This window comes from Enterobacter sp. 61D5 (assembly GCF_034107965.1).
Classification (GTDB): domain Bacteria; phylum Pseudomonadota; class Gammaproteobacteria; order Enterobacterales; family Enterobacteriaceae; genus Enterobacter; species Enterobacter cloacae_M.
Window position 1 is genome coordinate 171,758 of record NZ_JAWNFK010000004.1, and the last position, 57,671, is coordinate 229,428.

46 protein-coding genes and 4 tRNA genes (1 of these 50 cut by a window edge) are annotated in these 57,671 nt (G+C 53.4%); 36 read left to right on the top strand and 14 right to left on the bottom strand.

The annotated features are described in order from the left end of the window. Positions 1-61 precede the first annotated feature (61 nt). A tRNA-Val gene (locus UTM25_RS03745) sits at positions 62-137 on the bottom strand. Positions 138-395: 258 nt separating this feature from the next. Here UTM25_RS03745 and gltX point away from each other — a divergent pair. Next, positions 396-1,811, top strand: a complete 1,416-nt coding sequence (gene gltX, locus UTM25_RS03750; RefSeq protein ID WP_194400304.1) for a glutamate--tRNA ligase — start codon at positions 396-398, stop codon at positions 1,809-1,811. A gap of 53 nt (positions 1,812-1,864) precedes the next feature. Here gltX and UTM25_RS03755 read toward each other — a convergent pair whose 3' ends face one another. Both UTM25_RS03755 and UTM25_RS03760 read right to left on the bottom strand, forming a co-directional pair. Further along, positions 1,865-2,248: a YfeC-like transcriptional regulator gene (locus UTM25_RS03755; protein ID WP_033146144.1), complete on the bottom strand. Its 384-nt coding sequence runs from the start codon at positions 2,246-2,248 to the stop codon at positions 1,865-1,867. A gap of 1 nt (position 2,249) precedes the next feature. After that, positions 2,250-2,612 carry a YfeC-like transcriptional regulator gene (locus tag UTM25_RS03760; RefSeq protein WP_033146143.1) on the bottom strand — a complete coding sequence of 121 codons (363 nt, stop codon included), beginning with the start codon at positions 2,610-2,612 and terminating at the stop codon, positions 2,250-2,252. A 217-nt stretch (positions 2,613-2,829) separates the two neighbouring features. On the opposite strand from UTM25_RS03760, the gene UTM25_RS03765 reads away from it, so the two are divergent. The 3 genes from UTM25_RS03765 to UTM25_RS03775 all read left to right on the top strand — a co-directional run bounded on the left by UTM25_RS03765 (position 2,830) and on the right by UTM25_RS03775 (position 5,428). After that, a tRNA-Ala gene (locus tag UTM25_RS03765) sits at positions 2,830-2,905 on the top strand. Between the two features lie 41 nt (positions 2,906-2,946). Continuing rightward, positions 2,947-3,022 (top strand) — tRNA-Ala (locus UTM25_RS03770). 213 nt (positions 3,023-3,235) lie between these two features. Further along, positions 3,236-5,428, top strand: a complete 2,193-nt coding sequence (locus UTM25_RS03775) for an EAL domain-containing protein (RefSeq protein WP_194400306.1) — start codon at positions 3,236-3,238, stop codon at positions 5,426-5,428. A gap of 45 nt (positions 5,429-5,473) precedes the next feature. Here UTM25_RS03775 and UTM25_RS03780 read toward each other — a convergent pair whose 3' ends face one another. Further along, positions 5,474-6,661, bottom strand: a complete 1,188-nt coding sequence (locus tag UTM25_RS03780) for a NupC/NupG family nucleoside CNT transporter (protein ID WP_008501591.1) — start codon at positions 6,659-6,661, stop codon at positions 5,474-5,476. Positions 6,662-7,009: 348 nt separating this feature from the next. On the opposite strand from UTM25_RS03780, the gene UTM25_RS03785 reads away from it, so the two are divergent. Then, positions 7,010-8,248 carry an Nramp family divalent metal transporter gene (locus UTM25_RS03785; protein WP_194400308.1) on the top strand — a complete coding sequence of 413 codons (1,239 nt, stop codon included), beginning with the start codon at positions 7,010-7,012 and terminating at the stop codon, positions 8,246-8,248. A 32-nt stretch (positions 8,249-8,280) separates the two neighbouring features. Here UTM25_RS03785 and UTM25_RS03790 read toward each other — a convergent pair whose 3' ends face one another. After that, positions 8,281-8,634: a DUF2502 domain-containing protein gene (locus tag UTM25_RS03790; RefSeq protein ID WP_194400311.1), complete on the bottom strand. Its 354-nt coding sequence runs from the start codon at positions 8,632-8,634 to the stop codon at positions 8,281-8,283. A 127-nt stretch (positions 8,635-8,761) separates the two neighbouring features. Beyond that, the gene (mgrA, locus tag UTM25_RS03795; protein WP_194400313.1) at positions 8,762-9,760 is read right to left on the bottom strand and encodes an L-glyceraldehyde 3-phosphate reductase; all 999 of its coding nucleotides are present in this window, start codon (positions 9,758-9,760) and stop codon (positions 8,762-8,764) included. Positions 9,761-9,945: 185 nt separating this feature from the next. Between mgrA and ipdC the strand changes: the two genes are divergently transcribed. Continuing rightward, on the top strand, positions 9,946-11,604 hold the full coding sequence (gene ipdC, locus UTM25_RS03800) for an indolepyruvate decarboxylase (protein WP_194400315.1): 1,659 nt from the start codon (positions 9,946-9,948) through the stop codon (positions 11,602-11,604). On the opposite strand, the gene UTM25_RS03805 is transcribed toward ipdC, so the two are convergent. After that, positions 11,605-12,840 (bottom strand): ion channel protein, encoded by a 1,236-nt coding sequence (locus UTM25_RS03805; protein ID WP_194400317.1) that lies wholly within the window; start codon positions 12,838-12,840, stop codon positions 11,605-11,607. Between the two features lie 205 nt (positions 12,841-13,045). Here UTM25_RS03805 and glk point away from each other — a divergent pair, with 205 nt between their 5' ends. Then, entirely contained in the window at positions 13,046-14,011 is a 966-nt protein-coding gene (glk, locus tag UTM25_RS03810) for a glucokinase (protein ID WP_028013981.1), read from the top strand. 35 nt (positions 14,012-14,046) lie between these two features. Here the strand turns inward: glk and UTM25_RS03815 are convergent, their stop codons facing one another. Then, a complete protein-coding gene (locus UTM25_RS03815; protein ID WP_023308712.1) occupies positions 14,047-14,772 on the bottom strand; it encodes a LytR/AlgR family response regulator transcription factor in 726 nt (241 codons plus the stop codon). 3 nt (positions 14,773-14,775) lie between these two features. After that, positions 14,776-16,482 carry a sensor histidine kinase gene (locus tag UTM25_RS03820; RefSeq protein ID WP_126787090.1) on the bottom strand — a complete coding sequence of 569 codons (1,707 nt, stop codon included), beginning with the start codon at positions 16,480-16,482 and terminating at the stop codon, positions 14,776-14,778. 119 nt (positions 16,483-16,601) lie between these two features. Here UTM25_RS03820 and UTM25_RS03825 point away from each other — a divergent pair, with 119 nt between their 5' ends. Together UTM25_RS03825 and alaC are read left to right on the top strand one after the other, a co-directional pair. Further along, positions 16,602-16,850: a hypothetical protein gene (locus UTM25_RS03825; protein ID WP_194400319.1), complete on the top strand. Its 249-nt coding sequence runs from the start codon at positions 16,602-16,604 to the stop codon at positions 16,848-16,850. 18 nt (positions 16,851-16,868) lie between these two features. Continuing rightward, positions 16,869-18,107: an alanine transaminase gene (alaC, locus tag UTM25_RS03830; protein WP_194400321.1), complete on the top strand. Its 1,239-nt coding sequence runs from the start codon at positions 16,869-16,871 to the stop codon at positions 18,105-18,107. Positions 18,108-18,159: 52 nt separating this feature from the next. On the opposite strand, the gene ypdK is transcribed toward alaC, so the two are convergent. Both ypdK and lpxP read right to left on the bottom strand, forming a co-directional pair. Beyond that, positions 18,160-18,231: a membrane protein YpdK gene (gene ypdK / locus UTM25_RS22580; RefSeq protein ID WP_126330041.1), complete on the bottom strand. Its 72-nt coding sequence runs from the start codon at positions 18,229-18,231 to the stop codon at positions 18,160-18,162. A gap of 358 nt (positions 18,232-18,589) precedes the next feature. Then, a complete protein-coding gene (gene lpxP, locus UTM25_RS03835) occupies positions 18,590-19,558 on the bottom strand; it encodes a kdo(2)-lipid IV(A) palmitoleoyltransferase (protein ID WP_206689086.1) in 969 nt (322 codons plus the stop codon). 27 nt (positions 19,559-19,585) lie between these two features. Between lpxP and UTM25_RS03840 the strand changes: the two genes are divergently transcribed. The 23 genes from UTM25_RS03840 to UTM25_RS03950 all read left to right on the top strand — a co-directional run bounded on the left by UTM25_RS03840 (position 19,586) and on the right by UTM25_RS03950 (position 49,746). Further along, positions 19,586-19,879: a hypothetical protein gene (locus UTM25_RS03840; protein ID WP_194400323.1), complete on the top strand. Its 294-nt coding sequence runs from the start codon at positions 19,586-19,588 to the stop codon at positions 19,877-19,879. Between the two features lie 411 nt (positions 19,880-20,290). Further along, positions 20,291-20,785 (top strand): type VI secretion system contractile sheath small subunit, encoded by a 495-nt coding sequence (gene tssB, locus UTM25_RS03845; protein ID WP_194400325.1) that lies wholly within the window; start codon positions 20,291-20,293, stop codon positions 20,783-20,785. A 35-nt stretch (positions 20,786-20,820) separates the two neighbouring features. Then, positions 20,821-22,365 carry a type VI secretion system contractile sheath large subunit gene (tssC, locus tag UTM25_RS03850; RefSeq protein WP_320714310.1) on the top strand — a complete coding sequence of 515 codons (1,545 nt, stop codon included), beginning with the start codon at positions 20,821-20,823 and terminating at the stop codon, positions 22,363-22,365. A 14-nt stretch (positions 22,366-22,379) separates the two neighbouring features. Next, positions 22,380-23,723 (top strand): type VI secretion system baseplate subunit TssK, encoded by a 1,344-nt coding sequence (gene tssK / locus UTM25_RS03855; protein ID WP_320714414.1) that lies wholly within the window; start codon positions 22,380-22,382, stop codon positions 23,721-23,723. Then, positions 23,720-24,409 carry a type VI secretion system protein TssL, short form gene (tssL, locus tag UTM25_RS03860; protein ID WP_320714312.1) on the top strand — a complete coding sequence of 230 codons (690 nt, stop codon included), beginning with the start codon at positions 23,720-23,722 and terminating at the stop codon, positions 24,407-24,409. The genes tssK and tssL overlap by 4 nt, the downstream gene beginning before the upstream one ends. Beyond that, positions 24,406-26,112 carry an OmpA family protein gene (locus UTM25_RS03865; RefSeq protein ID WP_320714314.1) on the top strand — a complete coding sequence of 569 codons (1,707 nt, stop codon included), beginning with the start codon at positions 24,406-24,408 and terminating at the stop codon, positions 26,110-26,112. Before tssL ends, UTM25_RS03865 begins: the two co-directional genes overlap by 4 nt. 5 nt (positions 26,113-26,117) lie before the next feature. Beyond that, a complete protein-coding gene (hcp, locus tag UTM25_RS03870; protein WP_023325816.1) occupies positions 26,118-26,609 on the top strand; it encodes a type VI secretion system effector Hcp in 492 nt (163 codons plus the stop codon). 158 nt (positions 26,610-26,767) lie between these two features. Continuing rightward, positions 26,768-29,422: a type VI secretion system ATPase TssH gene (gene tssH / locus UTM25_RS03875; protein ID WP_320714315.1), complete on the top strand. Its 2,655-nt coding sequence runs from the start codon at positions 26,768-26,770 to the stop codon at positions 29,420-29,422. Further along, positions 29,419-31,791, top strand: coding sequence for a type VI secretion system tip protein VgrG (locus UTM25_RS03880; protein WP_320714316.1), 2,373 nt, complete (start codon positions 29,419-29,421; stop codon positions 31,789-31,791). Before tssH ends, UTM25_RS03880 begins: the two co-directional genes overlap by 4 nt. A 9-nt stretch (positions 31,792-31,800) precedes the next feature. Beyond that, positions 31,801-32,637 (top strand): DUF4123 domain-containing protein, encoded by an 837-nt coding sequence (locus UTM25_RS03885; RefSeq protein WP_320714317.1) that lies wholly within the window; start codon positions 31,801-31,803, stop codon positions 32,635-32,637. A gap of 25 nt (positions 32,638-32,662) precedes the next feature. Beyond that, positions 32,663-35,254: a T6SS effector BTH_I2691 family protein gene (locus UTM25_RS03890; RefSeq protein WP_320714318.1), complete on the top strand. Its 2,592-nt coding sequence runs from the start codon at positions 32,663-32,665 to the stop codon at positions 35,252-35,254. Beyond that, positions 35,255-36,313 carry a DUF6708 domain-containing protein gene (locus UTM25_RS03895; protein WP_320714319.1) on the top strand — a complete coding sequence of 353 codons (1,059 nt, stop codon included), beginning with the start codon at positions 35,255-35,257 and terminating at the stop codon, positions 36,311-36,313. A gap of 322 nt (positions 36,314-36,635) precedes the next feature. Beyond that, positions 36,636-37,367 carry a DUF6708 domain-containing protein gene (locus UTM25_RS03900; protein ID WP_320714321.1) on the top strand — a complete coding sequence of 244 codons (732 nt, stop codon included), beginning with the start codon at positions 36,636-36,638 and terminating at the stop codon, positions 37,365-37,367. Next, positions 37,364-37,630: a PAAR domain-containing protein gene (locus tag UTM25_RS03905; RefSeq protein ID WP_320714322.1), complete on the top strand. Its 267-nt coding sequence runs from the start codon at positions 37,364-37,366 to the stop codon at positions 37,628-37,630. The genes UTM25_RS03900 and UTM25_RS03905 overlap by 4 nt, the downstream gene beginning before the upstream one ends. Further along, positions 37,630-38,850 (top strand): hypothetical protein, encoded by a 1,221-nt coding sequence (locus tag UTM25_RS03910; protein WP_320714324.1) that lies wholly within the window; start codon positions 37,630-37,632, stop codon positions 38,848-38,850. The genes UTM25_RS03905 and UTM25_RS03910 overlap by 1 nt, the downstream gene beginning before the upstream one ends. Before the next feature lie 82 nt (positions 38,851-38,932). Further along, entirely contained in the window at positions 38,933-42,400 is a 3,468-nt protein-coding gene (locus tag UTM25_RS03915) for an ImcF-related family protein (RefSeq protein WP_414146745.1), read from the top strand. Continuing rightward, entirely contained in the window at positions 42,400-44,001 is a 1,602-nt protein-coding gene (tssA, locus tag UTM25_RS03920; RefSeq protein ID WP_320714326.1) for a type VI secretion system protein TssA, read from the top strand. The genes UTM25_RS03915 and tssA overlap by 1 nt, the downstream gene beginning before the upstream one ends. 42 nt (positions 44,002-44,043) lie before the next feature. Beyond that, entirely contained in the window at positions 44,044-45,798 is a 1,755-nt protein-coding gene (gene tssF / locus UTM25_RS03925) for a type VI secretion system baseplate subunit TssF (RefSeq protein ID WP_320714327.1), read from the top strand. Next, positions 45,762-46,847, top strand: a complete 1,086-nt coding sequence (gene tssG, locus UTM25_RS03930) for a type VI secretion system baseplate subunit TssG (RefSeq protein WP_194400328.1) — start codon at positions 45,762-45,764, stop codon at positions 46,845-46,847. Before tssF ends, tssG begins: the two co-directional genes overlap by 37 nt. After that, positions 46,825-47,370 carry a type VI secretion system lipoprotein TssJ gene (tssJ, locus tag UTM25_RS03935; protein WP_194400330.1) on the top strand — a complete coding sequence of 182 codons (546 nt, stop codon included), beginning with the start codon at positions 46,825-46,827 and terminating at the stop codon, positions 47,368-47,370. The genes tssG and tssJ overlap by 23 nt, the downstream gene beginning before the upstream one ends. Next, on the top strand, positions 47,370-47,825 hold the full coding sequence (tssE, locus tag UTM25_RS03940) for a type VI secretion system baseplate subunit TssE (protein WP_194400332.1): 456 nt from the start codon (positions 47,370-47,372) through the stop codon (positions 47,823-47,825). The genes tssJ and tssE overlap by 1 nt, the downstream gene beginning before the upstream one ends. Positions 47,826-47,839: 14 nt before the next feature. Further along, positions 47,840-48,055, top strand: coding sequence for a hypothetical protein (locus tag UTM25_RS03945; protein WP_320714330.1), 216 nt, complete (start codon positions 47,840-47,842; stop codon positions 48,053-48,055). A 359-nt stretch (positions 48,056-48,414) separates the two neighbouring features. Then, on the top strand, positions 48,415-49,746 hold the full coding sequence (locus UTM25_RS03950; RefSeq protein WP_194400334.1) for a VasL domain-containing protein: 1,332 nt from the start codon (positions 48,415-48,417) through the stop codon (positions 49,744-49,746). A 49-nt stretch (positions 49,747-49,795) separates the two neighbouring features. Here the strand turns inward: UTM25_RS03950 and UTM25_RS03955 are convergent. Both UTM25_RS03955 and UTM25_RS03960 read right to left on the bottom strand, forming a co-directional pair. After that, positions 49,796-49,867: transfer RNA gene (locus tag UTM25_RS03955), tRNA-Arg, on the bottom strand. 75 nt (positions 49,868-49,942) lie between these two features. After that, positions 49,943-50,872, bottom strand: a complete 930-nt coding sequence (locus UTM25_RS03960; protein WP_194400336.1) for a formate/nitrite transporter family protein — start codon at positions 50,870-50,872, stop codon at positions 49,943-49,945. Between the two features lie 315 nt (positions 50,873-51,187). Between UTM25_RS03960 and mlaA the strand changes: the two genes are divergently transcribed. Beyond that, positions 51,188-51,940, top strand: coding sequence for a phospholipid-binding lipoprotein MlaA (gene mlaA / locus UTM25_RS03965; protein WP_023312585.1), 753 nt, complete (start codon positions 51,188-51,190; stop codon positions 51,938-51,940). Between the two features lie 44 nt (positions 51,941-51,984). Here mlaA and fadL read toward each other — a convergent pair whose 3' ends face one another. Further along, positions 51,985-53,307, bottom strand: a complete 1,323-nt coding sequence (fadL, locus tag UTM25_RS03970; RefSeq protein WP_032659239.1) for a long-chain fatty acid transporter FadL — start codon at positions 53,305-53,307, stop codon at positions 51,985-51,987. A gap of 372 nt (positions 53,308-53,679) precedes the next feature. Here fadL and UTM25_RS03975 point away from each other — a divergent pair, with 372 nt between their 5' ends. From UTM25_RS03975 to fadJ, 3 genes are all read left to right on the top strand, one after another. Further along, entirely contained in the window at positions 53,680-53,964 is a 285-nt protein-coding gene (locus UTM25_RS03975; protein ID WP_194400338.1) for a YfcZ/YiiS family protein, read from the top strand. A 277-nt stretch (positions 53,965-54,241) separates the two neighbouring features. Further along, positions 54,242-55,552 (top strand): acetyl-CoA C-acyltransferase FadI, encoded by a 1,311-nt coding sequence (fadI, locus tag UTM25_RS03980; RefSeq protein ID WP_194400340.1) that lies wholly within the window; start codon positions 54,242-54,244, stop codon positions 55,550-55,552. After that, a protein-coding gene (fadJ, locus tag UTM25_RS03985) for a fatty acid oxidation complex subunit alpha FadJ (protein WP_194400342.1) crosses the window boundary here: on the top strand, positions 55,552-57,671 show its 5' portion. Its footprint extends 28 nt past the window's final position; only the first 2,120 of its 2,148 coding nucleotides appear in the window; it begins with the start codon at positions 55,552-55,554; the stop codon falls past the right edge of the window. The genes fadI and fadJ overlap by 1 nt, the downstream gene beginning before the upstream one ends.

Here is a 57,671-nt window from a genome sequence, read left to right on the forward strand (position 1 = left end):
ACCAACTGAGCTAATCGCCCAATCTCAATTCTTATCTACACTGCGAGTCTACCTAAGTAGATGGTGGGTGATGACGGGCTCGAACCGCCGACCCCCTCCGTGTAAAGGAGATGCTCTACCAACTGAGCTAATCACCCCCGCTGTGTGGAGTCGCATTATAGGGAGAGTTGAAAATGAGTCAACGCATTTTCTAAAGTTTTTATTCGTTCGTCGTAAAATTAAACAAAACGATCGCGAAACGGGCAATGGCGCATGATTTCTAAACAAAAATCGCAAACTCGGTCACGATAAAGGGATCAACATTGAGGAATCCCCCCACAGTGATAGAATATTGCCCATCGTTTTTTCCCCAGGATTTGCCGATTGCCGGCATCTTTATAACGTAAGGCCATTTCATGAAAATCAAAACTCGCTTCGCGCCGAGCCCGACAGGCTATCTGCACGTCGGTGGTGCACGTACCGCTCTCTATTCCTGGCTTTTCGCACGCCACAACAAAGGTGAGTTCGTGCTGCGTATTGAAGACACCGATCTTGAGCGCTCCACGCCAGAAGCAATTGAAGCCATTATGGATGGGATGAACTGGCTGAATCTGGAATGGGATGAAGGTCCTTACTTCCAGACCAAACGCTTTGACCGCTATAACGCTGTCATTGATGAAATGCTGGTCGCGGGCACGGCATATAAATGCTACTGCTCTAAAGAGCGTCTGGATGCGCTGCGTGAAGCGCAGATGGCTAACGGTGAAAAGCCGCGTTATGACGGCCGCTGCCGCCACGACCATAGCGAGCATGCTGCTGATGAGCCTTGCGTGGTGCGTTTTGCTAACCCGCAAGAGGGATCGGTGATCTTTGACGACCAGATCCGTGGCCCAATTGAATTCAGCAACCAGGAGCTGGACGATCTGATCATCCGTCGTACCGACGGTTCTCCAACCTACAACTTCTGCGTTGTGGTTGACGACTGGGATATGGAAATTACCCACGTTGTCCGTGGTGAAGACCATATCAACAATACGCCACGTCAGATTAACATCCTGAAAGCGCTGAACGCCCCTGTGCCTGTCTATGCGCACGTCTCCATGATCAACGGTGATGATGGGAAAAAACTGTCTAAACGTCACGGTGCGGTAAGCGTGATGCAGTATCGCGACGACGGTTATCTGCCGGAAGCGCTGCTGAACTATCTGGTGCGTCTGGGCTGGGCCCACGGTGACCAGGAGATCTTCAGCCGCGAAGAGATGATCGAACTGTTCTCTCTAAGCTCTGTAAGCAAATCAGCGAGCGCATTTAATACCGACAAGCTCCTGTGGCTGAACCATCACTACATCAACACCATGCAGCCAGAATATGTGGCAACGTATCTGCAGTGGCATATTGAGCAGGCAAATATTGATACCCGCACTGGCCCTGAGCTGGCGGACCTGGTGAAACTCCTCGGCGAGCGCTGCAAAACTCTGAAAGAGATTGCCGAAAGCTGCCGCTACTTCTATGAAGAGTTTGAAGAGTTCGACGCGGACGCCGCGAAGAAGCACCTCCGTCCGGTTGCGCGTCAGCCGCTGGAAGTGGTGCGCGACAAGCTTGCGGCCCTTACCGAGTGGACCGCTGAGAATGTGCATCACGCCATTCAGGCGACAGCAGACGAACTGGAAGTCGGTATGGGTAAAGTCGGCATGCCACTGCGCGTTGCGGTGACCGGGGCGGGTCAGTCTCCGGCGCTGGATGTGACGGTTCACGCCATCGGCAAGTCACGCAGCGTGGCGCGTATTAACAAGGCGCTGGACTTTATCGCTGAACGTGAAAATCAGCAGTAATTAAGCCCCAGATAAAAAAAACGGCAGGGTAACCTGCCGTTTTTTTATGCCTCTTATTCCGTGAGACCGAGTCGCGTAAGAAAGCCGTGTATGCCTTCGCGTTTCAATAAGGCGTCCAGACGCCTCTGCTCTGGCTGAGTCATACTCTCCAGCGTCTCAATAATGCCCGGAGACAGGTTTGAAGAGGGTTCACTGTATGAAGCGGTGACCTCAGCGAGATGGTAAACCGCCTGACGGTTACGGATCGCAGGGAGGCTCATAATATGTTCCTTCACGCGCGCATCAATATGAATGAGCCGCGCGCGACCACCCTTCACGCCGTTGAGGCCTTCGGTTTTCCATCCCTGCTGGCGTATCCAGCGATTAACCGTTTGTCTGGCAACGCCCAAACTTTCCGCCAGCTCTTCCGTGGTCATTTTGCTGCGTAATTTTTTCATATCAGTTCTGATCGCGAATCCCTAAACGTTGCAACAAGCCGGTAATCCCTTCCCGCATTAACAGCGATGTCATCTGCTTCTGCTCTTCCGGCGTCATTTCATTGGCCAACGTCAGGAGCAGCGTGTGAAGCGAACTATCATGACTGACGCCTTCTGGCAGTTCGGACGTTTCAGTTGCCCGACGTGCGCTGCGGATAAAGTCACGGACTTTTTCGTTCACATGTACCAGGCGAGCTTTCCCGCCCTGGACGCCTGGTTTTGGTGATGTAATCCAACCCTCTTTGCGTACCCATTTATTGATGGTCTGGCGGCTATAGCCAGTGAGGAGGGCTAACTCTTCTGGCGTCATTCGTTCCTTGATCATGCAATTTCCTGAATATCAGTGGGGTTAATTAACGGCTCATTTTATAGCACCGTTTTACGTGAAAACGTGACAGGCTTAACTCCTGGCTGCGAGCAGGCTCGCAAAGTGATTCATTTGCATGATTTTTCGGCGATTGAATGGCTGGGATTGATTTTGCCGTTGACACCCCGCGGCGGAATTCATATTATGCCGCCCGTCAACATGACAGCTTTACGATGGGGCTATAGCTCAGCTGGGAGAGCGCTTGCATGGCATGCAAGAGGTCAGCGGTTCGATCCCGCTTAGCTCCACCAAACTCTGAACCCAACAGAGTGCGGTCAGTAAAGTAACATGTGGGGCTATAGCTCAGCTGGGAGAGCGCTTGCATGGCATGCAAGAGGTCAGCGGTTCGATCCCGCTTAGCTCCACCAAAATTGTAAACCCTCGTCAAAAGACGAGGGTTTTTTTTATGTGTTTGTAACACCCGCCACCCTATTTTGTTATCAAAAAGAAGGTATTTCTGTACCTCACCTCAATCGGCATCAATAAACCAGTCTAAAAATAGACTTGAACTTGATTCGCGCAATTAATAAACATATTATCCATCCGGTCAATAATTCTCTCGGAAAATAACGCCCTGGTTAATGAATAGAAAAACTTACAATAATGTAAAGATATTTATGATTGCTCTGGCTTTATGCCTGATTGCGGTACCTGTCTCCCGTTATCTCTCTCCCCGCGCAATTGTTAATGGTCACGACGTTTATTTAGCATGGTTACCTTTAAGCGTAATGCTGGCGGTAATTCTGCTATTTGGACGCAGGGCTATTCTTCCCATTTTGTTAGGTTTTACTGTCACTAATTTATTCTATGTAAATTTAGCACCGCTACAATATTCAGTATTACTGTTCTGTCAGACCTTTGCGTTGTTCGCGGCGTGCGGCATTCTGCGTATCATGCTGGGTAAGCGTTGGCGCTACTCTATCCCTAACAAGCACATCGGATTACGGATATTCTGGCTCGGTTTTATGGTGCCAATAGGGATTAAACTGTCGATGTATTTGGCGGGCTATTTGTTTGATTTTCCGGTGACAATTTCGACCTTTTTTGGCGAAGGGACGGTAATTTATAACGTTGTGGATATACAAAGCCTGATATGTGCGGCATTGATTTTTACCATGATGTTCTATTACCCGTTAAGAATGATAATTAATCCTCGTTATGCAATAACTTTCTGGCGACGAAGCGTGAAGCCCGTGTTTTTTCACAAGAATTCATTATATATTTTTGTCTGGCTGATGCTTTTAAGTTTCATTCTCGTCATTTTATGTGGTCCTTTTGAATCTCCCGTCATTGCGGGCTATTTGATGCCGCTGATTTTTATTCTTTTTACCTTAGCGATAAGCCGACTGACCTATGCGTTGATTTCTCTGCTGTGGGCTGTATCTGCGCTCCTGCTGTTGACCTACAACTACAACTTCCTTAACGGGGTGGAATCGGGCCATTCGCTCTCTTTTATTCTGTCCGTGCTTATCTCGTTCGCGATCTGTCTGCTTTACATGTCGCGCATTTACCAGCGCAGCGAGTGGCTTAAGCGGGGCTGGCAGGGGAGGGCGCTCACCGATCCGCTGACCGGATTGCCCAATATTCGTGCGCTGGAGGATTATCTCGAGATTCACCCGGATGCAAAAGTGAGCATTCTGCGTATGGATAACCTGGAATTTTTGAGCCGCCACTATGGGATCCTCATGCGGGTCCATTGCAAACGTACGATCGCCACGTCGCTGCAGCCTCTCTTGCAAAAAGATGAGACGCTCTTCCAGCTCCCCGGAAGCGAGCTTGTGCTGGTACTACTGGGCCCGGGAACCTCTGAGCGCCTCCAGCATATGGTTGATCGGCTGAACAGCCGTAAGATTTTCTGGAACAACACCGGGCTTGATATTGAATTCGGTGCGTCCTGGGGAATGGTCGAAAACGGCGAAAAACTGCACCACACGCTGGGGCAGCTGAGCTGGCTGGCCGAGCAATCCTGCGGAACAACAAACAACGTGCTTGCACTCACGAATAGCCTCGAGGCGGCATCAGGGCAAACGACAGAGCGAGTCCTGATGCTGGCGCGGATTAAGCATGCCCTGGAGGCGGGCCAGTTCCATTTATATGCGCAACCGATCCAGAAGGCGGACGGGAGCGGCTACTACGAAATTCTGGCGCGTATGGAGAGCGAGGGCGAGATCTTCACTCCTGACCGCTTTATTCCGTTGATTGCCCAGTTCAACCTCAGCCACCGGTTTGATATGTGCGTCATGGAGAAATTACTGCTGTGGCTGCGAGATCACCCTTCAACGCAGGCTGGCGCCCGTTTCTCCGTTAATCTGATGCCGCTCACGCTGATGCAAAAAGAGGTGGCGACCGAGATTTGCGCGCTCTTTGAACGCTACGGCGTTGCGCCTCAGTCCGTCGTGATTGAGATTACCGAAGAGCAGGCCTTCTCAAATTCAGGCTGCAGCATCCACAATATTCAGCAGCTGCGGGATTACGGTTTCCGGATTGCCATAGATGATTTTGGTACCGGCTACGCCAACTACGAGCGCCTCAGACGCCTGCAGGCAGACATCATTAAAATTGACGGCTGCTTTGTTAAAGACATTTGTACCGATGATATGGATGCGATGATCGTGCAGTCGATCTGTAATCTGGCGAAGACAAAATCGCTGTGCGTGGTTGCTGAATATGTAGAAACACCGGCGCAGCGCGAGATGCTGCTCCGCTTTGGTGTGGACTACCTGCAGGGATATCTGATAGGCAAACCCGAACCGCTGGAAGAGTTACGGGTATAAAAAAACCGGGAGACAGGCTCCCGGTTTTTTGTTTAACGGTAAACGTTACAGAACCAGTGCCGCGATAGAAGCAGACAGTACGCTCACCAGGGTAGAGCCGTAAACCAGCTTCAGGCCAAAGCGAGAAACCACGTTACCCTGTTCTTCGTTTAGACCTTTAATCGCACCGGCGATAATACCGATGGACGAAAAGTTCGCGAAGGAGACCAGGAACACGGACAGAATACCTTCCGCGCGCGGAGAAAGCGTGCTGGCGATTTTCTGCAGATCCATCATCGCAACGAACTCGTTAGAAACCAGTTTGGTCGCCATGATACTGCCCACCTGCAGCGCTTCGTGAGCAGGAACACCCATCACCCATGCAACCGGATAGAAGATGTAGCCCAGAATACCCTGGAAGGAGATACCCAGCACCGCGGCGAACAGGGCGTTCAGCGCAGAAATCAGCGCAATGAAGCCGATCAGCATGGCGGCAACGATAATCGCCACTTTGAAGCCGGCCAGAATGTACTCACCCAGCATTTCGAAGAAGCTCTGGCCTTCGTGCAGGTTTGACATCTGAATGTTCTCTTCGCTGGCGTCAACGCGGTACGGGTTGATCAGCGACAGAACGATAAAGGTGCTGAACATGTTCAGAACCAGCGCCGCAACAACATACTTTGGCTCCAGCATGGTCATATACGCGCCCACGATAGACATGGAAACGGTAGACATTGCGGTTGCCGCCATGGTGTACATGCGGTTACGGGACATTTTGCCAAGAATATCTTTATACGCGATGAAGTTCTCAGACTGACCGAGGATCAGGGAACTGACGGCGTTGAAGGATTCCAGCTTGCCCATGCCGTTCACTTTGGATAACAGGAAACCAATTCCACGAATAACGAACGGCAGAACGCGGATGTGCTGCAGAATACCGATCAGCGCGGAGATGAAGACGATAGGGCAGAGAACCTTCAGGAAGAAGAACGCCAGACCTTCGTCGTTCATTTTACCGAAGACAAAGTTCGTCCCTTCGTTGGCGAATCCGAGCAGTTTTTCGAACATTTCGGAGAAGCCTTTCACGAAGCCGAGGCCTACGTTGGAGTTCAGGAAGAACCACGCAAGTAAAACTTCAATGACCAGCAGTTGGACAACATAACGAATACGAATTTTTTTGCGGTCTGTGCTGACCAGCAATGCGAGTGCAGTAACGACAACAAGTGCCAGGACAAAATGAAGGACGCGGTCCATATTTGCTCCAAATATGAGGCAGGTTTAATTTTCTTGCACATTCTATGTAACAAGTGAAAAGAAAACGAGATCGAGGACACACTATAGTTACATCCTGTGACGAGTCTCAAAAATAGTGATCCACAATACATTTTTGTTATGTTAGGTAAATGAGTGAAAAGTTAAGTTTGTGTGCTAGTCTTCACAAAAGTGTCCGCGATTTGAATTTCTGTTAGATCGCCCAGCTTACCCGCCCGTCTATCGTTCAAAGCTATCAGAGAAATCACTGCAAACTTTACAAATGATCTTGATAATCATTCTCATTTTGATAGCATTAAACATAGCAAAGGCTATATTTCAGAGGCAGAAATGACAAACAGTCGCGTAGAGGGTAGCAGTGGCAGAGCCGCGCGCAAGTTGCGGTTTGCATTAATGGGACCTGCGTTCATCGCTGCCATTGGCTATATCGATCCAGGTAACTTTGCGACCAATATTCAGGCCGGGGCCAGCTTCGGCTATAAGCTGCTGTGGGTGGTCGTCTGGGCTAACCTGATGGCGATGCTGATTCAGATGCTCTCCGCAAAGCTGGGGATTGCCACAGGTAAAAACCTGGCGGAGCAAATTCGCGACCATTATCCGCGACCGGCCGTCTGGCTCTACTGGGTTCAGGCGGAAATCATCGCCATGGCCACTGACCTCGCTGAATTTATTGGCGCAGCGATCGGGTTTAAATTGATTCTGGGCGTATCGCTGTTGCAGGGGGCTGTGCTGACCGGGATTGCCACTTTCCTGATCCTGATGCTGCAGCGTCGGGGTCAAAAGCCGCTGGAGAAGGTTATCGGCGGTCTGCTGCTGTTTGTCGCGGCGGCCTATATCGTGGAGCTGATTTTCTCACAGCCGAATCTGGTGCAGCTCGGTAAAGGTATGGCAATCCCAAGCCTGCCAACCTCGGAAGCAGTGTTCCTTGCTGCCGGGGTATTGGGGGCGACCATCATGCCGCATGTGATTTACCTGCACTCCTCGCTGACTCAGCATCTCCACGGTGGGACGCGCAAAGAGCGTTACTCCGCCACCAAATGGGACGTGGCGATTGCCATGACCATCGCGGGGTTTGTAAATCTGGCGATGATGGCTACCGCTGCCGCCGCTTTCCACTTTAACGGCCACACCGGTATTGCCGATCTCGACCAGGCTTATCTCACGCTGGAGCCCTTACTGAGCCATGCTGCCGCCACGATATTTGGTCTCAGCCTGGTGGCTGCCGGTCTTTCTTCTACGGTGGTGGGCACGCTGGCAGGCCAGGTGGTGATGCAGGGGTTTGTCCGCTTCCATATTCCGCTGTGGGTTCGTCGCTCCGTCACCATGCTACCGTCATTTATCGTGATCCTGATGGGGCTCGACCCTACGCGAATTCTGGTTATGAGCCAGGTGCTGCTGAGTTTTGGTATCGCGCTGGCGCTGGTGCCGCTGCTGATCTTTACCAGCAACAAAAACCTGATGGGCGAACTGGTTAACTCTACTCTGGTGAAACGGACCGGGTGGGCCATCGTGGTGGTGGTAGTGGCGCTAAACCTGTGGCTGCTGATTGGCACCGCGTTGGGACTCTAAAAGAAAAAGGAGCCGGGAGGCTCCTTTTTGCATTAATGGTGACCGTGGCCATGACCGTGGCCGCGTCCTTTCCCGCCGCGATCCCAACCGCCGCGACGGTCGTCACGATCGTTCCAGCCTTCACGGTAGCCGCGCTCATACGCGTTGTCTTTGTACCAGCCGCGGTGTCTGCCGTTATCATGTTTCCACCAGCGGTCTCCGCGCCACTCATAGTGACGGTTCCAGTAGTCACGGTCGCGCCAGTAGCCACCGTCCCAGTATCTGCCGTAGTCGTCACGATCGCCAATTTGTAATTTTACTGATGGCAACAGGGTGATTTCGCCCGCATTGGCGATCAGCGGGGCTGAAGCCATTAATACCGCTGCAAGAATCAGTGACCTGAACATACTCTTTCTCCTTCACGATCGGGGCCCTTGTGGGGCCTGTTAACGCAATATTACGAGTTGGTAAAGCCTCGTTTCATCGCCTCAACTCCGAATTGCTGAATGAGAGCACTTTTTGCTAAAAGTGATTTTATTTTGAGCTGTTCAGGATTGTATCAATACGGACCAGTTCTTCAGCAGAGAAATGGCGGTTTTCCAGCATCCCCACGGCGTCATCAATCTGAGCCGTTTTACTTGCTCCAATCAGCACTGACGTCACGTTCTCATGGCGTAATACCCAGGCCAGCGCCATCTGGGACAGCTTCTGACCGCGCTCTTCCGCCATGGCGTTCAGCTTTCTTATCTTCTCCAGCTTCTCTTCGGTGATCTGGTCAGGGTTCAGGAACTGACTGCCGCTTGCCGCGCGTGAGTCTGCCGGAATGCCGTTGAGATAGCGGTTTGTCAATTGTCCACCGGCCAGCGGCGAGAAGGGAATGCAGCCGACCCCTTTTTCCTGCAGCACGTTCAGCAGCCCCTCTTCCGGCGCACGTTCAAAAAGAGAGTATTTCGGCTGGTGGATCAGGCAGGGCGTACCGAGATCGTCAAGGATATCAATCGCCTTGCGGGCCAGTTCTGCAGGGTAGTTGGATAACCCGACATACAGGGCTTTTCCCTGGCGCACCGTATGGTCAAGCGCTTTCATGGTTTCCAGCAGCGGCGTTTGTGGGTCAGGACGGTGATGATAGAAAATATCCACATACTCCAGCCCCATGCGCTTCAGGCTTTGATCGAGGCTTGCCAGCAGATATTTGCGTGAACCCCAGTCGCCGTAAGGGCCTTCCCACATGGTATAACCTGCTTTAGTAGAGACGATCAGCTCGTCTCGCCAGGGCAGGAAATCCTCCTGCAAAATACGGCCGAAATTACGTTCGGCCGATCCCGGTGGCGGGCCATAGTTGTTGGCAAGGTCGAAATGCGTAATGCCCAGATCGAACGCGCGCTGTAAAAGTTGACGGCTGTTTTCGATAAGCGTGGTGTCGCCAAAGTTATGCCACAGCCCAAGCGAGATGGCGGGCAACCTGAGTCCGCTTCGCCCGCAGCGACGATACTCCATTGTCCGATAACGATTTTTGTCCGGCTGATAACCCATTCTCATGACCTCTGGCGCTGAAGAAAAAAATCAGTGTATGCGTTTACATTAACGCGAAAAAAATCAGCATAGCGCAGCCTTTTTTGTAAAGCATTCTTTCCATGCTCTTCTTATCGCCAATTCTGGACAGTCATCACGCTTATTTAATACTCAAGGTGAGGTCAACATTAGAAGGATACCTGTTCATGCGTACCCCATACTGCGTCGCCGATTACCTGCTGGACCGTCTTACAGATTGTGGAGCCGATCATCTGTTTGGCGTGCCGGGCGACTATAACCTGCAGTTTCTCGACCATGTGATAGACAGCCCGGATATCTGTTGGGTGGGCTGTGCCAACGAGTTAAACGCCTCCTATGCCGCGGACGGATACGCCCGATGTAAGGGTTTTGCCGCGCTGCTGACGACATTTGGTGTAGGAGAGTTAAGCGCCATGAACGGCATTGCGGGCAGCTACGCCGAGCACGTTCCGGTGCTGCATATTGTGGGCGCGCCGGGTACGGCGTCACAGCAAAGAGGAGAGTTGCTGCACCATACGCTGGGCGACGGTGAGTTTCGTCATTTTTACCATATGAGCGAACCGATCACCGTTGCACAGGCGATCCTGACCGAACAAAACGCCTGTTACGAGATTGACCGGGTATTAACTACCATGCTCCGGGAGCGTCGTCCCGGCTATCTGATGCTGCCTGCGGATGTGGCAAAAAAAGCCGCCACGCCTCCTGTAAACGCTCTCACGCTCCGCCATGCGCATGCCGATAGCGCCTGCCTGAAAGCGTTCCGGGATGCCGCAGAGAACACGCTTGCAAGAAGCAAGCGTACTGCGCTGCTGGCCGATTTCCTCGTCCTGCGCCACGGCCTGAAGCATGCACTACAGAAATGGGTCAAGGACGTGCCGATGGCACACGCCACCATGCTGATGGGTAAAGGCATATTTGACGAGCGTCACGCCGGTTTTTACGGCACCTACAGCGGTTCGGCGAGCGCCGGTGCGGTAAAAGAGGCGATTGAAGGGGCAGACACGGTGCTGTGCATCGGGACGCGATTTACCGATACCCTGACCGCTGGCTTCACGCATCAGCTAACCCCGTCACAAACAATTGAAGTTCAGCCTCATGCATCACGCGTTGGTGACGTCTGGTTTACCGGCATCCCCATGCTTCAGGCAATCGAAACGCTGGTGGAGCTTTGTAAACAGCACGTGCACGATACGCCGGCACCGCCGTCTCAAAGCGCGATGGCCTATCCGCAGCCGGATGGCTCGCTGACGCAGGACAATTTCTGGAAAACGTTGCAGACGTTTATCCGCCCGGGAGACATCATCCTTGCGGATCAGGGCACCTCGGCCTTCGGCGCGATCGACCTTCGTCTTCCGGCTGATGTGAATTTTATCGTCCAGCCGCTGTGGGGATCGATCGGCTACACCCTGGCCGCAGCGTTTGGCGCGCAAACCGCCTGCCCAAACCGGCGCGTGATTGTGCTGACGGGGGATGGCGCGGCGCAGCTCACCATACAGGAGCTTGGCTCGATGCTGCGGGATAAACAACACCCCATCATCCTGGTCCTTAACAACGAAGGGTACACGGTGGAAAGAGCGATCCACGGGCCGGAACAGCGATATAACGATATTGCGCTATGGAACTGGACGCAAATCCCGCAGGCCCTGAGCCTTGATCCTCAGGCCCAGTGCTGGCGGGTCAGTGAAGCGGAGCAGTTGGCGGATGTCCTTGAGAAAGTGGCGCACCACGAGCGGCTCTCGCTGATTGAGGTGATGCTGCCGAAGGCCGATATCCCGCCGCTGCTGGGAGCGATTACTAAAGCGCTGGAAGCGCGCAATAGCGCCTGATTACTTGTCGTTTCGCCAGGCCATCATCATCGGTTTGCCCGCCAGCAGGAGCCAGGCGGGCAACATCACGATACAGAGCAGGGGGAAAAGCGTCGAATCGGGTACCACTACCGCCGCCATAAACAGGCTGAGCCAGGCATCGCGCGTGACCACCAGAACCAGCCCCAGAATAGAGCAGGAGACGGTAATGGCCGCAGGCACCGCATCGACGTGTTCGTGCAGCATCAGCCCCAGCGCTACGCCGACAAAGACCACCGGGAAAATGCGTCCTCCGCGGAAACCGCAGGCTGCAGCCACCACCAGCGCGGCCAGCTTAATCACGGCAAACAGCAGATAGTCGGAGACGCTAAACACCTGGCTGAAGGCCAGCTGCTGCATCTCATCCAGACCTTTGAACAACGTCACCGTCCCGCCGACTGCCCCTAAAATACCGAGGATCAAACCACCGGCCCCGAGAACTAACACCGGGTGTTTGAGTTTATGCATCAGCCGGTGCAGGCGAGGAAGACACCATACCGCCACCATTCCCAGCGCGATGGCGATCGCGACGACGATGGCGCCGCTGAAAATATCGGCTATCTGCATTTGGCCGTAGTGGGGGAGGGAGAGTGAGAAGTGGGGATGGAAAAACAGGCTGGTCGTCAGCGCGCCAGCGGCTGCTGCCATCAGCGGGGCAAACAGCTTATCCCACAGCGGGACGTCGTTATTGCTGCTGAGCGTCTGAGAAAAGATCAGTGCGGCAGCGACGGGCGTGCCGAAAAGTGCCCCGATGGTGCCTGCGGAGGCGAGGATGGTCCAGTCCAGCGCGCCGACGCGGGGCAAAATGCGTGAACCGAGGAAAACCGCCAGGCCAATATTCACCGCCATAATTGGATGCTCCGGCCCCAGGCTGACGCCGCCGGCCAGACCGATTATCAACGCAATGAGCAGCCCGGGCAGTGCCGAAGGGGGAACTGGGGCGCCAATCAGCGGTTCCTGCGCCGGATCGGGGCCGGCATGGCCAGGACTGAAACGGATCACCAGGCCTACCGCAATACCGGTCAACGTCAGCATCACAACGATCCAGGCAGGAGAATCAGCGGTGGCCCCCAGTTTTGCCGGAAGCGCTGTCCATAACATTGTTTGCAGCACCGACGCGACTTTCATCACGACAATGAGCACCAGGCTTGAGGCCACGCCAATGATTAACGCCGGAATGGCCAGCAGCAGCATGGTTCTGGCTCGCGGGTGGAGCATGATGATTTCCTTGTACAAAACGGTATAACGTTACTTTGCACATTAGGCCTTATGGCAATAGTGCAAAAGGTGCTGAAACGGTAAAGTTATTCTGTGACGAAGATCGATAATCCATGGGCATTCACCTTCCGGTCGTTGTTGTTATCACGCCTTGAATTTACAGTGTCCCAAAGATTTATTTTGACTTTAGCGGAGCAGTAGAAGAATGACAAAGTATGCGTTGGTAGGTGATGTGGGCGGCACGAACGCGCGCCTCGCATTGTGCGATGTTAGTAGCGGTGAGATTTCCCGGGCGAAAACCTATTCCGGGCTGGATTATCCAAGCCTTGAAGCCGTTGTCCGCGTCTATCTGGAAGAGCATCAGGTTAGCGTTGAAGACGGCTGCATCGCGATAGCCTGCCCGATAACCGGCGACTGGGTCGCCATGACCAACCATACCTGGGCATTCTCCATCGCCGAGATGAAAAAAAACCTCGGCTTTGCGCATCTTGAAATCATCAATGACTTCACCGCGGTGTCCATGGCGATCCCGATGCTGAAACCAGAGCATCTGATCCAGTTTGGCGGCGCTGAACCAGTCGAGGGTAAGCCGATTGCGGTTTACGGAGCCGGTACCGGTCTGGGCGTTTCACATCTGGTGCATGTTGCTCAACGCTGGGTGAGCCTGCCGGGTGAAGGTGGTCACGTGGACTTTGCGCCAAACAGCGAAGAAGAGGGCATTATCCTCGAAGAATTACGCGCTGAGATCGGCCATGTCTCCGCCGAGCGCGTCCTTTCAGGTCCGGGGCTGGTGAACCTGTATCGGGCGATTGTGAAATCAGACGGTCGTCTGCCGGAAAACCTGCAGCCGAAAGACGTCACCGAACGCGCGCTGGCGGACAGCTGCATTGACTGCCGTCGTGCCCTGTCGCTGTTCTGCGTGATCATGGGACGTTTCGGCGGCAACCTGGCGCTGACGCTGGGCACCTTCGGTGGGGTCTATATCGCGGGCGGGATCGTACCGCGCTTCCTCGACTTCTTTAAAGCCTCGGGCTTCCGCGGCGGGTTTGAAGATAAAGGGCGCTTCAGAAGCTACGTGCAGGACATTCCGGTTTATCTGATCGTGCATGATAACCCTGGTCTGCTGGGTTCCGGGGCCCATCTGCGTCAGGTTCTCGGCCAAATCCTCTGACGCAGAGCCCTCTCCCGCGGGAGAGGGCCTTTTCTTTACAGGTGCATCAGCTGACGAAACTCTTTCACCTTGCTGCGGCTTACCGGCACCTGAAAATCCAGATCTTTCAGACGCAAAATGTAGGTGTTGTTAAACCACGGTTCGATCTCGCGGATCTTATTTAAATTCACGCAAAACGACCGGTGGCAGCGGAAAAAGTGGGCAGCCGGGAGCTTGCTGCAGAATTCGGTAATGTTCATCGCCATCACGTACGATTCCCGCCGGGTATAGACAAACGTCATCTTTTCGTGCGCTTCGGCGTAGTAGATATCGTTGACCGGGGTCACGATGATGCGCTCGTCTTTGACCAGATTTATGGTGTCGTTTTCGCGTACCGTCGGGCTGGCGGGGGCGGTTTGCTGCTGCCAGGCGGCCTCCAGCTTTTGCAGCATGCTGACAATCCGCGACTCCTGATAAGGCTTAAGAATATAATCAAACGCCTCCAGCTCGAAGGCCTCTACGGCGTGCTCTTTCCAGGCGGTAACGAACACAATAAACGGCTTATGGGCAAACTGATTGATGTTTTGCGCGAGCAACACGCCATCCAGCGACGGGATATTGATATCCAGGAAAATCGCATCGACCCGGTTATGCTGCAAAAATTTCAGCACGTCCAGACCATCATCAAACGTACCCACAATCTCCATCTGGCTGTGGGTTTTGATAAGCCAGGTGAGCTCCTGCTGAGCCAGGAATTCATCTTCTACGATGATAACTTTCATGGGTTACTCCACCTGGGGCAACAGTGATGTCGTCGTATGCGCGCGCAAGCGCTCATTCGGGACGTAAAAAGCAATTTCGGTACCCGGCTCAAGACGTTGAATATGCAGCCCGTCGCCGTAAAGCAGCTTGACCCGGTGGTGCACGTTCAGCAGACCGATTTTATTCCCCGGCATCTCGTTAGACTCCACGCGCTCAATGACTTTTGGATCAATCCCGTGGCCGGTATCGCGCACGGCAATCCGCACCCGGTTGCCGCTTTCGGTGACGCTGATGGTGACGACGCCTTTGCCTTTACAGGGCTGAATACCGTGAACAATCGCGTTTTCAACCAGCGGCTGGATAAGCAGGCTCGGGATCACGCAGTTGACCTCTTCATCAATATCGTAAATGACCGTGAGCTTATCGCCAAAGCGCGCCTGCTCAATCGCGATGTAGTCCTTGATCTGATAAAGCTCTTTTTTGATGTCGATCTGCTCGTCATCTTTCAGCTCGATGTTGTAGCGCAGATAGCGCGACAGGTTAAAAATCAGCTGGCGCGCGGTGTCCGGATTAAGGCGAATGGACGAGGAGATAGCGTTCAGCGCGTTAAACAGGAAATGGGGATTAATTTTACTCTGCAGCGCGCGCAGTTCTGCCTTATTTGCCATCTCGCGCAGCTGTTCCGCCCGCGAAACCTCAAGCTGGGTGGAGATAATCTGTGACAGGCCGATGGCCATCTCCTGCAGCGTCGAGGTGATCTGATGCGCGTGACAGTAATAAATTTTCAGCGTGCCCGTCACGACGCCTTTCTCCCACAGCGGGATGACCAGCATCGAGTGAATTTCCGGCGTTCGGTGGGCTTCATCATTGTTTTTAATAATGATTTTACCGTAGTTAATCGCCTGTCTGGTGGTCGGGCTTATGGTGTCATCGTTGTCGCGATAGTTGTGCTCCCCGACGCCAACGTAGGCCAGCACGTGGTCAATATTGGTGATGGCGACGGCGTCAGCGTGGATGTCGTGGCGGATAATTTCGCAGACCTGACGCAACGATTCCGCGTTAACGTGGCGGAAGAGCGGCAGCGTTTTGTTAGCGATATCCAGCGCCAGCTTGGCCTGACGGGCGGCACTGGCCTCTTTTTCCCCTTCAACGCTTTGCACCAGCAGCACGATAAAGCCGATGCACACGCTGCCCAGGATCATCGGAATACCGATTTTCGAAACGATATCCAGCCCCAGCGCGGTGGTGGGGGCCCAGACGACGACAAGGATCATGGTCAGCGTTTCGCACACCATGCCGGCGACGATCCCGGCGCGCCAGCGCTGTTTTTTCGGTATTTTGCGGCTGATCCAGCCGGAAAGCACCCCGGCGATAATGCTGGTGATAAAGCACGGCACCGCCGTTACGCCACCGATATCAATCAGGTAGCGGTGCGTCCCGGCAATCAGGCCGGTGATGACGCCCACCCACGGACCAAACAAAATCCCGCCGGACATGACGGCGATAATGCGCACGTTAACCAGCGAACCCTCTACCGGCACGCCTGACCAGGTGCTGAACAGGGCAAACAGCGAAAAGATGGCGGTAACGGCCAGCAGCTCTTTTGGCGAGTGTGCTGATTTGTGCAACAGCTCGCGAAACAGGCGAATGCGTATGAGGAAGAACAGGCAAATCAGCATTAATGCCGCACGGTCAAAAACCGCCAGCAGCATAGTGAATATTTCGTGCACGAGTAGACCTGGGAAAACGGGAAAGAACCATGATAAAAAACCTGGCGCGTATTGACCAGCTATCCGTCGGGTTTATCAAATGAGGAAAAGCCATAATTTGTAAAGGGGATTATCTGGCGGTGACCGATGCGACCTGTTTTTTTCTTAACGGCGCATCATCAGGTAACTGGTTTGATATCATCCTGTTAAATAACAGCTACCAGAAAGCCGATTCCGAAACAGAAGCTTCCGCTTTTAGGCGCAGCCGGGATCCGGTTTTCAGACGATCGCTTTTTTTTCATTTCCCTCTCGACAGCATGATTTTTTTCAGGTTATTTTCTAAACATGCCACATCGGTGGCAGCGTCGCTCGGACGGTCCGGGCGCTAACGTTAATCTGAGGAATCTATGGCTGAATTCAGTCCTGAACGCCGTTTTACGCGTATCGATCGTCTCCCCCCTTATGTTTTCAACATCACCGCTGAACTGAAGATGGCTGCGCGTCGTCGCGGCGAAGATATCATTGATTTCAGCATGGGTAACCCTGACGGCCCAACGCCGCCGCATATCGTTGAGAAGCTCTGCACGGTTGCCCAGCGCCCGGATACGCACGGCTACTCAACCTCTCGCGGTATTCCCAGGTTACGTCGCGCGATCTCGCGCTGGTATCAGGATCGCTATCAGGTTGATATCGATCCGGAAAGTGAAGCGATTGTCACCATCGGCTCGAAAGAGGGGCTGGCACACCTGATGCTGGCCACGCTGGATCATGGCGATACGGTGCTGGTGCCTAATCCAAGCTACCCGATCCATATCTACGGCGCGGTGATTGCCGGGGCGCAGGTCCGTTCTGTGCCGCTGGTGGAAGGTGTCGATTTCTTTAGCGAACTGGAACGTGCGATTCGCGAAAGCTATCCGAAACCCAAGATGATGATCCTCGGCTTCCCGTCGAACCCAACGGCCCAGTGCGTGGAGCTTGATTTCTTCGAGAAAGTTGTCGCGCTGGCCAAGCGTTATGACGTGCTGGTGGTTCACGATTTAGCCTATGCGGACATCGTCTATGACGGCTGGAAGGCTCCGTCGATTATGCAGGTCCCTGGCGCGCGTGACGTGGCGGTAGAGTTCTTTACGTTGTCGAAAAGCTACAACATGGCGGGCTGGCGTATTGGCTTTATGGTGGGTAACAAGACGCTGGTGAGTGCCCTGGCGCGCATTAAGAGTTATCACGATTACGGCACCTTCACGCCGCTGCAGGTCGCGGCTATTGCTGCCCTGGAGGGCGATCAGCAGTGCGTTCACGAGATTGCCGCTCAGTATAAGCGCCGTCGCGACGTGCTGGTAAAAGGCTTGCATGAAGCAGGCTGGATGGTCGAAATGCCGAAGGCATCCATGTATGTCTGGGCGAAAATTCCGGAGCCGTACGCGGCGATGGGTTCGCTGGAGTTTGCCAAAAAACTGCTTCAGGATGCGAAGGTGTGTGTGTCACCGGGCATTGGATTCGGTGATTATGGCGACACCCATGTGCGATTTGCCCTGATTGAAAACAGCGACCGTATTCGTCAGGCGGTGAGGGGCATCAAGAGTATGTTCCGGGCCGACGGTCTTCTGACCTCAAAGGGCGTCGCTGAACATCCCGCATCGTCATGACATAAAAAAACAGGAGCCGATGGCTCCTGTTTTTTTGACAGCATGTTCTTCACTAGATCATCAGGGCAAAGGTTCCGGCCCAGACTAAAACAATCACCGACATGCCCATAAAGAAATATTTCACGTTTCATCGCTCCGCGTATCTTGTGGTACGCATTTAAAAACAGAGTCCACCTGAGTATAGAGAACTGAAATCCGGTCAAAACGGAAATGAGAATTTTCCCGTTACGCCGTCAACTCCAGCTCAGAATTCTGTGCTTTCCTGTTGCCAGACGGCGCTAATGTACGCTTAAAAATGAGGGGTGACAAGAGGGATTTTTTTAAATAATTTCCGTCACTTACGAGTGTCGTGGAACGGCGACAGTTTGATTTCACTTCGCAATAAATTCACTTTGGGCGACGCAATGAAAGACGATTTCTTAACGGGATGACAGGTGATTGAAAAGGTTAGTTTCTTAGCGAAACTAACCTTAATGAAAGGCTTAAATATAGAGCGAGGCTTCGCCAATAGGGCGGGTTTTAAAACGACGATGCATCCACAGATACTGCTCTGGGGCACGCATGATTTCAGTTTCGATAACTTTATTGATAAACGCTGCGGCTTCGCATTCGTTTTCCGGATAGTTAGCCATTTCAGGGGAGATGTGCAGACGATAACCTGACTTATCTGCTTTTCTCACCATCGTCACGGTCAGCATGGAGGCACCAGACAGACGCGAAATGACAAAGGTGCCGTTAGTCGTCGCAACGTCTTTCACCGCAAAGAAAGGCGCAAAGCTGCTGCCTTTACGTCCATAATCCTGATCGGGGGCAAACCAGACGGCCTCTCCTTTCTTGAGAGCACCGACCATACCGCGCAGGTTATTACGGCTGATCATCGCCTTATTGGAGCGCATGCGGCCTCGCGTCTGCACCCATTCCATAAGCGCACTGTTGTGCGGTCTGTAGGTTGCCATCATTGGCTGGCAAAGCCCCATCACGCGACCGCCCAGCTCCAGCGACATAAAGTGAACGCCGACGACCATCACGCCGCGTTTTTGCATCTGCGCGCGTTTAAGGTTATCCAGCCCTTCAACGTCAAACCATTTGCGGACACGCTCATCCGGCCAGAACCAGGCCATGCCGGTTTCAAGCAGCGCCATGCCGATAGACTTGAAGTTTTCAGCGATGAGTTTCTCACGCTCTTCGGCATTGTACTGCGGGAAACAAAGCTCAATATTTTTACGCGCGATGGATTCGCGACGTTTCAGGAAAACGCGGGAAGCGCTGCCCAGTTTCGACCCCAGCAAGCGCAGGACAGGGTACGGAAGTTGAACCAGCAGCCAGAGTACGCCAAGGCCAAACCATGTAAACCAGTAACGCGGGTGTAAAAACGCACGTTTGAATTGGGATTGAGACAAAATAGTGAACCTATGTAAAGCCGGTGAAAGTAACGCATAAAGCGATACCATGTGCCAATTAGACCGTTGGACAAGGTCATGGTTGCAGGCTTTACCGATCTTTACGGCGTTGCCTGGCCACTGCTGACGTTAGGTGGGCGGAGTAATGTAGCACCGTTATACGATATGTGCTATTACTCGTTTTTGATTAAAAAAGCGGCGATCCGGGAGGTGTTTGATTTTACACTGTATAAACTCCAGAAAGGAGAGCAGCTTTCATGCCTGAGAGGAGAACTGAAGTCTTTGCGCAAGGAGGAGTGGGCCGACAAAAGAGCATCAGTGTTTATTTTCGGACCCGCATCTACATTTTGTTTTCCTTCGAATAATAAATAAGAATTTTCTTTGTGAAAATTCTTATTTATTATTCATGTCATCAATCAATTCGTCACTCTTCTTAATTCATTAGCCTCTGTCCTTTATCTGCTTGCAATAACCTGTTTCCGTTCCTTCATCTTTTTTTAATATCATGTTGTGATGCAAGTCAAAACAAGATGGTTTTATTAGCATCTCTCAGGTTACGATCCTTCTTACGGTACAAATATTCACTTTGCGTGAAAAAAGCAGTGTCTTTCCCTGAGGTGAGTGGATAATTTGCAATAATATATTGGTGGAAAATTCTTAAGAAGTTTCTCATTGCGGATAAAAGATCTGTGTATTTGATTTTGTGTCGATCATTATTCTAATATTGCGCATCAAGAACGATACCTTGAATTTGGCGTAGCAAAAACAAAGAGGGATGATGAGATGGCTGATAGTTTTCAGAATGAGGTGCCTAAGGCACGTATTAACCTGAAGCTTGATCTGCATACGGGCGGGGCAAGCAAGAAAATGGAATTACCGCTGAAATTACTGGTTGCGGGTGATTTCAGCAATGGGAAAGAGTCTGCTCAAATATCTGAGCGTGAGAAGGTTAACATCACGAAAAATAATTTCGACAGTGTTCTTTCTGAATACTCCCCAAAACTTAATCTAACCGTTAAAAATACGCTCTCTGATGATGGTGGTGAGGAAAATGTTCAGCTGACTTTCCAGGGTATGAAAGATTTTACGCCAGAGCAGGTGGCTGCTCAGATACCGCAGCTGAAGGCGATGCTGGCGATGCGCAATTTGCTCCGCGATCTGAAGGCCAATTTGCTGGATAACCAGACTTTCCGAAAAGAGCTGGAAAAAATCCTTCTGGACCAGTCCCTTAGTGCTGAACTGCGAAATGAACTATCCGCACTTGCATCAAGAAAATAGTAACCATCACGCTGTTTTAACGGATTAATCAAGGAATGCTCATGTCTGTACAAAATAATATTGCCGGGAGTGAAAGCGTGGTGCTGGAACGTCCTGCTGCGGGTGGGGTTTACGCCTCCCTGTTTGAGAAAATCAATCTGAACCCTGTCTCTGAGCTGAGCGCGCTGGATATCTGGCAAGATGCGCAGGCGATGTCGGATGCGACCGCTGACGAGCGTTTGACCGCAGGTATGCAGGTCTTTCTGGAATGCCTGACCAAGGCAGGCGCGAAGGTCGAAAAACTGGATAAAAGCCTGATCGATCATCACATCGCGGAGCTCGATTACCAGATCAGCCGCCAGCTGGACGCGGTTATGCACCACGACGAGTTTCAGGCGGTCGAAAGCCTGTGGCGTGGGGTGAAATCACTGATTGATAAAACAGATTTTCGCCAGAACGTGAAAATTGAGCTTCTGAGTATGTCCAAAGAAGATCTGCGCCAGGACTTTGAAGACAGCCCGGAAATCATCCAGAGTGGTCTGTATAAACACACCTACATTGATGAATATGATACTCCAGGCGGCGAGCCGATTGCGGCACTGATTTCCGCTTATGAGTTTGATGCTTCAGCGCAGGATGTCGCTCTGCTTCGCAACATCTCCAAAGTATCCGCTGCTGCACATATGCCGTTTATCGGCTCTGCAGGCCCGAAATTCTTCCTCAAGGAGTCAATGGAAGACGTTGCTGCGATTAAAGATATTGGTAACTATTTTGACCGCGCAGAGTACATCAAGTGGAAATCGTTCCGCGATACTGACGACGCCCGCTACATCGGCCTGGTCATGCCGCGCGTATTGGGACGTTTACCGTATGGTCCGGACACCGTACCGGTTCGCAGCTTCAACTATGTCGAAGAAGTCAAAGGTCCGGATCACGACAAATACCTGTGGACCAATGCATCGTTTGCCTTCGCGTCAAACATGGTGCGTAGTTTCATCAATAATGGCTGGTGTGTACAAATCCGCGGCCCGCAGGCTGGTGGTGCGGTTCAGGACCTGCCTATTCATCTGTACGATCTCGGTACCGGCAATCAGGTAAAAATCCCGAGCGAAGTGATGATTCCCGAAACCCGCGAATTCGAATTCGCGAATCTGGGCTTCATTCCTTTGTCCTACTATAAAAACCGCGACTACGCGTGCTTCTTCTCAGCCAACTCCACTCAGAAACCGGCGCTGTATGACACCGCTGATGCGACGGCGAACAGCCGCATCAACGCCCGTCTTCCGTACATCTTCCTGCTGTCGCGTATCGCCCACTACCTGAAGCTGATTCAGCGCGAGAACATCGGTACCACGAAGGACCGCCGACTACTTGAACTGGAGCTGAACACGTGGGTCCGCAGTCTGGTTACCGAAATGACCGATCCGGGCGACGAGTTGCAGGCTTCTCACCCGCTGCGCGACGCGAAGGTGGTAGTGGAAGATATCGAAGACAATCCGGGCTTCTTCCGCGTGAAGCTTTACGCCGTGCCGCATTTCCAGGTGGAAGGCATGGACGTTAACCTGTCGCTGGTTTCCCAAATGCCGAAAGCCAAATCGTAAAAACAGGCAGGAAGCTGATGAAAACGGAACAACCGTTATGGGGCAGGGGCATTATGGTCTCTCCCCAGCATTTTCAGCAACAGGTCGCGTATGCGGCCTGGTCTGCAGAATGTATTGCTCGGATGGGGTTATCACAGCCCTGGGGCGTGATAAATGTCGCTTTCGAACCGGATGCACTGAAGCTGGGCCGCCTGCAGGCCCGCCATCTGCACATCCGTTTCCCCGACGGCACGCTTATCGACACGGATAATGCCGACTCCCTGCCGCCGGTGCTGGCGCTTGAGGGCGAATCACATGAAGTTGTGGTGGTTCTGGCGCTTCCGCTACTGCGGGCAAATGGCGGCAACTGCCTTAAACCTGATGAAGTGGCCGAGCGCCCTGTGCGTTATCGCCAGCACTGGCGGGATGTCCGCAATGCCTATGGAGATGACACCCGCCAGATTGCCGTAATGCAGCCCGAACTGACCCTGCGTTTTGCGCATCAGAACAACAGCGATTACCTGATTTGTCCGGTCGCCCGACTGCAGCAAGACTCGCAGGGTACATGGCAATTAGACGAGACGTTTCTTCCTCCACTGTTGACTCTCCAGGGCAGCCGTTGGCTGGTTACCCAGCTTGAACAACTCATGACTCAACTGCGGGCCCGTCTGTGCCGTCTGATGGCGATGCGGCGTGAAAGCAATGAACGCATGGCAGACTTCGCCGTGGCCGATGTATCACTGTTCTGGCTGCTCAACGCGCTGAACAGCGCTGAGCCCGTGCTTGGCCAGTTCCAGCGGAACCTACAAAGCCCGCCGGAGCGGCTTTATCCGGAACTTTCTCGACTGGCAGGGAGCCTGCTGACCTTCTCTCTGGAACATCAGGTGAGCGCTATACCGATCTGGCACCACGAGCAACTCAATACGGTGTTTCCACCGCTGTTTGATTTGCTTGGCGATCTGCTTGAAGCCAGCTTACCGTCCCGCGTGGTGGCCCTGTCTCTCGACTATGACCCACGGCTGCACTTCTGGCAGGCTCGACTGCATGACCCGCGTCTGCGCGAAGGGGCTGATTACTATCTCTCTGTTCGCTCGCCGATCCCGGTAGCGCAACTGCAGGAACAGTTCCCGCGTCAGTGTAAGGTGGGCAGTCCTGACCATGTGCGGGGGATCGTCAACTCTTCCCGCGTGGGCGTGCCGTTGATGCCATTGCGCCATGTACCAGCCGCCATTCCGCTGCGCCTGGAAAATCAGTATTTCAGTCTCGATCTCTCCCATCCTCTGGCGACTGAGATGCTCCAGAGTGGGACGTGTATGTTTTACGTCCCGGGCATGCTGGGCGAACCTGAACTTGAACTCTTTGCGGTGCTGAGAACATGAGTGAACGTAAACACGGCGCTGCCGTATCTATTGATATTGACGCACTGCTGCAGGATACCTGGCTGCAGGTCATTAGCCTTCGCCATGGACCGCAGTTTCAGGAAGGTGAAGGTCGGATTTTGTGGGAGCGCTGTATCGCTGACGTGGAGCGCGTTCAGCGCGAACTGAAAGCGAGTGAACTCAACGAAGCCAGCTGTGAGCATATCCTCACTGCACAATGTGCATTGCTTGACGAGGCGGTCAAAGGACGAGGTGTGGAGGATGACGCCTGTGTGCAGTGGTATGACATTCCCCTGCAGGGACACTTCCTCGGCACGATGGACGCTGGTGACACCCTGTGTGACAGGATGCGCGATGTGCTGCGCGAACCAGCACCAGACATTGCCGTACTGACCTGCTTCCAGCGGGTAATGATGCTTGGATTCCTGGGGGGCTATCGCGCGCTGAACGATCCTGAACGCCAGAAGCTGGTCAGCGCACTCAGTGAACATGTCGCGCCGTTCAGCTATCCGCAGACCCACCCTGTTCTGGCAGAAAGCCGTGCCGGGTGGGGAATGGGCGGATGGCTCGCATCATGGCCTGCACGTATTGGACTAAGCGTGATTGTTCTTGCCGCGCTCTGGTGGGGACTGGATCGTTGGCTCGATCAGATGCTGCTGACCCTGCTGCTGGGAGCCATAAAATGAGTCCTGCACAACAGCGCGGTCTTGCGCTGTGGGCAGCCCTGCTGAGTGCAGTGGTCTGTCTGGCTTTTCTGCCGGTATCCCGGCTGGCTTCAGTGCTCGTTCTGCTGGCTATGCTCGGGGTTATCTTTGTGTTCTGGTATATCACCAAACCTCGTGCGGAGCATGACGTCACCCTGCTTCTGGATGACCTTCCTGAAGCCACTTACCGTCAGCCCGTGGTGCTGGTTTGTGGCGATCTGCCGCTGACCTGGCCGCAGCAGTCATCAGTACTCATCGTCACGCAGGGATGCTGGATCCGCGTTGAGGAACATCAGGATCTGGAGCAGCTAGCCCGTCAGATTCTGTGGCAGCGCCCGGACTGGGGGCGTCAGCTGTCGGTGATGGTCAGTGTCTGCCCGCAGAAACACGTCGACAGCGAAGCCCTGACAAGTCGTCTGCTGGCTCTGCGCTGGCAAATCAGCCAGCTGCGTAAAGAAACGGGACATTCTGTGCCATTGATTTTGAATGGTCAGATCGGCAGCGCGATGACGGATGACATGCTCTGGCAGGCTGCTATTCCGGGTGAAGGGTGGACTGTCTGGCGTGAGTCGAATGCGCCTTGTTCAATTGCCGCGTGGGTCTCAACTGGCGGTGCGCCTGTGATGGAGCAGCAGGTGCTGATGAACAGCCTGATGAGCTGGTTCCATCAGCATGTCCAGGCGGTATTCATCGATGATAATCCTGATGTTCCGACCATTGCACCTGCAGCGCAGCTGTGGGGAATGGGGCCGATTCTTGCCGGAAGCCTTGCATCTTCAGCCTGGACGGCGTGGTTATCGCGTCATACTGCCATGCAGCAGGTGGCTGGCTGGCAACCGGTAGGGACGGACAGTACGGTGATCTCACCCTTACCGGATTTCATCCTGCCGCTGCTACCGGAGGGAAGTGGACTCACTCCCCGTGCCCGCACCTGGCGCTGTGCCCTTGGTCTTTTCACCCTGGCGGCCATCGCCGCGCTGCTCAGCAGTGGCTGGAACAATCGCCAGCTGTTGCATCGCGTGAGCTTCGATATAGCCCGTTATGACAGCCTCTCCATGGATGACTACGGCCCGAAGGCTAGCGCCGTAGCGGCCCTTCGTGAGAATGCGGCGCTGCTGGATGACTATGCACGTAACGGCGTACCGGCCCGACTGGGTCTGGGGCTTTATCAGGGGGAACGTCTACGGATGCCCCTTCTGGAAGCGATCCGCTCGTATGTGCCGCCGCCTCCTAAACCGCAGCCAACCCCAAAACCGGTGCCGAAAATTGTGAGGCTCGACAGCATGTCGCTTTTCGATTCGGGCAAATCTGCGCTTAAAGCCGGCTCCACCAAAATGCTGGTGAATTCTCTGGTCGGCGTGAAGGCGAAACCGGGCTGGCTGATTGTCGTGTCCGGCCATACCGATAACACCGGCAATCCGCAACTAAACCAGACGTTGTCTCTGAAACGTGCCGAAGCGGTGCGCAGCTGGATGCGTGATACCGGAGACGTGCCGGAAAGCTGTTTTGCGGTGCAGGGCTATGGCGAAAGCCGCCCTGTCGCAACCAACGACACCCCGGAAGGGCGTGCGCTTAACCGCCGTGTCGAAATCAGTCTGGTACCGCAGGCTAGTGCCTGCCAGATACCGGGCAATCCCAAAGCGTCATCGCAGGATGATGGCGTCTTAGAAAATAAAACGGAGTAATTAACATGGCAATTCCTGTTTATCTTTGGCTGAAGGACGACGGCGGCGCGGACATTAAAGGGTCTGTGGACGTTCAGGATCGTGAAGGCAGCATCGAAGTGGTTGCACAGGAGCATAACCTGTACATCCCGACCGACAACAACACCGGCAAGCTGACCGGCACCCGCATCCACACGCCGTTCCTGTTCACGAAGGAAATCGATTCCTCCAGTCCGTACCTGTACAAGGCGGTGACCACCGGTCAGACCCTGAAATCCGCTGAGTTCAAGTGGTACAAAATCAACGACGCGGGCCAGGAAGTGGAGTACTTCAACACCAAACTGGAAAACGTGAAGGTAGTGAAAGTGAATCCTGAAATGTATGACATCAAGGATCCTTCGAAAGAGAAGCACAACCACCTTGAACGCGTTGAACTGCGTTACGAAAAAATCACCTGGACCTACAAAGACGGCAACATCATTCATTCCGATTCCTGGAACGAACGCGCCACGGCGTAATCCTGATGCGGGCAGGTTTTCCTGTCCGCAGTTTTTTGCTGAGTGCCTGAGATGCGGGCACTCAGCAAAGAAAAAACAATCTGCCTGCCTGACCTTATGCGCTTTGGTGAACAGCGAGGGGCGGTAGCGTGTCCAGGAACCGACAAAGAGAAAATCTCATGGAAAATCCAGCCATCCTGTTACGTCGTCTGAACCCTTACTGTGCCCGTGCGATGGAAGGAGCGGCGTCGCTCTGCCAGACCCGCGCCCATGCGGAAATTTTGCCGGAGCACTGGCTGCTAAAACTGCTGGAGCAGGGGGAAGGTGACCTGACGGTGTTGGCGCGTCGCTATGAATGGGATATGGATGGCATCTGGCAGGATTTGCTTGGCTGGCTCGACAGACAACCTCGCTCCGTACGCCATCGCCCCCAGCTGTCTGATGCCATTCAGACGCTGATGCAGGAAGCCTGGATGATTGCCTCCCTTAACAGCGAAGAGCACATTCGCAGCGTCCATCTGCTGATGGCCCTGGTGGAAAAACCAAAACTGGCACGTTGTGACGGTCTTTGGCCGTTGTTAACGCTTGCTCAAAGCCAGCTGGAGCGCCTGCGGCCTTTGCTGGATGCGCAATCGGATGAACGTCTGGAAATGCAGCGCGAAGCTGAACTGATGCAGAGCCACGGTGGTGAGATGGGATTTGTCGAGCGTCCGGCTGGTGTGGAAATGAAAGAGGGGGAACTGAGCCCTGCGCTGCAGAACGCGCTGGATAAATTCACCCTCGATGTCACTGCCAAAGCGAAGGAAGGGAAGATCGATCCTGTGTTTGGCCGCGACACAGAAATTCGCCAGATGGTGGACATCCTTTCCCGCCGCCGTAAAAACAATCCGATCCTGGTCGGCGAGCCGGGCGTGGGGAAAACTGCACTGGTTGAAGGTCTGGCGTTGCGTATAGCCGAGGGTAATGTGCCGGAATCCCTCAAAACGGTTACCCTACGCACCCTTGACCTGGGTCTGCTGCAGGCTGGCGCGGGCGTGAAAGGTGAGTTCGAACAGCGTCTGAAAAACGTCATCGACGCGGTGCAGCAATCGCCTGTACCTGTTCTGCTTTTTATTGATGAAGCGCATACCATCATTGGCGCAGGTAATCAGGCGGGTGGTGCAGACGCGGCCAACCTGCTGAAACCGGCGCTGGCGCGTGGCGAACTGCGTACTATTGCGGCCACCACCTGGTCTGAATACAAACAATACTTCGAGCGTGACGCCGCGCTGGAGCGCCGTTTCCAGATGGTAAAAGTGGATGAGCCTGACGATGACACTGCCTGCCTGATGCTCCGTGGCCTGAAATCCCGCTATGCCGAACACCACAATGTGCATATCACCGACGATGCGGTTCGTGCGGCAGTTACTCTTTCGCGTCGTTATCTGACCGGACGTCAGCTTCCTGATAAAGCGGTCGATCTGCTGGACACCGCTGCCGCTCGCGTGCGTATGAGTCTCGATACGGTACCGGAACAGCTAACCCGCCTTCGCGCGAGTATAGCTGCGCTCGACATGGAGAAGCAGGCGTTACTGGAAGATATCGCCATTGGCAATCAGTGTCATGCCGAACGTTTGAGCGAGATTGAGCAGGAAGAGGTGCGTCAGATAGTCACACTCGACGAACTGGAAACCCAGTACGGTCAGGAGATGAAACTCACCGAGCAGCTACGCGAAAGCCGTCAGGATATATCACGCCAGAGTGAGACTCACAGGCTGCAACAGGAGCTTAACGAGATGCAGCGCAGCAACCCGCTGCTCTCCCTGGATGTGGATGTCCGCACCGTTGCCAACGTGATTGCCGACTGGACCGGCGTGCCGCTCTCATCCCTGATGAAAGACGAACAGACTGAGCTGCTGACGCTGGAAAATGAAATCGGCCAGCGTGTCGTCGGTCAGGATGTTTCCCTTGAGGCTATCGCCCAGCGCCTGCGCGCGGCGAAGACCGGGCTGACGTCAGAGAACGGCCCACAGGGCGTGTTCCTGCTGGTTGGCCCGAGCGGTGTCGGCAAGACCGAAACCGCGCTGGCGCTGGCGGACGTGCTGTACGGCGGCGAGAAGTCACTCATCACCATCAACCTGTCTGAGTACCAGGAGCCGCACACTGTGTCGCAGCTGAAAGGTTCCCCGCCGGGCTACGTCGGCTACGGTCAGGGCGGCATTCTCACCGAAGCCGTGCGCAAGCGCCCGTACAGCGTGGTGCTGCTCGATGAAGTGGAAAAGGCGCACCGCGACGTGATGAACCTGTTCTATCAGGTCTTCGACCGCGGCTTTATGCGCGATGGCGAAGGGCGTGAAATTGACTTCCGTAACACCGTTATCCTGATGACCTCGAACCTCGGCAGCGACCACCTGATGCAGCTGCTGGACGAACAGCCGGACGCCACCGAAGGCGACCTGCAGGAACTGCTGCGCCCGATTTTACGCGACCACTTCCAGCCGGCACTGCTGGCCCGTTTCCAGACCGTGATTTACCGCCCGCTGGCGGAAGCGGCGATGCGTACTATCGTGGAAATGAAACTGTCGCAGGTCAGCAAGCGCTTACATCGTCACTACGGCCTGACCACGCAGATTGATGAGAGCCTGTATGACGCACTCACTGCCGCCTGCCTGCTGCCGGACACCGGCGCACGCAACGTCGACAGTCTGCTCAATCAACAAATTCTGCCGGTGCTGAGTCAACAGCTGCTGACCCACATGGCTGCGAAACAGAAACCACAGTCGCTATGCCTTAGCTGGAGTGAGGAAGAGGGTATCGGGCTGGAGTTTGACCGTACACAAGGAGTGCACGCATGAGCAACAATCCCCCGATCAGATTCAGCCACAACCATCACCAGTTGGCAGTGAAGGGATGTGACGCAGAGCTCGATGTACTGGCGTTTGAAGGCGATGAAGCCCTGAGCACGCCGTTCAGTTACCGTATTGAATTCACCAGCGCTGACCATGCCATCAGCAAAGAAATGATGCTGATGAAAGCAGCCTCCCTGACGCTGCAGGCCCCGGTTGACCAGGGTTACGGCATCAAGATGCAGCAGGCCGTGCGAACCCTTCAGGGGGTGGTGAGCGGCTTTGAACGTCTCAACACCTCAAAAGATGAAACCCATTATGCCCTGACGCTGCAGCCGCGCCTGGCGCTGCTCGATCGTTCGCACCAGAACGCCATTTATCAGGACATGTCGGTCCCACAAATCGTTGAAAAAATTCTGCGCGAGCGTCACAACATGCGCGGTCAGGATTTTCTGTTCTCACTCTCAAAAGAGTACCCGCGTCGTGAACAGGTGATGCAGTACGGCGAGGATGACCTGCACTTTATTACCCGCCTGCTGGGTGAGGTCGGTATCTGGTTCCGCTTTACCACTGATACGCGCCTGAACATCGACGTGGTGGAGTTTTATGACGGTCAACAGGGGTATGAAAAAGGCCTGACGCTGCCCTCGGTTCCGCCATCAGGACAGTATTCGGAAGGGGTAGACTCGGTCTGGGGTATGGAGAGCCATCATAACGTGGTGCAGAAGCAGGTCAGCACCCGTGATTACAACTACCGTCAGGCCACGGATGACATGAACACCCAGGTCGATGCGACCCGCGGGGATGCCACCACCTGTGGGGAGGCTTACCACTGGGGAGATAACTACCTGACGGCGGGGAATCCCCATGACCGCAATCCGGCCCCGGAGTCCGGGGCCTTTTTTGCCCGCATTCGTCATGAGCGTTATCTGAATGGCCAGACGCAGACGCATGCCATCACCAGCTGCCCGACCCTCTCTCCGGGTCAGGTGCTGAAAGTCGCCGGCGGGTACGAAGTGGCAGACGTGTTTGCTCAGGGCGTGGTCGTCACGGCGATGCACAGCCATGCGCGCCGTGATGAAGACTTTGGCGTCAACTTCGACGGCATCCCGGACAGCACTGATATTAGTTTCCGTCCTGAACCTGGCTCACGCCCGGTGATGGCCGGTACATTGCCGGCCCGCGTCACGAGCACCACCGAGAATGACACCTACGGCCACATTGATAAAGACGGCCGCTATCGCGTCAACATGCTGTTTGACCGTGATAACTGGGAAACAGGGTTTGAGAGCCTGTGGGTGCGCCAGTCCCGCCCGTATGCCGGGGATGCTTATGGTCTGCACCTGCCGCTGCTGGCGGGCACCGAAGTGGCGATTGGCTTCGAGGACGGTAACCCGGACAGGCCGTACATTGCCGGCGTGCTGCACGATTCAGCCCACGGCGACCACGTCACCATCCGCAACTACAAACGTAACGTTCTCCGCACACCTGCGAACAACAAAATCCGCCTCGATGACGAGCGCGGGAAAGAGCATATCAAGGTCAGCACGGAGTACGGCGGCAAGAGCCAGCTGAATCTCGGACATTTAGTGGATGCGGAGAAGCAGAGGCGCGGGGAGGGTGCAGAGCTACGGACTGATGACTGGGTGGCTGTTCGTGGTGGAAAAGGATTACTGCTGACGACTCAGGCTCAGCCTAAGGCAATTGACCAGCAACTGAGCATGGATGAAATTAAACAACAACTGTCTGATGCTCTCTCGCTGGCGAATTCTCTGTCCGATCTGTTGCAGACAGCGCAAATTGAAGGGCTGGATAACAGTACACAACAGCAGTTTTTGCAACAGAATGTGGATCAGTTACAGCAGCCTGTCATTGTCGCGGGTGCTCCCGGTGGTATTGCCCTGTCCACGCCGCAGCATATTCAGCTTAGTGCAAATCACAATCAGATGCTGACCTCTGGTGGCAGCACAGAAATCAGTGCGTTAAAACGCATGGTACTTGCGGCCAAAACTGGATTTGTTGCATTTGTTCAGGAGCTTGGGATGAAACTGGTCGCAGCCAAAGGGAAGGTGGAAATGCAGGCGCAAAGCGATGGGATGGATATTCTTGCCTGCAAAGCCCTGACTGTAATGAGTACCGATGACGAAATCATTATTAGCGCGAAGAAAAAAATAACGCTTAAGTGTGGCGGTTCGTACATCACTATCGACCCGGCAAAAATTGAAAATGGTACGGGCGGAAATTATTACATTAAGAGCGCTGATTTTGATTATGACGGGCCGGCGACAATGGATGCACCATTCCCTAAATTTACCGCCTGTGAAAATGCGGCATCCGAAGCTCTGGCTAAGGGTGATGCCACATTGCCACTCACTTGAGGGAAGGTGATGAGTAACTATTATCTGGAACAACCAATGGCTCCCGGTGAGCACGATTTTGCCATTATAGACAGAATGCAGCACCCCGATATCAATGGTACATGGCCTGTACTTGAACTGGTGTCACCCATGTTTAAACCGCAGGCTCATCTTTACCCCTGGCTTTTACCCTTAAAGGAGATGAGTGCAGGAGAGTGGAAAGTATTGATGGAAGAGCTGGGCCAGGCTGACTCTCCCAGTACGATGCCAGTATCCTGCGTGTTGTTACGCAGCGAACAAACACCGACAGAAATCCGCAATCAGCTTATCAGGTCGCTCTATTTTACTGATGAAAATCATCAGGGGCATATTCTTCGCTATTACGATCCGCGGGTTTTCTTTCACCTGTGCTGGATGCTGTCACCCGGGATGTTTGCCCAAACTTTTCCTTCGCACATAGTGAGTCACTGGACTTTTTGGCTTGAAGGTCAATGGCATAGTGTGACCTTGCCTTCTGCAGATACCCAGAAACCCAGCGAATCAAGGATTTTCCCCCGACAGCAACTGCAGCGTTGTGGACTGATAAATGAGGTGCTTGGCAGACTCCCTCTTCATGGCGATGTCGTTCAGCGAGAACGGGTCAGCCAGCGAATTGATGCATTACTGCAGAAGGCAATGGAGCTGGGATTACCGACGGAAGAAGACCTGATCTCGTTTGCATTTCATGGCCTCAGGCTTCGGGATGCATTCTGGTTATCCCCCAAGTTTTCAGCCCTTCTGCACCAGGCCAGAAATGCGCCAGATTTTTTCCATGATGAAACCCGCCTCTGGGATGAAGAACGCTGGAAAATGATGACACAGCGTTGATCCGAAAAAGTAAATGGAATGAAACATGACTACTGAACAAGGTTGTAAATTTTGTCGCCGTTATGGACTACCAGTGCTTCCTGTCCGCCCGGCAGTGATGGCTAATGATGATTGTTTGCCGCAGTTGCCGGCTGAAATTGCCGTCCCAATTACAGCACAGGGGCAAACCAGCTACACAGGAAGGTTGCTGCGTGATGGATTTTTGAATATCTGGTCTGAATCAGGCGCAAGGTGGATAAACTACTACGTTACCAGCGACGGCTATTACTATCCTTTGCCTGAAAATGGTGATGTTCCTGCTGATATTGTTGCCGGTACGCGAAAACCCTGCGTCAACAAGCCGGAAGAACGGGCAACCGCATCATTGATAACTTTACCGGTAAAACCGGCAGGCATGAAGAACGGCGTGTTCTGGTTTGGCTGGTCGGAAGTGGAATGGACGGACGCAACCCGCAAAAAACATGAGGATGCAGCATACCGTAGTCAGTACATGCAGTGCTTTGATATGGATGCATGGATAAATGGTGGTAGTGGGAAGCAGGTATTATCAATTTCCAGGTTAACAGTAACGGTTGCCGAATACAGTCCTAAAGCCGCATCTAGCTCCCATAAGACGTGGTCTCTGGCACCCTTCAAAAAAGCCAGACCTCTGGAGGGACAGAATCTGATTCAGGCGGCTGAAGCACTGTACGCCGGGAAAGGCGCAATCCTGGTTCTGCCAGATCCCGTTGCCGTTATTCAGGATATTTCAGCCCTGTCTAATTATCGAATAGAAAAGCAGTTTTCACTAAATCCGAAATACTCCCGAGGGCTGGCGCTGTCATCAGCGCTCAGTTCGCTGAAAGAAGTGCTTTGCACACAATTTGAACGCGATCAGTTAACCCTTGATAGAGGTGTGGAGCAGCAAGCCCAAAGCGGGATTGCTATTCAGGCAGGGGTGATGTTACCCAGTATGGCCAGTGCGCAGCAGAGCGCACTTTACAGCCATAACAATCAGTCACTCCAGCAACAGGTTAATATGTACTGGGCGCAGTACGAGAAATATATCGACAGAACCAAAGAACAGGCCTTTCTGGCGGAATATGACGCCGCACTCTCCGCCTATGACCAGCAGGTTATTTCACCAATGGTGGGTATGTATCTGGCCTGGCTGAAAGGTCAGACATTGCTGGACTATCTGGACAGTAATTTTGACCCTGAAGATATCGGCAGTGGTGCATTGTTTACCCAAACCGTCATGCATTGCGTACAGCATATGCAGGATAAATCAGATGTGACTACCTGGTTTCTGGAGCAACTATCCCAGCCATCGATAAGTAGCAGCAATATTCTTCTTCGCGCCACGGTAATGAATAACAGGCAATGGACCCTCAGGGTCAGCGACACAGTGAGTGCGCACAAAGATTATGGCGATGTACCGTGGAAAGATAAGCTAATAGATGTCTATACCAAGATAACTGATAAAGCGGCAAAGAATGTTCAGTTCGCGCTGGAAGGCTATCTCAATGCAGTCAGCAGTGCGCTGGCAGGGATGCTGGACAAAGCTGCAAACAGATTATTACCTTCTCTGGTGGCTCTGGCTGCGTCATATGGCATGGGACTGAAGGTGATAAGCAGCACGGGTGAGCGAAAATATTTCATCAGTGCCATCGTAAGGCAATTGGGAGAAATGACCGATCTTGAGGGGCGTATCTCAGCATCCCGCCTGCGACACTATGTCGAAATCGAAGTACGCAGGATGGAAATTGCCGGTGTATCGATGGTCGGGATTCACCAGCAGAAATCACTGGTACTGATTGATGTTGCTGAAGCAACTCAGACACGGGCAATACCTGAGGCTGAACGTGCCAGCGCCGCTGCACAAACACTGCGTTCCGCAGATGAAGTCAGCAGTACGTTATTCCCGCGTCAGTGGAGAGAAAAACTGGCAGTGGCGAAAGGCAGCACGGTCAACAACCTGGCCCATGATGGGGCGCAGAGCCTGCCCTTTGCCGGATGTGTTTTTGCAATGGTTATGCAGGTTGGGGCCGTCAGCCAATCCGCAAGCAGCCTGATGCAGGGCCAGCTTACGGGGGCAGAAAAGATGTCTAAATTAATCGCCGATACCATCGGCGCTGGCGGAACATTGCTGGATGCGGTGGAAAGGGTGATCTTTAAATTTAAGAGTCTGCGTCTGAAATCATTGGTTCGTCTGAGTTTTGGACGTGCAGGGGCGGTTGGCCTGGAAAAGGGATTGCAATTTGCGGGGAGGGCGTGTGCTGCATTTGGTTTTGTGGCCGTGGGGTGGGATGTTTATCATGGTGGTGAAGAGTTTCAAAAAGGTAACTTTGGATTAAGTGCAGCATATTTTGTATCCGCATTTGCAGGAGGAACGTTAGTTTTATCAGCAATGTTCAGTTCGCTAGCTTTAGGCCCTGTTGGTCTTGCGATAGCGATTGCATTTGTACTTGGCTCTGCGATTTATATTGCGATGCAAAGTCGTGATGAAATTCAGAAATGGCTGGCGGCAACATGGTGGCGTCAAATGCCTGATGGTGAAAACGATACCCCTGCAATATGGCCAACAATGCAGATGGAAATGGCTCAGCTGCAGTCATTAGTCGGAGGTAACTCATAAATGGCGATTTCACATACGCTTGGATTATACATTCCGTTTAAACTCAACAGGCTTTTGACCAAAGATGAAAAACAGAGTCGTTTTGTTCAAGGAAAACGAAGAAAGGGTTCTGGTGAGGCTGTTGTACTGGATTTGGATACTGTTGTACGGATGAATTCATCTTACCTGGAGGTTATGGACAAGTTCTATCCAGTCAAAGGCGTCATTGCTGGGCCGATGATGTGCATGATTGCTTTTGTTATTGGTACTATGGTCTGGTTTTCCTATGGGGCATTGATTTCACCAAATTTTAAAGGGGGAGGATGGGCTTTTTTATTACCTCTTTCAGGTGTGTGCTTTTTTTGTTTTTTATGCGGAAGACCACTTTTAAAAGATTGGTTCAGTAAGACACACTACCCGGTACGCTTCAACCGAAAGAAACAGCTAGTACATATTTATCAGGTAAAAGGCGAGATAATCACACTGCCCTGGAAAGATATTTATTTCACTACCAGTAAACAGAAAGTGAGTTATTGCATCGTTGGTCATATCCTTGCGGAGGATAACGAAACGGTACTGAACACGTTCAGCTTTGGTCATGTGGGCAATAAAACAGATTTATCCCGTTACTGGGAATTCATCCGTTGCTATATGGAAGAAGACTGTCTGGCAGAAATGGCTGAAACCGTTTTATATTGCCCTCCAGTGGAAAAGCGCAGAGAGGGATATATCATCGGATTGCAAACGTTGATAAAAATGGATTCCCGGCTGGAGTGGATCCCCAACGTGTTGTTATTGCCACTTTCTCTGATAGAGAGTATTGCACGCTATATCGGGATGCAGACCAGCAAAATCCCGCAGTGGTCGCAGGAAGTTATTGATGCGTGTGCAGTAGAACCGAATGACCCGATTAATGTTGGCGCTGAAAATAATTCTCCGCATCGCTGGCGTACCGTGTTAGCAAATGAGACACGAGAAGTGTATGACGCGAAAAACAAAAGGTTGAAATCCGCAAACGAAATGATTAAAGCAAAGCTTGATGCGAAATACGGAGTAGTTCCTGAGCCGGGAACGAAATGACAAGGAGAGGTTAGAGCATAATGGCAATTTTACACGACATTGGTCTTTTTATTCCGTTTAAGATTAATCGATCGCTGACCAGAGAAGAAAAATAAAGCCGCTTTGTTCAGGGTAAAAGAAGAAAGGTTTCTGGTGAGGCTACTGTTCTCGATGTGGATACCGTTATACGGATGAATTCATCTTACCTGGAAATTGTGGATAAATTTTATCCCACAAAAGGGTATGTGGCGTCATTTATGATGGCGTTTTGTATATTGTTTCTGATCGCAATTATAGCCACTACAAAAATCACAATTGTTACTGGTGATGGTTTTTTATTTTTTTGTTTTGTCGCATTACTTTCGGGGGCAGTATTTGCTGGTTTGGTCGATTTCTCCTGAAAGATTTATTTCGAAAAACACATTACCCCGTAAGGTTCAACCGAAAGAAACAGCAGGTGCATGTCTATCAGGTTAGTGGTGAAGTTATAACGGTTCCGTGGAGTGATATTTTCTTCACCACCAGTAAACAGCGAATTAGCTACTGTATAGTCGGGCATCTTCTGGCCGAAGATAAAGAAACCGTGCTGAATACGTTCAGTTTTGGATATGTGGGCCAAAGAGCAGAACTGTCTCTTTATTGGGAGTTTATTCGCTGCTATATGGAAGAGGACTGCCTGGAGGAATTGGCTGAAACTGTTTTGTTTTGTCCTCCGGTTGAGAAACGAAAGGAAGGTTACATCGCAGGCCTTCAGCGACTGATGCAAATAGATTCGCGGGCAGACTGGTTTCTGCTTGTCCTGAATCTGCCTTTTGCGCTTATTGAAAGCATAGCCCGCTATATTGCCATGCAAACCAGCAAAATTCCTCAGTGGCCACAGGAAGTTATTGATGCGTGTGCAGTAGAACCGAATGACCCGATTAATGTTGGCGCTGAAAATAATGAGCCGCATCGCTGGCGTACTGTGCTGGCAAATGAGACTCAGGAAGCATATGACGCGAAAAACCAACGGCTTAAATCTGCAAACCAAAAGATTAAAGAAAAATTGGATGCGAAATATGGAGGTAAAATATGAAAGGTGTTATTCGCATTGGCGATAAAACAACCGGAGGCGGCGAGGTCCTGTCTGGTTCCTCCAGAATGAAGTTTAAAGGTATTGGTGCTGCGCGTCTAAACGATCCGGTCAGTTGCTCTATCGAGGGGCATAGCCCAGCCTTTATTTCGCAAGGGCATCCTACAATGAAAGACCAGGGGGCCCCTGTCGCTTTTCATGATTACGAGTGCTCTTGTGGATGTAAACTAATATCATCCCTGTACAATGTCACGACGAGTAAATAATGCCTGTCGATCTCTCCACAATACCCGATGTCGCCAGCAGAAACTGCCAGCCATCAATAAAACGCTGGTTCGTAATATTACTTATCTTCATGTTTTTGGGCGGTTTTTTTACCTCATGGTTATGGCCTTCAAACAGCCCTGAACGAGGAGCGCTATTCTGGCATTGCTTCATTAGTGCACCATTAGCCATTTGGATCGTGTTGTTTGGTTTTCGCTGGCTGGCATGGTTATCTACAGTATGGCCCGCAAATGGGTGGGATAATGAACGTGAACAGGATATCGAGAATGAAATTCAGCGTGGGCAATATTTTCTGGTCGTGGATGCTGCAAGTGTATGTTTACCCCATGTTGTGACATCAGGGGCACTAACCGAACAATTTCTGCTGCCACAGGGAATAAAATTACCTTCTGTTATTGATTCAGAAACACAATCCATAAGTTATATCGCCCAGTTTAGTGACAGCAATTTACCTGTGATTAATCGTATTCAGAACAGATTTAGAGAACTTCTGAACGATCCGATATTGAAAGCTGCATTATCTCGAAGAAAACCATTTATACAACTTCAGGTTATTTTACAAGTAGACCCAAATGTTTATCTGTCCCAGGATGAGCAGGAAGAATTTAAAAAGCAGATTGCTACGCTTTTACCTGCAAGTAATATTCGATTATTACCCCACTTTGGGTTGTCGGATATTGACAACTGGATGGACAATCCCGAAAGCATAGATTCATTGCTTGTCCTCTCAGTCTGTCTTCGGGCTGTCGTATCGGATGGTGATGGTGAAGCGGCCGTGGCATTGCTATTACGTTCAGGAGATGACGCAGATTCAGACATCAATACTGCCGTTCATTTTCACAGACCAGAACAATCAAAAGACACAGAGACATTACTCGCATCAGCCAGGCAAGCCTTGGAGTGGGGTAAAACCGATGCTGAACATATTGAATCTCTGTGGTTTTCTGGTATGGGGACTGAGAATAAAACGCAGTCATTTTTATCTGAAAATAAGTTGCGCTTTCCTCGTGCCGAAGCAAGTGAACAGATTACCGATATTGATTTGAAAACAGGATTGACGGGAGTTACTTCCCCCTGGCTTGCTGTTGCGCTTGCTGCTGGTCAGTCAGGTTCATTGCCATTTCCTCAGTTGATTATGAGTGCGTCAGCGGAAGGTTTGCCCTGGTGGATGGTTATTCATCCGGGTCAGAAAGTCTCTTAAGACAATTTGCTTTAGCACAGCATCAGATTCACAAAAGTTATGGGCACTGTAGTGTTCAGTCGTTTCGTGTCGGGAGAAATAAGTGGAACGTATAGTACAGGGACTGAAGAACACAACATTTCAGTTGTGGTTGATCTTGTTTGTTTTTTTATTTATGGGGATCGCTGTTTGCCTGATACTCAAAAACGACCCGACTCAATTTGGCATCACACCAGATTCTGTTTTACAGACAGCTTTGCTTTTCAGTTCCCTGATCCTGACTGGAGGGTTGCTCCTTTTTATTTTACTTTTGTTCATTACAACCTATTTCTTTGGCAAGAAAGCTTATCGGAGGGTTAAGGCTCAAACCACGAATAAGTCCTCTTCGACTCAGAAAATAAAAAAATGTGATTCCTCCGCACAGGTAACAGTTCGGAAGCTGAAAAAATATCTACATACACGCTACAACTTATTCTGGCGCCGTAAAGTCCGTCTTCTTCTGATTACCGGCGATGAGGCGGCCATCGAACAGCTGGTTCCTGGCCTGCAGGAAAACCAGTGGCTTGAAGGCAACCGTACCGTACTGATTTATGGCGGTAGTCTGGCTGCTGACCCGGACAAGGAAAAATACACCGCCCTGCGTAAATTGCGCCGAGGGCGTCCACTGGACGGGATTGTCCGGGTCATGCCTCAGTCGCTTAACCTGACTCCGCAAATCAGTGACAACGACCTTCGTGGGCTGGAAAAAATCAGTGAGCTGCTGCGCTATTCCGCTCCGGTCTGGCTGTGGCAGTTGTGCGGCAGCAACTGGTCGCAGGATACGCGTCCTGAACAGACGGTAGGGGCCAGTTTCCCGCTACGTGCTAAGCCTGACGATATTACCCGTCAGCTTGAACTGATGCTGCCGACACTGCGGACGCAGGGTGTGAGTCAGGTCGCTGAGAACAACGGCCACGATTTCCTGCTGCGCCTGGGTCAGTACCTCAAAGACGGCGGTATCGTCCGCTGGACTCAGCAACTGGTGCCATGGCTGTCTGGTTCTCAGCAGCGTGTCCCGCTGCGTGGCTTGATGTTCAGCCTGCCGGAGAACAATCCTGTTGATACGTCAGAGGGGGCAGCAGCTGACCCTGAGAAATTTATCCCCGAATCACAACGCCATGCGCTGACCCTGCCAGCAACCTGGCAGGGCATTGTGGATGAGTGCACCCGTGTACGTGGCCGCCGTGTCGGTATGGCGTGGGAGCAGACCCTTGCCTGGACACTGATGACCATCATCGGTGTCTGGGGCGCGGGAATACTGCTGTCGTTCGCGGTCAACCGTATGCAGATAGTCTCTGTTGCCGGGCAGGCGCATGCTCTGGTGGAGCATCCTTCTGTATCGGATTACCAGCTGACGGCCCTGCATACGCTGCGTAATGACGCCGGCCGCCTGCAGCACCGTATTCAGGAAGGCGCGCCCTGGTATCAGCGTTTTGGTCTGGACCATAACCAGCAGTTGCTCGACGCGATGCTGCCCTGGTACGGCGTGGCGAACAACCGTTTGATACGTGACGCGGCAAATGAGGCGCTTAAGCAGAAGCTCAGCGCGCTGGCTGGCTCCGCTCCCGGCAGCGACCAGCGGGCACAGCTGGCGAAACCCGGTTATGACCAGCTGAAAGCCTGGCTGATGATGGCCCGGCCGGATAAAGCCGACGGCGCGTTTTACGCGCAGACCATGAAAGCCGTGCAGCCGACGCGGATGGGCATTTCAACCGGCCTGTGGCAAAGCCTGTCGCCGGATTTGTGGGCCTTCTACATTACCGAACTGCCAAAGCAGCCGCAGTGGAAAATCACCCCTGATGCCCAACTGGTCAGCCAGAGCCGCCAGGTGCTGTTGCAGCAGATTGGCCGCCGCAATGCGGAAAGCACCCTGTACGAAAACATGCTCAAATCCGTGCGTCGTAACTTTGCCGATGTCTCTCTGGAGGACATGGCCAGCGGTACAGATGCTCGCCGTCTGTTCACTACCGACGAAGTCGTACCGGGGATGTTCACTCGTCAGGCCTGGGAAGGTGGCATTCAGCAGGCCATCGAGAAGGCGGCAACGTCGCGCCGGGATGAAATTGACTGGGTGCTGAGCGACAGCCGTAAGGCCGTCTCCTCAGACCTGTCGCCGGAGGCACTGAAAGCACGTCTCACCCAGCGCTACTTCACCGACTTTGCCGGCAGCTGGCTGAGCTTCCTTAACAGTCTGCGACTTAATCCGGCGAACAACATTGCGGACGTTACCGACCAGCTGACGCTGATGAGCGATGTCCGCCAGTCGCCACTGATTGCCCTGATGAATACCCTCGCCTGGCAGGGACAGACCGGCCAGCAAAGCGAAGGCCTTTCGGATTCCATCATCAAATCGGCTAAAGACCTGGTGGGCGGGAAAGACAAACCTGCGATTGACCAGTCTGCGTCGGGGCCGCAGGGACCGCTGGATGAAACCTTTGGCCCGCTGCTTCAGCTTCTGGGTAAAAACAAAGGCAGCAACGTCATGTCGGCAGACAACTCCCTGAGCCTTCAGACGTATCTGACCCGTATCACCCGCGTGCGTCTGCGGCTGCAGCAGGTGGCCAGCGCTTCTGACCCGCAGGCGATGATGCAGACCCTGGCGCAGACCGTATTCCAGGGTAAAAGCGTGGACCTCACCGACACCCAGCAATATGGCAGCCTGATTTCGGCAAGTCTTGGTGAGGAGTGGAGCAGTTTTGGCAGCACAATGTTTGTGCAGCCGCTGACCCAGGCATGGGAGACCGTGCTTCAGCCGTCGGCAGCCAGCCTGAATGATAAATGGAGCCGCTCGATTGTCGCGAACTGGCAAACTGCCTTTGACGGACGTTTCCCGTTTGCCGCCAGCAAAAGTGATGCCTCATTACCGATGCTGGCTGAATTTGTGCGCAAGGACAGCGGACGTATTGAGCGCTTCCTGTCGACAGAGCTCAGCGGTGTGTTGCACAAAGAGGGCAGCCAGTGGGTGCCGGATAAGGTCAACAGCCAGGGACTGAACTTTAATCCGGCCTTCCTGCGGGCTATTAATCAACTGAGCCAGCTGTCAGACATTCTGTTCACCGATGGCAGCCAGGGCATCAGCTTTGAGCTGCAGGCCCGTCCTGTGCCGCAGGTGGTGGAAACCCAGTTGACCATTGATGGACAAAAACTGCACTACTTCAACCAGATGGCCGACTGGCAAAGCTTCCGCTGGCCGGGAGATACCTACAAACCGGGGACAATGCTGACCTGGACCACAGTCAACGCCGGTGCGCGCCTGTTTGGGGATTACAGTGGGACCTGGGGCTTTATTCGCTGGCTGGACCAGGGCAAGCGTGCGCAGCTTGACCGCAGCCAGTGGATGATGAGCTTTACCGCCCCGGATGGTCGCACCCTGCAGTGGGGGCTGCGCTCACAACTCGGAAAAGGTCCGCTGGCGCTGCTGGAACTGCGTGGTTTCACGCTGCCGGATCAGATATTCAGTGTCGACAGCGCGGCCACCGCTCAGGCGCTTATGGCTAATACGGGAAACAATGACATGGAGGGTGTCGAATAATGAGCACACTGCATAATCTGGTTGCCGTCTGTCAGGCTGACGAAACTCAGCAGCGGCAGCAGGCGCAGATACGTACGGAAAACTGGCAACCCTGGCTTGCTCCGGTGAGCGTTGCCCGTCCGACTGGGGAAGACCCGGGATATGACGATGATTTTCAGCGTATCCGTGAAGAGGTCAATAAGCTCTCCGGCATTGATACTGTGCTGATATGCACGCTTGCCGAAAAGTTACTGACCAACGTGGCTAAAGATATCCGGGTTGCGACTTATTACTGCTGGGCTCGCCTGCACCAGGATGGCGAAGCTGGTTTTGCCGAAGGGCTTGAACTGCTGGCGGGATTACTGCAGCGCTACGGTATGCAGCTTTACCCACAGCGGGACCGCAGTCGTAAGGCCGCTCTGGAATGGCTCGCCGGTACCCGTGTGCTGGACAGTTTGTCACTGTACCCGGAGGTCGTAGGCGAGGATGCACAGCGTACCACCGGGGCGCTACTGCTCATCACTGACAGTCTGGAAACAGAGCCTGAAGCGTCACGGCCGGAGCTCAATGCACTATACAGTGCTCTGGAGTCCCGCCTGATGAAAGGCGGGGGCGTGGATGCAGTGGTACCGCAGAACGCCAGCAGTCAGACACGTGCGCAGCAATCATCTCACACGACAGAGCAGGATGCGCCAGTGCTGGGTCGCATCACCTCCGGTCAGGATTTACTGGCCCAGGCTCGCACCCTGACGGGGTATCTGCGTGAACAACCCGGTGGTTGGCTTGCGGCGCATCGTCTGATGAAAAGTCTGCGTCATGACACGCTGAGCGCTATTCCGGCACCGGATGCTGAAGGGAAAACGCGCATCGAACCGCCGCGGGCTGACCAGCGTGCCATGCTCAAACGTCTGTACCTGCAACAGAGCTGGCTGGAGATACTGGAGCAGGCAGACAGCACCTTCTCGCGCGGTGCCAACCACCTCTGGCTGGATTTGCAGTGGTATATCCACCAGGCACTGATTAAATCGGGGCAGGATGTACTGGCCGATATCATCGTTGCAGACCTGAAAGGACTGCTGCGCCGCCTTACCGGTCTTGAAACCCTGGCCTTTAATGACGGTACGCCGTTTGCCGATGAGGTCACGTTGAACTGGATAAACCAGAGCGTGCTGGACGATATGTCCGGCTGGCGGGATGAGCCGGTCAGTGCCGCCAGCACGGAGGACAACGATATTCTGGCGCTCGAACCTGAGGCACTGGAGAAAGCGGACAGCGAAGGTCTTGATACCACACTCCACTGGCTGCAGACCCGGCCTGGTACGGACTCCACAAAAGACAAATGGCTGCTGCGCCTGCTGATGGCCCGCATAGCAGAGCAGAAGGGCAAAAATGAGCTGGCTATGCATCTGCTTGGTGAACTCGATGGAGCAGCTCAATCCATCACCCTCACGCAGTGGACACCAACACTGCTCTTTGAAGTGAAATCACGTCGCCTCAGACTGCTGCGCATGAAAGCCACACGCAGTGAAACCGATAAATCACGGCTTCAACCGGAGATGGACCAGCTTCTGGCAGGTTTGATTGCGCTCGATCCGGCAAGCAGTGCAGTGCTTTGCGGGTAACAACACCTGGCATACCTCTAAAACACAAATATTCAGGTTCTTATGGATGATTTAACCCTGCGTTATTATGACGCTGAAATGCGCTACCTTCTGGAAGCCGGTGAAGAGTTTGCTCGTGCTCACCCCGAGCAGGCGGCAATGCTCAATCTCGATAAAGCGGGCGCGCGCGACCCGTACGTGGAGCGTCTGTTTGAAGGCTTTGCTTTCCTGATGGGGCGTCTTCGCGAGAAGCTTGATGACGATCTGCCAGAACTGACCGAAGGGCTGGTCAGCCTGCTGTGGCCGCATTACCTGCGCACCATCCCGTCGATGTCGGTGGTGGAGTTCACTCCCGACTGGGGTGAGATGAAAGAGCCGATGCGCATCGTCAAAGGCTTTGAGGTGAACTCGCGACCGATCGGTGAGAAGGGTACGCGTTGCCGGTACACCACGACCAAAGAGATTACCCTTCAGCCATTGTCGCTTGAGAGTGCCCGACTGGCGACCGATCCGGATGGCCGTTCGGTCATCACGCTGCGCTTTAACTGCAGCCATCTCGCCGACTGGAGCCGTGTCGATCTCAGCCAGCTCCCGTTCTACTTTAACGCTGATGCACCGCTGGCCTGCGCCATGCATGAAGCCTTCACCATGAACACGGCGCGCCTCTGGCTGCGGATGCCGGGCGACATGGACAGAAGACCGCTCGACGGGTATTTCACCGCGCTGGGTTTTGGCGATGATGACGACCTGTGGCCGAAGGGAAGCAGCAGCTTTAGCGGCTATCAGCTGCTGCTGGAGTATTTCACCTTCCGTGAGAAATTCATGTTTACTGGCCTGCGTGGGCTGGAGACCGTGGCCTTTCCGGCAGAGCTCCCCTGGTTTGAAATCGACGTGGTACTGTCGGAACGCTGGGAGCATGATTTCAGCTTTACCGAAAAGCATCTGCGCCTGAACTGTGTGCCGGTGATAAACCTCTTCCCGCTGGAATCCGACCCGCTGACGCTCAATTCATTGCAGACCGAATATATGCTGCGCCCGATGCGCGTGCAGGACGGTCATACCGAGATATACGCGGTGGATTCGGTGATGTCATCGAGCCATCATACCTACGTGCCGTTCTCCAGCTTCCGCCACAAGGGTGGGATGATGCGCCATGAGGCCCCGGAATATTACTACCACACCCGCGTGCGCCGCGGTCCGTCCGGGCTGCATAACACCTGGCTTATCCTCGGCGGCGAAGCGTTTGATAACCACACGGTGCCGGAGGATGAAAGCCTGTCGCTGACGCTCACGGGCACCAACGGACAGCTACCTCGCCGTGCACTGCAGAGCACCGTGCTTGATACGGTGATGAAAACCACCTCGACCAGTATCGCCGTCCGTAACCTGTGTGCGCCGACGTTACCCTGTTATCCCCCGGCGCAGGACCGTTTCCACTGGCGCGTGCTGAGCCATCTCGGCAGCGGATTTCTGTCGATGATGGATAATGCCGATGTGCTGCGTGGCACGCTGGCGCTGTACGAGTGGACTGACAGCGAGATGAACCGCCGCCGTCTGGAAGCCATCATTGACGTGAAGCACAGCGAAACCGAGCGTTTCGAGCAGGGCTACCTGGTACGCGGCGTGCAGATTGAGGTGACGCTGGACAGCCACGGTTTTGCCGGACGCGGCGACATCTGCCTGTTCGGCGAGATGTTGAGCCGCTTCTTCGCGCTCTACACTGACATCTATCTGTTTAACCGCCTGATTATTATCCTGCGACCAACCGGAGAGCGCCTGGAATGGGAAGAGAAGCACAACCGCCGCATTCCCGGCTGACACCGAGGCTGGAGGCCGCTCTTAACCGGATAAACTTTTACCGTTTCTGCCAGTTGCTGGAGAAAGAGAATCCGGACCGGCCGCTGATGGGCTCAACCAGCCATCCCGGTGACGACCCGGTGCGATTTGCACCACACCCCGGGATGGGCTTTCCGGCGAGCGAACTCAAGGCCGTGGAGTATGACGAAGAGGATGACAGTAAACCACCGCTCATCCGCGCCACGTTTATGGGCATGTACGGCGTGGATTCGCCGCTGCCAACCGCCTATCTCGACGACATTACCCAGCGCCGGGAAGGGCATGAGGCGCTACAGGGCTTTCTGGATATCTTCAGCCACCGCATCCTGACGCAGTTTTATCGGATCTGGCGAAAATATTCCTACCCGGCCACATTCGAGCCTGGCGGGACTGACAGCATTTCGCAGTCGTTGCTGGGTCTGGTTGGGCTGGGCATTCCGGGCACCGCAGAGCACATCGCCACGCCGGTATCGCGCTTTCTGTCGCTGCTTGGCGTACTGCAGCAGCCAGGTAAAACCCAGGAGGGGATGCAGGCGCTGGTGAGCCTGCTGGCACCGGATACCACCGTACAGGTTAGCCCGTACTGCCTGCGGCCGGTGGAGGTCAGTCAGCCGCTGGGCTTTTATGGCGATGAAGATTTTCTGCTGGACGGCAATACGCCGCTCGGTAACGAAGCAATGGATGCCAGCAGCCAACTGCTGATTGCGCTCAGGACGGATAACGAACAGGAAGCGCAGGGCTGGAAGCCGGACAGTCTGCTGTATCAGGACTTTCTGGTGATGCTGCGTGTCTATCTGGGCTGGCGCTTTAAGGCAAAAATCACCCTGACCACCCGCACCCGGCTGCTGGCCGCGCCGCCCCTTGGCGAAGGCCCATTCTGGCTGGGGATGAATGGCGTGCTGGGCGCGGAAGACGAAGTTCTCCCGGATGATATCCCGAAGACCTATACGACCGAACTGGGCTATTACACCGGCCTGCAGCCCGCGAAAACACAACAAGGAAACCGACGTGTCACGTACAAGTTTAACTAAAACCGCGCGCTGGATGATGCCTCTCATGGCGCTTATTCTGACTGGTTGCGGGGTGACGCAGATCGTTACCGACGGTACCAAATCGGCGTTTAATTCTGTGTTCTATAAAAAAATTAAAATCCTGCATCTGGATTTCACCGCGCGCGAAGCTCTGAACACCGACTCTCGCGAAAATAACTCGCTGTCTGAGCCTGTCGTGGTCAGGGTTTACCAGCTCAAAGACCGCAAAACCTTTGATAAGACGGTTTATCAGCAATTGCTTCAGGATGATGCCAGCATTCTGAAAGACGACATGCTGGCCAGTCGTAATATCGTGGTAAAACCGGGGGGGGATGCAAGCCTTGATATGCCGATGGAAGAAGAGGCGCAGTTTGTCGCGGTAGTGGGGCTGTTTCGTCATCCGGACATGACCAACGAAACATGGAAGCAGGTTATCAAGCGCAGCGATCTGGATCCCGATAAACCGCGCATTCTTGAAGCCGGCGAGAACCATCTGACGCTGCAACCGCTTAAGGACGACTGATGCCCCAGGGACATAACACGCCTTCGCTGTATGAAATGCTAACCGGAAATTTTAGCGGTGGCCTCGACCTTAAACAGGTCAGTGAAGAAAACCAGGTCATCCTTTCGGTTCTGGACAACATGCAGCGCGTTCTCAACTGTCGCGCCGGCACGCTGGCGCATCTGCCTGATTACGGGCTGCCAGATATGACGAAAATCCTGCAGGGGATGCCCGGAACGGCCCATGAGCTCATGGGCACATTGGCTGCCGTTCTGCTCAAATATGAGCCACGCCTGAAAAAAATAGACGTTGTTCTGCTGGAGCAGAACATTCCCGGCGAGCTGCGCTATACCATTGACGCTGAACTTAAAGGGATTGGCCTGGTGCGCTACGGGACTGAGTTTATGCCCGAAGGTCGGGTCCTGTTGCGGCATCTCAGGCAACAGCAGTATCTCGACACAACACCTCGTATATAAGGTCAGTTAACACCATGTCAGTAAAATCACAGTTCCTGAAGAAGCTGCAGGCGCGACAACCTTCACCTGTTCCCGCAGTTAGCAAGAGTCAGGCTGATATTGCAGCGTTTCGCCAGCGAATGGCTCAGCTCCAGGATCAAATGGACGCGTGGCTGACAGATACCGGACTGAATGCAGAGCCACTGGCGGTATATGTTCCGGACCTGCTGGTGGAGGGGGGGGGCTTTTGATATTTCCGGTATCGTCCTGCGTTATGGTAACCGGGCGGTTAAGTTTATGCCGATATTCCTGTATGGACAGGGAGTTGCAGGCTGTGTCGAAGTGACTTTTTTTTCCGGGTACAGCGCGATTTCTCAAGGACGCCTGTTCATGCGGGTGGGGAGTGTATATGACTGGATCTTTACTCCCCCTGATACATCACCTCAGTCAGGACAACTATTTGATGAAGGTGTTTTTTTCGGTCTGATTTTAGCGCTGCTGCCCTAGCATTAACATTCATTCCTTTATTAGTCATTGCGTTTCTACACGCAAAATTGCTTTACACATCAACTGACGATATTAACCGACACGGATATGCAGGCCCTGCAGAATGACCAAACATATAACGTTAAAAACCGGCGGCGACCCGCGTACGCTGTCAGATTATGCCGCCCTCCGCGATGAACTCAGTAAGCTTACACATCCTGCTCGCCCTGATGTGAACTGGCAATATGTCCAAAGACTCTGTCTCTCAATGTTTGAACAGAACGGTGTGGAGTTGCAGACAGCAGCCTGGTACGCCCTTGCCCGTACTCACCTGTCTGGATTAGCTGGCCTGAATGAAGGGCTGGCGATTCTGGAGGCCCTGATTAGCCGCCAGTGGGGAACCTTATGGCCGAAGACACAACACGCTCGTATGGAAATCCTTAGCGGCCTGAGCCAGCGCCTGCAGCAGCGCATGCGTATGCTTCCATTCAACAGCAGCCATCTAAGTGAGCTTTATCGTGCTGAAGCGTTACTTACCAGCCTGAGCGCGGTGCTCCAGCGCCTTGAGCTTAAACACCTTAGCCAGCTCGATACGTTACGAGCGTTAATACGTTCAAATGCTGAACGGCTGGAAAGCAGTAATGAGACGTCCGATTTGAATGTGAACATGAAGCCCGATAGCGAATCGCCTCTGGAGAAAGCCGAACCGATCGAAGAGGTGAAATGGGTATATGTGGTGCATCAGGAAAATCAGCCTAATGGAGAGGAGCGCACGACAGCCCCCGTGCCTGTCAGACAGTGGAAGCCCTTTTTTGTCGGGATGTGTTCCACGCTGGTGGTTTGTATCGCTGCGGCGTGGGGATGGGTTTCTTTGTCCAGACCCGACCCCCTGGTGACTCAGGCTTTTGCCTCTCTGGCTCCGTTACCTGAAGTGCTCACGACTGTGCAGCAAAACGCGTTAACACTGCGAGGTAGTTTACCGTCCACTTTTATCGCAGACACTCAGCAGCAGCTTGCCCGCCTGGATAAACTGCCTCCTGACTGGAATATTTCCTACAGCCTTCAGCTGTTAAAGCAGCTCCAGACATTATGGCCGGAGGAGGCGAAACTGCTCACAATGCAGTGGCAGCAAAAATTTAACGCGGCAGCGTTACCTGTCGACGCAATGAACAGCTGGCATCAGGGAATGATGACGCTTCAACAACTGAGTCATCGGCTGAGTAGCCTGGACGAGCAAAAAGGAAAATACATCACGGTAAGCGAGCTTAAATCGGTAGTTTTTTCGACTATACAGTCATTTAACCAGACGATACCGGCTGAAGAACAACTCAGGCGCCTGTCACAGCATCCAGCAGGAGATGCGCTTCCTGAAGCAGAAAAGACTCAACTGGAGTTGCGTCTTAAACAGCTGGCAACGCGTTACGCTCAAATAAAACAGGATTCTTCTGCTCATTGAATTCTGGCGGTGGACAAACGAATGTACTGGAAAAAGCGGGAGGGTAAAGTGTCCCCTGCAGGAATCGAACCTGCAACTAGCCCTTAGGAGGGGCTCGTTATATCCATTTAACTAAGGGGACGAGGCGGCACGAGTATAGCCTTATTTACACTTTGCGTTAAGCGCATCGCCGCCTGACTGCTCAAAGAGTCACCATTCAGGTCGATTTTTTTGTCGATTTATCATCATTTTCCCTTGCCTTAAGCTCAGCTTTGCGTTTGTTCGACATGTCGTTACGAATTTGGGCATGGCTTAACAGCGCGAAGATAAACGTTCCGCCGCAAATGTTTCCCGCCAGCGTCGGAAGGGCAAACGGCCAGAAGAAATCGCTCCAGTGAAGCGTACCGTTAAAGACCAGATAGAGGATTTCAACGGTACCGACCACAATATGCGTGGTGTCCGCCAGCGCAATTAGCCAGGTCATCAATATGATCACCACAATTTTGGCGCTTCCCGCTGAAGGAAACATCCAGACCATCGTGGCGATAATCCAGCCAGAGATGATGGCGTTTGAGAACATCTCGACCGGCGTGTTTTTCATTACGTCCATGCCGATTTTCACAAACGCATCCCGGGTGGGTTCATCAAAGATCGGCATATATTCAAACGCCCATGCCGCGATGCCCGTGCCAATGATATTACCCAGCAGAACCACGCTCCAGAGCCGCATCAATAAGCCGAAATTACCGAGTGTGGGGTTTTGCATCACCGGCAGAACGGCGGTCACCGTGTTTTCGGTAAACAGCTGCTGGCGGGCCATGATGACAATAATAAAGCCGAAGGTATAGCCGAGGTTTTCCAGTAAAAATCCACCGGGCACGCCTTCCAGCTGCACATGAAATATCCCTTTCGCAAGCAGAGATGCGCCCATTGATAGCCCGGCAGCGATGGCTGACCAGAAGAGGGCCATCGCGTCGCGCTCCATCTCTTTTTCACCATCCTGGCGTATATGCTCGTGGATGGCCATTGCGCGGGAGGGGAGGCGATCTTCATCAATTTCTATCTTCTCGCCGCGCGCCTTCTCCTCGCTTTCAATTTCAAGCTCCTCATTGCTCTCGCCAATTTTTTCTTCGCCTACATCTTTCATATCTGCTCCCGGAGGTTGATCTTTCTGTTAAGCGTAGCGGCTTTTGTCGGGATGCCTGTGGGGATGCTCTTAATTTGGCTGCAATGACAACAAAGGTGATACATCTCTTTCAAAGACATTATAAAATTGCCAGCGAAACGAATTCCTAAAGCCAGGCTATGCTGAGATCAGAGTCACGGTGATTACTGCCCGTAATTGTGCTCATAGACATCGGTAAACGTGCTGTTACAATCGCTTGCACGTTTACAGACGGAGCGTCAACGGCTCCGTTACGGATGGCAATCAACGATAGCCATACTGAACAGGGAGATATTTATGAAACTTCGGCTGTCGGCGCTTGCGCTTGGCGCGACGATGCTTGTGGGCTGCGCCAGCTCCGGTGAGCAAACGGGACGCTCCGATCCTCTCGAAGGATTTAACCGCTCAATGTATAGCTTCAACTACAACGTACTGGACCCGTATGTGGTTCGTCCGGTGGCAGTAGCATGGCGCGATTATGTTCCACAACCTGCGCGTAACGGGTTAAGTAACTTTACCAGCAACCTCGAAGAGCCTGCGGTCATGGTGAACTACTTCCTGCAGGGCGACCCGTATCAGGGGATGGTCCACTTTACCCGCTTCTTCCTGAACTCCATTCTGGGGATGGGTGGCTTTATTGATGTTGCAGGTATGGCTAACCAGAAACTGCAGCGTGAACAGCCGCACCGTTTCGGCAGCACGATGGGACACTATGGCGTCGGATATGGTCCGTACGTGCATTTACCGTTCTACGGTAGTTTCACCCTCCGTGATGATGGCGGCGATATGGTGGATACGCTGTATCCGGTCCTGTCGTGGCTGACCTGGCCGCTGTCGGTGGGTAAATGGACGGTGGAAGGAATTGAAACCCGCGCGCAACTGCTCGACTCTGATGGTCTGCTGCGCCAGTCTTCTGACCCATACATTATGGTGCGTGAAGCGTACTTCCAGAATCATGACTTTATTGCCAACGGCGGCAAGCTGAAGCCGGAAGAGAATCCAAACGCGAAGGCGATCGAAAACGAACTAAAAGATATCGATTCGGAGTAAATAAAAAAGGTGAGCAATGCTCACCTTTTTTGATTCCAGCGCGATTAGAACGCGTAGTTGAAGTTCATGCCGTACAGCCAGGCTTTACCTTCGGAAGAGAACTCATACGGACCTTCCTTGAAGTTAACTTTTTGACCGTGCATATAAGATATGCCCGCATCAATAGAAGCATCCTTGTTGAATGCATAGGTCGCACCAGCGCTCAGCCAGAAGCGGTCCTGATCGGGAATCGAGATAGAGCGTTTGTCTGCTGGTACCGGACTATCATCGAAGGCAATACCGGTGCGGAATGTCCAGTTGTCATCCATATAGTAGGTTGTCCCCAGAGCGATGCGGTAAGCATCACGGAAGCTCTCATCTTTATAGAAGAGCGTGTCGCCGTTGCTATTGGTCGCCTTCAGCTCCTGGAACTGGCTCCAGCTGGTGTAGGTCAGGCTATAGTGAACTGCCCACTGTGGTGCCACTTTGTTATAACCTGACAATTCCCACATTTCTGGTAAGTGCAGGCTCAGAGAGCCGCCAGTGGTTTGGCCATTGGTTCCCATCGGAAGACCGAAGTTGCCGAGGATCTGGTTATAAGCAGAAGGGAGGCTGCTTTTATAATCACCATCAAAATCGATTTTTACTTCTGAACGGTAGGTAAAGCCGTAACGGTTGTTTTTATCGAGTTCATAAAGGATACCGGCGTTCCAGCCAAAGCCCCACTCATCGCCCTTCAGATAAGCGATCTGAGTATCTGCCGGGATACCCGCCACACGCTGTGCCAGGGCTGGTGGAAGTGCGCCTGAGCCAGCGACGACTTTGCCCAGGTCGCCCGCGTAACGTTCGATCTTCGCTTTAGCATACACAGCGTCAAAGCCAACGCCGAAACTCCAGTGATTATCCAGACGGTAAGCACCGCTCAGGTTCAGGTTCAGGGTTTCCAGGTCGGTTTTACCGCCAAACGCCCCAGCTGCATAGTCGTTATTGAACTCGGTTGCTAAACCGTAGTTAGAGGTCACGGATGCGCCCCAGCCGAACTGGTCGTTAATCGGCGCCACGAAGTGCATGTTTGGAACCCATGCCGTTGGGGCAATGTTATCCGACTTCAGATCGGCACCTGTCGGAGAACGGCCCGAGATATCAACACCTGGATCGACAAAAATTGCACCGGCAGAGAAAGTCGGACGATCGAACATCATGATCAACGCGGGGTTACGACTCGCGTTACCCGCATCATCAGCAATAGCGCCTTCCCCGGAATACGCACGGCCAAGGCCAGAGGAAGAAAATTCGTTTAACTGAAAGCCCGCTGACCAGGCGGAAGTGGAGACGAGTGCCACTGCGACTGCCAGCGCAGTCTTGTTGAACAGGGTTTTCTGGCTCATGACCATAACCTCATTGAGTTATTTTTATTCAATAATTGTTACATACCGTAACAGGAGCGCGAAGTGTAGGGTCTGAGGTATGACAGACAAATCAGACCAGTGGCCAGAGTATAGGTCTGACCAGCCGGAATGTTGCAAGGTTGTTTATTAATATTTTCAAACATGTTTCGTGAAACGAGATCTGGTTGGCAAAATTGTGACCATCACGACTCACCCAAAAGGGTGGTTTTTGTTTTAGATCATTTTTTAGTGTGATATTGGTCACTTATCCGCTTTTGCGCCATTAACGGCTGGAGAGCGCCCGCGCCGGGGCGTAAAATAGCAGCATCGTGTTTATCTCGCGCGCAGCGCGAATACAGAGGAAATTGAGCTATGAGTAAATGCAGTACTGATGAAACCCCGGTTTGCTGCTGTATGGATGTTGGGACCATCATGGACAACACCGATTGCACCGCCTCTTACAGCCGTGTATTCACCAACCGTGCCGAAGCGGAAGAGACCCTGACCGCGCTGAGCAAGCGTGCGCGTGACGTTGAATCCGATCCGTGTGAAATCAAGTCTACCTTTACCGAAGTGGAAGGCGGCGTGAAGCTGGACATCGACTTTGTCTTCGCCTGTGAAGCTGAAACGCTGATTTTCCAGCTGGGCCTGCGTTAATTTCTGCGGCCTGAAGCCCTCACCCCGACCCTCTCCCATGGGAGAGGGCGCAAACATTAAAAACGGTAACCTACAGGTTACCGTTTTGCTTTTACCTTGCGCACCCGGCAACAAACCGCACAAATGCCTCTGCTATGCAGGGGCATTTTCTTTTTCTTCTCTGTGTTTTAGCTCGCACTTTTTCGTTTCCCCGATTGGCTGAATGTAAAAAAATGGTTAAGACTATTATCAGGTCAGACCACTTTATGTTTGCGAAAATTTTTTACAGGGGAGTGTTATGAGTCAGGCATTACCGCTTATTACCCGTCAGGGCGATCGCATTGCCATAGTCAGTGGATTGCGCACGCCATTTGCGCGTCAGGCAACGGCGTTTCATGGCATACCGGCCGTCGACCTGGGGAAAATGGTAGTGGGGGAAATGCTGGCTCGCAGCGAAATTCCGCCTGAGGTCATCGAACAGCTGGTATTCGGTCAGGTCGTGCAGATGCCTGAAGCCCCCAATATTGCGCGGGAAATCGTCCTCGGTACCGGGATGAACGTGCATACCGATGCCTACAGCGTCAGCCGCGCCTGCGCAACCAGCTTCCAGGCCGTGGCTAACGTCGCTGAAAGCCTGATGGCGGGCACGATTCGCGCCGGGATTGCGGGTGGTGCGGACTCCTCTTCGGTGCTGCCGATTGGGGTCAGTAAAAAGCTGGCGCGCATCCTGGTAGATGCCAATAAAGCCCGCTCGACGGGTCAGAAACTCAAACTCTTCTCGCGTTTACGCCTGCGCGACCTCATGCCTGTACCACCTGCCGTCGCGGAATACTCCACCGGCCTGCGCATGGGCGATACCGCCGAGCAGATGGCAAAAACGTACGGCATTACGCGTGAACAACAGGATGCCCTGGCGCATTGCTCGCATCAGCTTGCGGCAAAAGCCTGGTCGGAAGGCAAGCTAACCGACGAGGTCATGACCGCCTATATTCCCCCCTACCGTGAACCGCTTGTGGAAGATAACAATATTCGCGGCACCTCAACGCTGGCGGATTACGCCAAACTGCGCCCGGCGTTTGACCGCAAACACGGCTCGGTGACGGCGGCGAACAGTACGCCGCTGACGGATGGCGCCGCCGCCGTGATCCTGATGACCGAATCCCGCGCGAAGGAGTTGGGCATTACACCCCTGGGCTATTTACGTAGCTATGCTTTCACCGCCATTGATGTCTGGCAGGACATGCTGTTAGGTCCGGCGTGGTCCACGCCGCTGGCGCTGGAGCGCGCGGGGCTGACGCTGGCTGATTTAACCCTGATTGATATGCACGAAGCGTTTGCCGCGCAAACCCTGGCAAACGTACAGCTGCTGGCAAGCGAGCGTTTCGCGCGCGATGTGCTGGGCCGCGCCCATGCCACGGGGGAAGTGGATCAGAGTAAATTCAACGTGCTGGGCGGCTCTATCGCCTACGGTCATCCGTTTGCCGCCACAGGAGCGAGGATGATCACGCAAACATTACATGAACTCCGTCGCCGCGGCGGCGGGTTTGGCCTCGTTACCGCCTGTGCGGCGGGTGGCCTTGGCGCAGCAATGGTTCTGGAGGCTGAATAATGGATATGCCATCTGCATTTAATCTAACGGTTCGCCTCGATAACGTGGCCGTTATCACTATTGATGTGCCTGATGAAAAGATGAATACCCTGAAGGCCGAATTTGGTGTTCAGGTGCGCGCGATGCTAAAGCAGATCCGCGACAACAAAGCCATTCGTGGTCTGGTGTTTATCTCTGCCAAGCCGGATAACTTTATCGCCGGCGCGGATATCAACATGATCGCCCGGGCGCAAAGCGCTCTGGAAGCCGAAGAGCTGGCGCGTCAGGGCCAGCAGGTGATGGCGGAGATCAACGGCCTGCCGATCCCGGTTATTGCCGCGATCCACGGTGCCTGTCTGGGCGGTGGGCTTGAGCTGGCGCTGGCCTGTCACAGCCGGATTTGCACCGACGATGCGAAAACGATTCTGGGTCTGCCGGAAGTGCAGCTGGGCCTGCTGCCTGGCTCCGGCGGAACGCAACGGCTGCCGCGCCTGGTGGGCGTTAGCACTGCACTGGAGATGATCTTAACCGGTAAACAGCTGCGTGCCCGTCAGGCGCTGAAAGCCGGTCTGGTCGATGACGTCGTGCCGCAGTCCATTTTGCTGGAGGCCGCCGTTGAGCTTGCGCTGAAAGGGCGTCAGGCAAAACGTCCTCTGCCGGTACGCGAGCGCGTGCTGGCTGGCCCGCTGGGAAGAACGCTCCTGTTCAACATGGTGGGCAAAAAGACCGAACAAAAAACCAAAGGCAATTACCCGGCGGCAAAGCGGATCCTGGAAGTGATCGAAACCGGGCTGTCGCAGGGCAGCAGCAGCGGCTATGCAGCGGAGGCCAAAGCCTTTGGCGAACTGGCGATGACGCCGCAGTCACAGGCGCTGCTCAGCATCTTCTTCGCCAGCACGGACGTGAAAAAAGATCCGGGCAGCGAGGCGCAGCCTGCGCCGCTGCGTGCCATTGGCGTACTGGGTGGGGGGCTCATGGGCGGCGGAATCTCTTTTGTTACCGCCAGCAAAGGCAAATTGCCTGTACGAATCAAAGACATTAATCCTAAGGGGATCAACCACGCGCTGCAGTACAGCTGGCAGAACCTTGATCAAAAGGTCAAGCGCCGCCATATCAAGGCGAGCGAGCGTGATAAAACCCTGGCGATGATCTCCGGTACGACGGATTACAGCGGTTTTGCGCACCGCGATCTGGTGATTGAAGCCGTGTTTGAAGATCTGGCGCTTAAGCAGCAGATGGTGGCAGACGTTGAGCAACATTGCGCCCCGCATACCATTTTTGCCTCCAATACGTCGTCATTGCCGATTGGCGATATCGCGGCGAAAGCCGCGCGTCCTGAGCAGGTGATTGGGCTGCACTTCTTTAGCCCGGTCGAAAAAATGCCGCTGGTGGAAGTTATTCCACACGCGACTACCAGTCCGCAAACTGTTGCCACCGTGGTGAAGCTGGCGAAAAAACAGGGCAAAATCCCGATTGTGGTAGCGGACAAAGCTGGCTTCTACGTCAACCGCATTCTGGCTCCCTACATTAATGAAGCAATGCGATTGCTGACGGAAGGGGAGAAGATTGAGCACGTCGACGAGGCGCTGGTAAAGTTTGGTTTCCCCGTTGGCCCAATCCAACTTTTGGATGAGGTGGGAATAGACACCGGCACTAAAATTATACCAGTGCTTGAAGCCGCATATGGCGATCGTTTTAGCCCACCTGCAAACATTGTTTCTGCGATTTTGAAGGACGATCGCAAAGGCAGAAAAAATGAACGCGGTTTCTATCTTTACGGCGCGAAAGGGCGTAAAAGCAGGAAACAGGTCGACCCTTCGGTATATGGACTCATTTCGACCACAGGTCAGGGAAAACTGTCCGCCGTTCAGTGCGCAGAGCGCTGCGTGATGATGATGCTCAATGAAGCGGCGCGCTGCTTTGATGAGCAGGTGATCAAGAGTGCACGCGATGGCGACATCGGCGCGGTATTTGGCATTGGTTTCCCGCCGTTCCTTGGCGGCCCGTTCCGTTACATGGATACGCTCGGCGCGGGTGAAGTGGTTGCTATCCTGCAACGTCTGGCTTCGCAATATGGTCCGCGTTTTACACCGTGTGACGAATTATTGCAGATGGCGGAACGCGGCCAGACATTTTGGCC

What these genes read in the sequence shown, in the direction of transcription:
- fadI (WP_194400340.1), top strand. Translation starts at nt 54,242, where the DNA reads ATGAGTCAGGCATTACCGCTTATTACCCGTCAGGGCGATCGCATTGCC.
- UTM25_RS03880 (WP_320714316.1), top strand. Translation starts at nt 29,419, where the DNA reads ATGAGCAACAATCCCCCGATCAGATTCAGCCACAACCATCACCAGTTG.
- tssF (WP_320714327.1), top strand. Translation starts at nt 44,044, where the DNA reads ATGGATGATTTAACCCTGCGTTATTATGACGCTGAAATGCGCTACCTT.
- tssB (WP_194400325.1), top strand. Translation starts at nt 20,291, where the DNA reads ATGGCTGATAGTTTTCAGAATGAGGTGCCTAAGGCACGTATTAACCTG.
- tssG (WP_194400328.1), top strand. Translation starts at nt 45,762, where the DNA reads ATGGGAAGAGAAGCACAACCGCCGCATTCCCGGCTGACACCGAGGCTG.
- UTM25_RS03975 (WP_194400338.1), top strand. Translation starts at nt 53,680, where the DNA reads ATGAGTAAATGCAGTACTGATGAAACCCCGGTTTGCTGCTGTATGGAT.
- fadL (WP_032659239.1), bottom strand. Translation starts at nt 53,307, where the DNA reads ATGAGCCAGAAAACCCTGTTCAACAAGACTGCGCTGGCAGTCGCAGTG.
- tssL (WP_320714312.1), top strand. Translation starts at nt 23,720, where the DNA reads ATGAGTGAACGTAAACACGGCGCTGCCGTATCTATTGATATTGACGCA.
- tssE (WP_194400332.1), top strand. Translation starts at nt 47,370, where the DNA reads ATGCCCCAGGGACATAACACGCCTTCGCTGTATGAAATGCTAACCGGA.
- UTM25_RS03905 (WP_320714322.1), top strand. Translation starts at nt 37,364, where the DNA reads ATGAAAGGTGTTATTCGCATTGGCGATAAAACAACCGGAGGCGGCGAG.
- alaC (WP_194400321.1), top strand. Translation starts at nt 16,869, where the DNA reads ATGGCTGAATTCAGTCCTGAACGCCGTTTTACGCGTATCGATCGTCTC.
- UTM25_RS03945 (WP_320714330.1), top strand. Translation starts at nt 47,840, where the DNA reads ATGTCAGTAAAATCACAGTTCCTGAAGAAGCTGCAGGCGCGACAACCT.
- lpxP (WP_206689086.1), bottom strand. Translation starts at nt 19,558, where the DNA reads ATGGTATCGCTTTATGCGTTACTTTCACCGGCTTTACATAGGTTCACT.
- mlaA (WP_023312585.1), top strand. Translation starts at nt 51,188, where the DNA reads ATGAAACTTCGGCTGTCGGCGCTTGCGCTTGGCGCGACGATGCTTGTG.
- ipdC (WP_194400315.1), top strand. Translation starts at nt 9,946, where the DNA reads ATGCGTACCCCATACTGCGTCGCCGATTACCTGCTGGACCGTCTTACA.
- hcp (WP_023325816.1), top strand. Translation starts at nt 26,118, where the DNA reads ATGGCAATTCCTGTTTATCTTTGGCTGAAGGACGACGGCGGCGCGGAC.
- UTM25_RS03865 (WP_320714314.1), top strand. Translation starts at nt 24,406, where the DNA reads ATGAGTCCTGCACAACAGCGCGGTCTTGCGCTGTGGGCAGCCCTGCTG.
- UTM25_RS03910 (WP_320714324.1), top strand. Translation starts at nt 37,630, where the DNA reads ATGCCTGTCGATCTCTCCACAATACCCGATGTCGCCAGCAGAAACTGC.
- UTM25_RS03755 (WP_033146144.1), bottom strand. Translation starts at nt 2,248, where the DNA reads ATGAAAAAATTACGCAGCAAAATGACCACGGAAGAGCTGGCGGAAAGT.
- UTM25_RS03805 (WP_194400317.1), bottom strand. Translation starts at nt 12,840, where the DNA reads ATGCTCCACCCGCGAGCCAGAACCATGCTGCTGCTGGCCATTCCGGCG.
- UTM25_RS03775 (WP_194400306.1), top strand. Translation starts at nt 3,236, where the DNA reads ATGAATAGAAAAACTTACAATAATGTAAAGATATTTATGATTGCTCTG.
- UTM25_RS03790 (WP_194400311.1), bottom strand. Translation starts at nt 8,634, where the DNA reads ATGTTCAGGTCACTGATTCTTGCAGCGGTATTAATGGCTTCAGCCCCG.
- UTM25_RS03760 (WP_033146143.1), bottom strand. Translation starts at nt 2,612, where the DNA reads ATGATCAAGGAACGAATGACGCCAGAAGAGTTAGCCCTCCTCACTGGC.
- UTM25_RS03885 (WP_320714317.1), top strand. Translation starts at nt 31,801, where the DNA reads ATGAGTAACTATTATCTGGAACAACCAATGGCTCCCGGTGAGCACGAT.
- tssH (WP_320714315.1), top strand. Translation starts at nt 26,768, where the DNA reads ATGGAAAATCCAGCCATCCTGTTACGTCGTCTGAACCCTTACTGTGCC.
- gltX (WP_194400304.1), top strand. Translation starts at nt 396, where the DNA reads ATGAAAATCAAAACTCGCTTCGCGCCGAGCCCGACAGGCTATCTGCAC.
- UTM25_RS03890 (WP_320714318.1), top strand. Translation starts at nt 32,663, where the DNA reads ATGACTACTGAACAAGGTTGTAAATTTTGTCGCCGTTATGGACTACCA.
- UTM25_RS03785 (WP_194400308.1), top strand. Translation starts at nt 7,010, where the DNA reads ATGACAAACAGTCGCGTAGAGGGTAGCAGTGGCAGAGCCGCGCGCAAG.
- UTM25_RS03780 (WP_008501591.1), bottom strand. Translation starts at nt 6,661, where the DNA reads ATGGACCGCGTCCTTCATTTTGTCCTGGCACTTGTTGTCGTTACTGCA.
- UTM25_RS03815 (WP_023308712.1), bottom strand. Translation starts at nt 14,772, where the DNA reads ATGAAAGTTATCATCGTAGAAGATGAATTCCTGGCTCAGCAGGAGCTC.
- tssC (WP_320714310.1), top strand. Translation starts at nt 20,821, where the DNA reads ATGCTCATGTCTGTACAAAATAATATTGCCGGGAGTGAAAGCGTGGTG.
- UTM25_RS03840 (WP_194400323.1), top strand. Translation starts at nt 19,586, where the DNA reads ATGGTTGCAGGCTTTACCGATCTTTACGGCGTTGCCTGGCCACTGCTG.
- UTM25_RS03895 (WP_320714319.1), top strand. Translation starts at nt 35,255, where the DNA reads ATGGCGATTTCACATACGCTTGGATTATACATTCCGTTTAAACTCAAC.
- tssA (WP_320714326.1), top strand. Translation starts at nt 42,400, where the DNA reads ATGAGCACACTGCATAATCTGGTTGCCGTCTGTCAGGCTGACGAAACT.
- mgrA (WP_194400313.1), bottom strand. Translation starts at nt 9,760, where the DNA reads ATGGGTTATCAGCCGGACAAAAATCGTTATCGGACAATGGAGTATCGT.
- UTM25_RS03950 (WP_194400334.1), top strand. Translation starts at nt 48,415, where the DNA reads ATGACCAAACATATAACGTTAAAAACCGGCGGCGACCCGCGTACGCTG.
- UTM25_RS03960 (WP_194400336.1), bottom strand. Translation starts at nt 50,872, where the DNA reads ATGAAAGATGTAGGCGAAGAAAAAATTGGCGAGAGCAATGAGGAGCTT.
- glk (WP_028013981.1), top strand. Translation starts at nt 13,046, where the DNA reads ATGACAAAGTATGCGTTGGTAGGTGATGTGGGCGGCACGAACGCGCGC.